Below are 57,671 nucleotides of genomic sequence, written 5' to 3' on the forward strand. Positions count from 1 at the left end.
CGTGACGGTGGCCAGGATCGACCCGAGGGACTTCGGGTTCGATCTCGTCGACATCGACGCGCTCCGCGGAGGCGACGCTGCCTTCAACGCGCAGGTGGCTCGGGAGGTGTTCGCCGGCAAGCATGGTGCGGTGCGCGACGCAGTCCTGCTGAACGCCGCTGCGGCACTGACGGCGCACGACGGGATCACGTCCGGGATCGTCGCCGACGACTTGACCGGTCTGCTGAAGCGTGGTGTCGAACGTGCTGCTGCCGCCGTCGATTCCGGAGGAACCGCAAGCCTGCTCGATCGATGGATCGCACGGTCCAACGAACTCGATTGACGGGGTCGCTGCGCCCGGCCGACTACTCGCCTATGGAGAAGCCCGCTTCTATGTCCGCGCTGGAGTAGGACTGGAACGCGATGTGGGTGGCGGTGTTCACGACACCGGGCACCTTGTTGATGTGCTGCGTGATCACGTCGGCGATCTGTGCGTGGTCCCTGACCTTGACGATCGCGATGAGGTCCACGTCCCCTGCACACGAGTAGACCTCGGTGACGCCGTCGACGTCCGCGACCGCCTGTGCGGTCTCCGGGATGGCGTGCGACTCGGCATCGATCATGACGATTGCGTTGATCATGCTGCCGAGTTTAGAGCGCCGCACGAAGGTGGGCGCCGACGCCGGTGTCCTCCACCGGTGTGACGGCCATCGCGCGTTCGTGCCTGGACACGGTGCGAGCGGTGGTGCACCACTGCCGCCACCCTCCGGCTCCGTGAACGGGCTCTGCGTATCCGTCGGTGGTCCGGACGATCCTGACGCCGTCGGATTCGAGCCAGCGGCCGACGAGGGCTACTTCCTCCGGTGATGCGCCTCGAAAGGGCGTGGAGTCCGGCACGACGGTTTCCGCGGCTGCCACGATCGCTTCCACGACGGGCATCGGGTGCACTCGGCGCGCGGTGACGGCCGATGCAGCGAGGCGGCCGTGGCGGACCACGGCCAGTTCCCACCCACCGTCCGGCGCACGTCGGGCGACGATCAGCTCGGCGATCGCCGCGATGGCTGCGAGCCGGTGCATCCGGCGTAGAACGTCTGCAAGCGAAGCGAGCCTGTCTCGAAGCCTGGCTGCGGACTCGAACAGCTCGGCATCGGACAGCGCGGAGATTCGATCCCGCGCGGCCTGAAGCGCACAGTCGTCGCGTCCGTGTGCGAGCTCGACGAACCGGCCCGGCAAGATTGCGTACTCGTCGGGCGTGAGTGGCGTGGGGCCACCCGCGGCGCACCCGCCGACAGCTTCGCCCGGACACGCGTGCAGGGAGGTGCGGGGGATGCGGCGAGTGCAGGTACGGATACCGAGTACCTCGGAGACGAGCGCAGCGGCGTCGGCGGCATCACCGCGGGCGCCGAAGGGGCCGATCGAGTTCTCCGTCGGTGAGCGGACGACGGAGAGGCGTGGAAACGCCTCCGTGGTCGTCGTGATCCACCAACCCTTCTTGGGGAACTTGGAGCGGCGGTTGTACGGGGGGATGTGGGCGCACAGAAGTCGAAGCTCGCGCACTCCGGCTTCGAGGGCATGGGCGCATTCGACGTGGTCGACGCCGACGGCGAGGCCCACCATTTCCTTCATGCGGCCACGCGTCTCGGACCCGGTGAAGTAATTGCGCACGCGCCGCTGCAGATTGTTCGACGTGCCGACGTACAGCACCTCGTTGCCCGGTCCCTTGAAGAGATAGACGCCCGGGGTACGGGGTAGGTGAGAGGCGAGTGAGCGTTTGGCTCTCTGCCCGGCCGACACAGCAGGCAGGTAGTCGACGAGTTCCGCGTAGCTGTGGACACCCTGATTGCCCACTCGCTCGATCAAAGCGTGCAGTACGTCGACCGTTGCTCGTGCATCGTCGAGGGCGCGGTGGGTGGGTACGGTGCTGACCTGGAAGAGCGAGGACAGTGCCGACAGTTTCACCGAGGGTGCCTCGTCGCGGGTGAGTACTCGTCGGGCGAGTTTGACCGTGCAGAGCACCTGGAACTTGGGCCAGGCGATGTCCAGCCGTGACGCGGCCGCCCTGAGGAAAGCAGTGTCGAAGCGGGCGTTGTGTGCGACGAGGACCGAGCCGCGGGCGAACTCGAGAAAGCTGGGCAGCACTCGGTCGATCCGAGGGGCGCCGATCAGCATGGCAGTGGTGATCCCGGTGAGCTCGACGATGTACGGCGGAATGGATCGGCCCGGGTCCACCAGCGTCGCGAATTCGGCGATGACCTCGCCGCCCCGAATCTTCACCGCCCCGATCTCGGTGATCGCTTCGGTGTCCGGGCTGCCACCTGTGGTCTCCAGGTCGACTACGACGAACGTCGTGTCGTGCAACGGAGTGTCGAGCTCGTCGAAGCTCAGCTGAATCGGGACGCTCACGAGTGCAGACGGTAGCGACAGGCACCGACAGCAATGCCGATCTTGCTCGGGACGCTGAACGTGTCGGAGTGGATCGCTAGGTTTCGCCGTGAAGGGTCGATCAAACGGGAAAGAGATGGAGATCACATGATCATCGATTGCAGTGATTGCAAGGTCCGTGACATCGCGTGCGCAGACTGTGTCGTGACGGTGTTGCTCGGACCGCCCGGTACGGCCGAGGGGCGTCCGGTGGACGTCGGGATTCCGCGCCCTCGGATAGCGCTCGACCAGGAAGAACTGGGGGCCATGGATGTTCTTGCCGAGAGTGGTCTCGTGCCGAAACTACGTCTCGTCGTCGGCCCGGAACAGGACCCTTCCGGGGGTTCGTTACCGGCTCGTGACACAAGCGGGGATCGACGCGCGATCTAGGGTCGAATCGACTTCTTCGGGTCGCTTCGGCGAGTTGGGGTCGACACAGGGGTATGCCGTTTCGTAATCTTCCTGAGACCTTGCGGAGTCTCGCCAATCCAAACCGGAGCGGCGTCGCAAGTCACCGCCTAATCGGGATGCTCGCGAGAGCGCCCGTACCGGGAACCCGATTTCCATTGGGGTGAATCCTGCTTCGGCCGCTACCAGCGTCCGGGTGGGTAGGGCTGATCTTCCCAGCCCGAACCCGTCAGCTAACTCGGTCGGCGGATGAGTGGAAGAAACGGAGCAACCCTTTCTCGTGGCGTCACATACTTCAACCCGCCAATTGCGTCGAATCCTCGTAGCCGGCGCGATCACTGCCGGTGCGGTCGTTCTGCCCGCAGCCCCCGCAATGGCGGCCCCCATCACCATCCCCGGAGTCGGTACCTTCGAGATTCCGGAAATCCCAGGTCTTCCGCCGCTGCCGACCGAGATCCCCGGTCTGCCTGCGGCTCCCGCACCGCTCGCACCACAGGTCACCCCGGCTGCCAAGGCAGTTCAGGCCGCCGAGTCGAAGATCGGATCGCCGTACGTCTACGGCGCTTCGGGCCCCGACTCGTTCGACTGCTCCGGACTCGTTCAGTGGGCGTACAAGCAGGCCGGCATCAGTCTGCCGCGCACCAGCTACGACCAGGCCGCGGCAGGCACCCCCGTGTCGCAGTCCGACCTGCAGCCGGGCGATGTCGTCTCCTTCTACGGCGGATCGCACTCCGGAATCTACGCGGGCAACGGCAACGTCATCCATGCGTCGACGTCGGGTGTCCCCGTCAAGGTCGCGCCCGTCTCGTCGATGCCGTTCGACGGAGCACGTCGCTACTGATTCGATGATCGTGTGTAAGGACAGCACCAGGAGTGAGCCTCACGGGCTCGCCTGGTGCTGTTTTTCGTCAGGCACCGGTGCGTGGAGCCTGGCAGGTCGCCGAATGGACTCGTCGGCTGCCGAACCGTAACCTGTTCGAGACTGTCGACCTCGATGGAGCAGGATCGAGTTCCGGAAAAAGTCCGAAATTTCGGTCTCGTTCCACGCTCGCGGGCACCTACTCCTGGGTAGGGTTTGTTTCTTCGCCGAAAGTTTCATCTCGGCGCACCCCTTTGGACTACGAACTGCAAGAACGGAGAGTCACCTTTCGTGGCGACACCGACTGTCAAGCGCGTCACCCGCTCGAAGAAGGGCATTCTCGCGGCGGCCATTCTCGCGGCCTGCCTCGTCGTCTCCCCAACAGCCGTGGCCGGCGCGCAACCGGGTGTCGACAGTGCGTCCGACGCCCAGACGCGGCTCGCAGATCTGTCCCGGGAGTCCGAGCAGACGACGGAAGCTCTGCACAACGCCCAGATCGACCTGGATGCGAAGACGGCCGTGCAGCAGGACGCCGAAGCCGCTGTAGGTGCGCACCAGGCCGAGCTGGATCGGGCCCAGGAGGCCCTGGCGCAGGTGAAACCGGCCGTGGACAAGGTGGCCAACGCCAACTACCAGGGTGGCCGCACCAACCGCCTGTTCGCCGTGATGGTCAGCGACTCTCCACAGCAGCTCCTCGATCAGATGTCCGCACTCGACGTGATCTCCGCCGAGACGGCGCGTCAGGTGGAGCAGTTCAAGCAGGCCAGTGCCGATGCCGCGGCGGCGGATCAGGCAGCACGTGCCGCGGCCGACGCTGCGCGTGCAGCAGCGGAGCAGGCCAAGGTCGTCAGCGACGATCTTCAGGCCAAGCAGAGCGAGCTCCAAAGTCAGATGGCGGAGGTCATCGCCAGCTTCAACGCACTGTCCGGAGCGGAGCAGGCCGAGCTTGCGGGTTCGCCTCTGCCGCCCGGGTTCGATCTGTCCAAGATTCTGTCCAACCTCATCCCCGGGTCGGGTTCCGGTGCCCTGCAGGCTGGGCTCACCCAGATCGGTAAGCCCTACGTGTGGGGCGCGACCGGACCGGACGGCTTCGACTGCTCGGGCTTGGTCGTGTGGGCCTACAAGCAGGTGGGAAAGACCCTGCCGCGGTCCAGTCAGGCTCAGGCCGCGGGCGGCGCTCCCGTCGATCAGAAGGACCTGCAGCCCGGAGACGTCGTGCTCTTCTACCCCGATGCGTCTCACGTCGGCCTGTACGCGGGCAACGGCAACGTTCTGCACGCCTCGACGTTCGGCGTCCCGGTGAAGGTGCAGTCCATGGCGTCGTTCCCGTACTACGGCGCACGTCGCTACTGATCTTCGTCGTGCGAACGCGGGCGCTTCGTTCGGCGTTCACGTCGTTGTGTGCAGTGGTCGTGCTCGGTTCCTGCGCGTCCGGAGCAACCACGACTCCACCGCCGAACTCACCGCAGTCGACGACTGTCTCGAACCCTTACGAGGACGGTCGGCGGAACGGCGTCGAGGCGCTGCTGCAGAAATGGGCGGACGCACTCCGCACCAACGACGTCGACGCGTTGGAGCAGGTCGTCGATCCCGCGGCGGATCCCGAGTTTCTGCAGGCCCAGGTCCGTCGAGCGAACGACATGTCCGCAGTCCCCTTCTCGGACTGGGGATACGAACTGGTCGACGAGCCGGAGGTTCCGGTTCCCTCGGCGATCGCGTCGCCGCTGAACGCCGCCGACGTCTGGGCGCCGTCCGTGGTGCTGCGCTACGCAGTGTCCGGACCCGACGCCGAATCGACACGGCGACCGGTTTCCCTGGTGGTGGCGCGGCGTGGTGACGAGTGGCGCATCGTGTCGGACACACCGGTGCCGGGAACGGATCGGACGACGTGGCGCGGGCCGTGGGACTTCGGGCCCGTTATTGCCCGATCGGTTGCCACCGCGGGTGGTACCTCCGTCGTGCTCGGCCATCCGGACCAGAGCGCGCTCGTCGACGCGGTCGTTGCCGAGCTGCCCTCGGCCGTCGATGCCGTCACGAGTTTCTACGGCGACGACTGGCCGCAGTCGGCGTTGATCTTCACCTCCGGATCGGCAGCGGAATTCGCGGCATCGGCCGGAGACGCCACCGCGGAGTCCGACGTCGCCGCCGTGACTGTCTCGGATGCGGTGCGCCAGGACCGGCCGGTGACCGGGCAACGAGTCGTGTTCGGGCCCGCAGCGCCTGCTCGGCTCACCGATGTCACAACCCGAACCGTTCTGCGCCACGAGCTCACCCACGTCGCGGCCAGATCCGACACCGTCGACGGCTCACCCATGTGGGTCCTCGAGGGGTTCGCCGACTATTCGGGCTACCGCGAATCGAATATCGAGTTCGACCGTATCGCACCGACTTTGAGTGCTGTAGTGATGCAGGGAGGTCCACCGACGGTGCTTCCGGAGGATTCCGACTTCGCGGCGGGGGGAGTGCGCACCACGCTCGCGTACGAGTCCGCGTGGTCGGTCTTCGCCTTCGTGGCAGCGGAATTCGGCGAGCCGGCACAGCGCCGGTTGTACATGCAACTCGCCGACGGCCCCAAGACTGCAGTCGAGACAGCGGCGGGCGTCGCCTCCGCTCTGGGAACAGGCTTGGACGAGTTCGTGAGCCGATGGGGGTCGTGGGTTCTCCAGCAGTCCCGCTGACCTACGGTGAACACATGCCTCGGACTCTGCTGGTGACGAACGACTTTCCACCACGCCCGGGCGGCATCCAGTCCTACCTGCACAGCTTTGCCACACGGTTTCCTGCGGACGAGCTGGTGGTCTACGCGCCGCGGTGGCGCGGAGACAGCCATGTGAAGTTCGACGAGCGTCAGCCGTTCGAGGTGGTTCGGCACCCGACAACGCTGATGCTTCCCACTCCGTTGGTGGCACGGCGGGCGGCGCAGCTGGTGCGGGCGCACGGATGTGATTCGGTGTGGTTCGGCGCGGCGGCACCGCTCGCGGTGATGGCTCCTGTGGTGCGACGCGCGGGCGCGGAGACAGTCGTCGCTAGTACACACGGTCACGAGGTGGGGTGGTCGATGGTTCCCGGTGGGCGGGGAACCCTGCGCATCATCGGCAACACCGTCGATACGGTGACCTACGTCAGCAAATACACCCGAGGCAGATTCGCCGCGGCATTCGGTCCACGTGCAGCCCTCGAACACGTTCCGTCAGGAGTGGACACCGACCGTTTCGCACCGGACGCCGGTGCGCGAGCCGAGCTGCGGGCTCGATACGGACTCGGAGACCGTCCGACTGTTCTGTGCCTGTCCCGGCTGGTACCGAGGAAGGGGCAGGACTATCTGATCCGATCGATCGAGGGCATTCGGGCGAAGGTGGACGGCGCGGTCCTGGTGATCGTCGGAGGCGGTCCCTACGAAGGAGCCCTGCGCACGTTGGCACGCAAGGCCGGTGTCGAGCAGCACGTGATCTTCACCGGGACCGTCCCTTCCGCCGAGCTGGCGGCTCATCACGCGATCGCCGACGTGTTCGCGATGCCCAGCCGGACGCGAGGCGCCGGTCTCGACGTCGAAGGTCTCGGCATCGTCTACCTCGAAGCGTCCGCGACCGGAGTCCCCGTCGTCGCCGGAATGTCCGGTGGCGCACCGGAAACCGTCCTCGAAGGCAAGACCGGCTTGGTGGTCGACGGCACGTCGGTCGATGCGATCACCGACGCCGTCGTACGGATACTCTCCGATCGAGCGCTCGCGACGTCGATGGGAAACGCAGGTCGCTCCTGGGTCCGAGCCGAGTGGCAGTGGGACGCATTGGCAGCGAAGCTTCGACGCTTGCTGTGATAGAAGCCGGGAAAGTCCAGGCTTCCATCACAGGCGACGTTCACTTGGAGTAGATGGCCTCGATGTCCTTGGCGTACGACGCCGTGATGACGTTGCGCTTGAGCTTCATGGTCGGTGTCATCTCACCGGCGTCCTCGGTGAAATCGCCTGGGAGTACTCGGTACTTCTTGATCGCTTCGGCGTGCGAGACGGTGGTGTTCGCGTCCGCCACAGCCGCATCGAGGTCGGCGATGAGATCGGGGTCGGTCGCGAGATCCGCAGCCTTCGCGTCGGCGGACTTGCCGTGTGCGTCCTTCCATCCCGACAGTGCGTCCTCGTCGAGCGTGATGAGGGCGCCGATGAACGGCTTCTGATCGCCGACGACGATGGCCTGACTGACGAGTGGGTGCGCGCGCAACCGGTCCTCGAGCCCTGCCGGCGACACGTTCTTTCCGCCTGCTGTGACGATGAGTTCCTTCTTGCGGCCGGTGATCGTGATGTATCCGTCGCCGTCCACCGAACCCAGATCTCCTGTGCGGAACCACCCTTCGTCCAAGGACTCGGCCGATGCCTCGTCGTTGCGCCAATAGCCGTCGAACACCACCGGGCCGCGGAGTTGGATCTCACCGTCCTCGGCGATACGGACCGTGTTGCCGGGGAGCGGTCGTCCGACGCTGCCGACGCGTTGGTGGCCGATCGTGTTGACCGCGAATGCTGCGCTGGTCTCGGTGAGTCCGTAGCCTTCGAAGATCGGTATGCCGATACCTCGGTAGAAGTGGCCGAGGCGTGCACCGAGCGGCGCGCCACCGGAGATCGCGAGTTGGCACTGTCCGCCCAGCGCGGCCCGCAACTTCGAGTAGACGAGTTTGTCGAACACAGCGTGCTTGACCCTCAGAACCAGACCGGCGCCTGTGTCCTGTGCTTCGCTCCACGCCACGGCAGTGTCCGCGGCTGCATCGAAGACCTTGCCCTTGCCGTCCGCGTGTGCTTTCTGCTTGGCAGTGTTGTAGACCTTCTCGAACACGCGGGGCACCGAGAGTATGAAGTCCGGGCGGAAGGAACCGAACGTCGCGACGAGATTGGGGATGTCGCTCGTGTGTCCGACGGCTGTGCCGGCGTCGAACGCGGCGATCGTGACCGCGCGAGCGAGAACGTGCGCCAACGGCAGGAACATCAACGTCCGGCTGCCGGGACGCAGCAACTCCTTCAGCGACGTCTCGCGAATTCCACGCGACTCGGCGACGAGGTTCGCGTGCGTCAACTGCACACCTTTGGGTCGCCCGGTGGTGCCGGAGGTGTAGATGAGCGTCGCTGGATCAGAGGAGCGCAGAGCGTCGACACGCGTGCGTACGGCGTTGTCCTCGACGGTTGCTCCGAGCTCGGTCAACCGAGCAACGGCTCCGTCCTCGTCGTTGCCTGCGTCGATCCGGAACGTCGTCCGAACCGAGTCTGCGGCGGCGACCACGTCCGCTGTGTCGGTGACGTGCTTCTCGGTCTCGAGGATCAGCAGAACAGGTCGGGCGTCGGACAGGATCCATTCCACCTGACCCGCCGACGAGGTTTCGTAGATCGGGACCGTGACGCCGCCCGAGGCCCAGATCGCGTAGTCCACGACCGTCCATTCGTACCGAGTCGACGACATGAGCCCGACGCGATCGCCCTGTTCGACTCCCGCGGCGATCAAGCCCTTCGCGACGGCGTTCACTTCCGTGGCGAACTGCTCGGCGGTGACATCGGACCAGGAACCGTCGACGGACCGGCGAAATGCGACCGACTGAGGTTCGGAGGCTGCCCGAGCGAACACGGTGTCCACGACCGACGCAGATTCTTCGACGACAAAAGCGGCGGGAGATGTGAACTCGCGCACGGTGACCTCCAATGAACGTTAGCTCTACTCACGAGTAGTCGGATTCGTCTCACTGTAGACCCGGTTGCGAGGCCGGTTCGACCGCCTCGTGCGCGCGCTGAAGTCCCGATGTGTGAAGCTCATCTCATGAGCAGTGTCCAAGTAGCCGATCAGACGTTTGTCGCTGCGCCGGGTTCCGCCGTGGCGGAGTCGCTGGGGCATCCGAGGCGTTGGCGCCGATGGTGGCCGGACCTCCGCGTCGACGTCACCGACGATCGCGCCGACAAAGGCTTCAGGTGGTCTGTCGAAGGCGCCCTCACGGGAACGATGGAGGTCTGGCTCGAGCCCGTTCCGAAGCTCGACGGCGTCGTACTCCATTACTTTCTGCACGCGGAGCCGGCCGTCCGGACGTCCATCGACCTCGCCGCGGAGAATCGACGACGACGGGTAGCAGGCAAGGCCATGGCGTTCGAAGTGAAACGGGAGCTCGAGGCGGGACGCGCGGCAGGTGAGCGGCCGTTGTGCGACCCGCCTGCCATCGTGTGAGATGAAGGACGGCAGTGCTCCCGGCACGGGTGACGTACGTACCTGCCGATGACATGAACAAGTGCGGCGTGAGAACAGAAGGGACACCGAGTAACCACGATGGCCGAGAGAACTCAGAGGTCGATCACAGTCGATGCTCCGTCCGCGCAGGTGATGGACGTGATCGCGGACTTCGATGCCTACCCGTCCTGGGTGTCGGCGGCGAAGTCCGTCGAGGTCGTCGCGGCCGGATCCGACGGTCGCGCGGAGCGGGTGAAGTTCGTACTGGACGCGGGCATGGTCAAGGACACCTACGAGCTGAGTTACCAGTGGGCGGCGGATGGAAAGTCCGTGTCCTGGGAACTGGTGTCGGGTGAGATGCAGAAATCGCAGAACGGCTCGTACACGTTGAAGGACAACGCAGCCGGCGGTACCGAGGTCACGTACGAACTCGCCGTGGACCTGAACATTCCGATGATCGGTCTGTTCAAGCGGAAGGCAGAGAAGGTCATCACCGACACTGCACTCAAAGAACTGAAGAAGCGAGTCGAAGGCTGACCGAGGCCCGTTCCGATGCCCGCACTGCAGTCCGGCTGTTCGTCGGCAAAGGCGGTGCGGGCAAAACGACGTTTGCGCTGAAGTCGGCTGTCGACGACGTCCGGGCGGGATCGCGAGCTCTCGTCGTCTCGTTCGATCAAGCGCACTCGGTGACCGACGTGCTCGGCGTGAACAACGGCCGAGCGGGCGGCGCCGAGCCCACGGCGGTCGAGCCCGGATTGGACGTTCTCGAACTGGACACTCTGGCCCTGGTAGCGACGAAGTACGCGGCGTTGACCTCCATCCTGTCCATGGCCGGCGCCGGCCACGAACACGGAGTCCGGTTCGGTGCGGTCGATCCCGAGGAGATCATCGGCGCTCCAGGGGTGCAGGAACTCGTCGGTCTCGATCGGTTGGTCGATCTCATAGATCAATCCCGTTGGGACACAGTGTTCGTCGACCTTCCGGCCACCGCGGACGCGCTGCGCATTCTTGAACTGCCGGACCTCGTTGCCGGGTATCTCGAACGGCTCTGGCCGCGCCACGACCGGATCGTCGCCGGAACCGGCACGGACCCGAGACTGACCCTCGTCGTCGCGATGCTGGAGAACATCGTCACCGCGGCGGAACGTATCAGGGAACTGTTCCTCGACCACTCTCGAACATCGATGACGGTGGTGCTCACCCCGGACCGAGTCGGCGTCGCCGAAGCCAGGCGGACGTTGTCCGCGGCTGCGCTGACGGGTCTGGCCGTGGACACGATCGTCGTCAACAAAGTTCTGCCGCTGCTCAATTCGTCGTCGATCGGCTTGGTCGGAGCGCACCCCGCCGTCTTCTGGTTCGAAGGGTGGCGGTCCGCTCAACAGGAGGTGCTCGGAGAGGTGTCCGACCTGGCGGCAGGTACGGCCGTCGTCGTCGTGGAACAGGCGTCCCAGGAGCCGGTAGGGTTGGTCTCTCTTGCTGCACTGAACACGCAACGGACCACCGACACGACGGACGAGCGACCGGGAACGGACACGCCGACCGTCGCGCACGAGTCAGGAACAGGGTTGGAGTCGATCTACGCGATGACGATGGTTCTGCCGCTCGTCGATCCGTCGACCCTCACTCTCGGACGCGTGGACGATGACGTGATCATCGGGGCCGACGGCGTTCGCAGGCGCGTTCGGCTCGCTTCCGTCCTGAGGCGATGCATCGTGCTCGGCGCGGAGTTCGACGCCGGGCGCCTCGTCATCCGTTTCCGTCCCGACCCGGCGGTGTGGCCGGCATGAAGGTCAGTGCGCGGGACGCTCGTCGGGGCGTGAGTTCGACGTGAACGAGCGCCATTCGGATGTCGCGGCTGAATTGTGGTCGCTCGCGGAGACGGTGCTGACGAGGTTGGAGCCTGTTCTCCGTCAAGCTGTCGAGGAGCAGAGCGAACGACCGAAGCAGGGGTGCAGTTGGTGCCCGGTCTGCGCGCTGGCTGCCTTGCTGCGCGGGGAGCAGCACGACCTGTTGACACTGCTCGCCTCCGAGGGTGCGACGGTTCTGGCGTTGCTGAGGCAGATCATGGCCGAGCACGCGGGCCGCCCTGCTCCTGGTGAGGGCTACGCCGGTGCACGCGACACCGCAGCGTCGTCGTCGGTGGAAGACACCTCCGGTGACATGCCTCACGGCGGGGACAGCACTGTCGGGCACGACACGGAAGACCCGATAGTTCGACGAGCGAAGTTCGTTCCGATTACGGTTACCGTGAAAGATGCGGCCACCGAGAAGCCCGGGAACTGACGGACAGCCGTTCCTGGGGTGGCCGAAGCACGAAAGCTCGAGATAGCCGTTGGGGGCGGCCGAGAAAGGTCGGACAATGAAACGGCAGCGTCAATCACTCACGATCGGTATCGATGTCGGAGGCACCAGTTTGCGTGCGTCCGTAGTCGACGCGTCCGGTCAGGTCATCGATTCCACCCAGTCGCCGACGCCGCACACCGCTGCGGCCCTCGAGCGCGGGTTGGAGCGTGTCGTCCGCGAACTCGCGACTCGGCACCCCGTGGAGGCAGTCGGTCTGGCGGTCGCAGGTTTCCTCGATTCCGATCGAACGTCGGTCCGATTCGCCCCGCATCTCCCATGGGTGGGTAGCCCGGTAGCCAAACGGATGAGCGATCGTATCGGGTTGCCCGTCGTGCTGGAGCACGACGCGAACTCGGCGGCGTGGGCCGAGTACCGATTCGGTGCTGCAGCCGACGGGCGCAACGTCGTGATGGTCGCCATCGGAACGGGTATCGGTGCCGCGCTTCTGATCGACGGCAAGATCTACCGCGGAAGTTACGGTGTGGCACCGGAACTCGGGCATATCCAAGTTGTCCCCGACGGTCGTGCCTGCCCCTGTGGCAAGCGAGGTTGCTGGGAACGGTACTGCAGCGGAACGGCATTGGTGGACACTGCGGTCGAATTTCTTGCCGCAGATCAGGGTTCGTCGACAATTCTGGCCCGTGAGGTCTTTCTCGATCCCGGTTCGCTGACGGGACGGAGGATCGCCTCGGCGGCTCAGGACGGCGACGAGATCGGTATCCGCACCATGCACGAGTTCTCTCGGTGGCTCGGTGTCGGGCTGTCCATGGTGAGCGATGTCTACGATCCCGATCTGATCGTGATCGCCGGCGGAGTGGCGACGTCGTCCAGTCAATTTCTCAACGAAGCGACCGAGCACTGTGCACGCCTGGTGACGGGTGCGGGGCACCGCCCACTCGCGACCATCCGCGCCACCCAGCTAGGCGAAGCCGCCGGAATGATCGGTGCGGCCGACCTTGCACGAAGCGCGTTCTCGACGGCGTCGCACTGACGCAGGCGAGGCCTCGCGCCGACGGTCCGGACGCGACCTCACGGTCCGGTTCTGTGATGCTTCTCCCGTGTGCGCACTATCTGTGGCTGGCGTCATAAACGGTAGGTACAGTTTCCTCTGCACCCGATACTCGACATCGTTGGTCTCACCAGGAAGGACGCCATGTGGTACTGGCTGTTCAAGTACGTCCTCATCGGTCCGCTCCTGGTTGCACTGGGTAGGCCGACGATAGAGGGCCTCGAGAACATTCCTGCGCGAGGACCGATGATCCTCGCCAGCAACCATCAGGCGGTTCTCGACTCGTTCTACCTGCCGCTGAAAGTGCAGCGGCGCATCACGTTCCTCGCGAAGAGCGAGTACTTCACCGGCCCCGGGCTCAAGGGCGCATTCCAGAAGTGGTTCTTCACCGCGGTCGGTCAGGTCCCCATCGACCGGACCGGAGCGGATGCGGCGCAGGACGCGTTGAATGCAGGCGCGCGAGTCATCGGCAAGGGCAAGCTCCTCGGTATCTATCCCGAGGGCACCCGTTCGCCCGACGGTCGGTTGTACAAGGGCAAGACGGGCATGGCGCGGCTTGCTCTGCAGACCGGTGTTCAGGTGGTTCCCGTCGCGATGATCGGCACCGACAAGATGAACCCCATCGGTTCCAAGATGTGGCGTCCGGCGAAGATCACCATCAAGATCGGTAAGCCCATCGACTTCTCGCGCTTCGACGGCATGGCGGGCAACCGCTTCGTCGAGCGCGCAGTCACCGACGAAGTCATGTACGACCTGATGTTGCTGTCCGGTCAGGAGTACGTGGACGTGTACGCGGCGTCGATGAAGAAGAAGCCCGAGGACTCCGCCGTCGCAGGTTCCGAGCGAATCCCGGACACCCGCGCGAGCTGAGTGTTCTGCGGGGTCGTCAGGACGAAGACGGGGTTCGACCGACTCCGGGCGAGCGAAGCAGCGCGATGACGACGGCGAGAGCAGCGGCGCCCCAGAGAACGTACGACGACGCCGCTACCTGGTCCCACAGCGGCCACCCGAGTCCCGAGTAGCGGCCGGGTGCCAGCCGCCAGTGCGGCGCGAAGTGCATCAGGACGACGCCGACGCCGACGAACGCCAGCGTCAGGTAGCTACGCCTGCGGTAGGCGAGTGCAGTAAGTGCCACCATGAACGGAACCACCCATACCCAGTGGTGAGACCAGGACACCGGGGACACCAGCAAACCGAAGATCGCGTTCACTCCCAGGGCCAGGGCGCCTTGCCCGGCCGAGAAAGCTCGGCGCATCGCAAGCGCCGCCACCGCGAGGACGCAGCACGACAGGGCGATCCAGAGAACCGAGCGAAGCGAATCGTCGAGTCCGAATCGCGCGAGCACACCGGTGATGCTCTGATTCGCGGGGTACGCGGGCCTACCGATTCGGTCGGAATCGATCAATGTGTCGGTCCAGTAGGTCACCGAGTCCGAGAACGTGATCAGGAATCCGAGTGCGGTGAACGCGGCAAAGCTGATACCGGCCACGACGGCAGCACGAAAGTCCTTGCGAAGCAGGAAGTACAGGACGAAAACGGCAGGTGTCAGCTTCACCGCGGCAACGAAACCGATGAGGAGTCCGCGCGGCCACGGAGTCTTACGAAGCAGGCAGTCGGCGGCGACGAACGCCATCAGCACGATGTTGATCTGCCCGTAGTCGAGAGTCGAGAACACGGGCTCGAGCAGAAGCGAAGCGGCGAAGATCCCGGCCGCGGACCACAACAGAACAGGACCGGGTAGGTGCTGTTCCCTCCATGCGGACACCGAGGCGCCGAGGGAAGACGCCACGCCGAGCGACCTCAACGTCAGCACGATGGTGGCGAACAGCAACACCAGGGACACACTCGTCACGATGATGTTCGCCCAGTACAGGCTCACCGCGGACAACGGACTGAACAGAACAGCGGCAATGGGCGGGTACGTGAAGGGAAGAGTGTTGCCCAGCGCAGTCGGAGGCATCTGCCCGTACAACGGCGAACCGGACGCGAACACGCCACCGCCGATTCGGTAGACGTCCAGGTCGATCCGGTAGTAGTTCCCGAGAGGTGTCAGCCCACGTAAACCGGGCAAGCCGAGAATGTTGTACGCGATGCCCGCCAACGCTGCGGCCGCGATGATCACGCACACGGCGACGAGCGACGGCGACGTGCGACGTCGCGTCGATCCCGCCGACGGATCCGCGGCGATCTCGGGTGTTTCCAGCATCGTGTTCCTTCTGCGTGCTCGATAGCGATTGACGACGGTGTGGCACCACCCACCCCGATTCTTCCGCAGGCTCCACTCACTGCTGAGCCTGATTCGTTCCGCAGGCTCCACTCACTGCTGAGCCTGATTCGTTCCGCAGGCTCCACTCACTGCTGAGCCTGATTCATTCCGCAGGCTCCACTCACGCCGACCCTGTGGCTGCCCGATAGTCTTCGAAGCGTGCGCTACTTCTACGACACCGAGTTCATCGAGGATGGTCGCACAATCGAGCTGGTCTCGATCGCTGTGGTCTCCGAGGACGGACGTGAGTTCTACGCCGTGTCCTCCGAGTTCGATCCCGAGCGGGCGGGCAAGTGGGTCCGCCGGAACGTCCTTCCCAAGCTGCCACCGTACTCGTCGCCGCTGTGGAAGAGCCGCGCGAGAATCCGCGACGAGCTGCTGGAGTTCCTGGTGCCGTACCCGGGTGCCGAAGTGGAGCTGTGGGCCTGGGTCGCCGCATACGACCATGTCGCGCTCTGCCAGCTCTGGGGGTCGATGACCGAGCTGCCTCGATCGCTGCCGCGGTTCACTCGCGAGCTTCGTCAACACTGGGAGGACCGAGGTAGTCCATATCTGCCTCCCGCTCCCGACGATGCACACGACGCATTGGCCGACGCCCGGCACAATCTCGCCAAATACAGGGCCGTCGAGGACGCCTCGAGCTGACACGGCGACAGACAGGGGAGCCCGACGCCGGCACCGGTATCGGTGCGAATATCCTGTAGCGGTGAACTGGACTGTCGACGTACCCATCGACCGCTTGCCCGACCTGCCGCCCTTGCCGTCGACATTGCGCCAGCAACTCGACGACGCGCTCGCACGGCCGGCGGCGCAGCAGCCGTCGTGGGATTCGGCCCAGGCAGCCGACATGCGGAAAGTGCTCGAGAGCGTTCCCCCGATCACCGTCGCAGGCGAGGTCGAGTCCTTGTCGGACCAGCTGGCCGCGGTCGCGCGGGGTGAGGCCTTCCTGCTCCAGGGTGGTGATTGTGCGGAGACGTTCGTCGACAACACGGAGCCGCACATCAAGGGCAACATCCGCACCTTGCTGCAGATGGCGGTCGTTCTGACGTACGGCGCGAGCCTGCCGGTGGTCAAGGTAGGCAGGATCGCCGGCCAGTACGCCAAGCCCAGGTCGGCCGATGTCGACGCGCTGGGCCTCAAGTCCTACCGCGGTGACATGGTCAACTCCCTCGTCGCGGACGAGGCTGTCCGCCAGCACGATCCGTCTCGCCTGGTGCGCGCGTACGCCAACGCGAGCGCTGCGATGAACCTCGTGCGCGCCCTGACCGGCGCAGGTATGGCAGATCTGCACAAGGTGCACGATTGGAACCGTGAGTTCGTCCAGAACTCGCCTGCCGGTGCCCGGTACGAGGCGTTGGCGGGGGAGATCGATCGTGGTCTGCGGTTCATGGACGCCTGTGGTGTCAAGGATCCCAACCTTGAAACCGCGCAGATCTTCGCCAGTCACGAGGCACTGGTACTGGATTACGAGCGCGCGATGCTGCGGCTGGACAACGCTGACGCCGAGCATCCCAAGCTGTACGACCTGTCCGCGCACTTCCTGTGGATCGGCGACCGGACCCGTCAGCTCGACGGGGCGCACATCGCGCTCGCAGAGTTGATCAACAATCCCATCGGGCTGAAGATCGGGCCGTCCACCACGCCGGACATGGCCGTGGAATACGTCGAACGCCTCGACCCGACGAACAAGCCCGGCCGGCTCACCCTCATCTCGCGGATGGGCAACGGCAAGGTCCGTGAGCTACTGCCGCCCATCATCGAGAAGGTGCAGGCCACCGGACACCAGGTCATCTGGCAGTGCGACCCCATGCACGGGAACACGCACGAGGCGTCGACGGGATACAAGACGCGACACTTCGACCGAATCGTCGACGAGGTTCAGGGCTTCTTCGAGATCCACCGCGCGCTCGGAACGCATCCGGGTGGACTGCACGTCGAGTTGACCGGGGACAACGTCACCGAGTGCCTCGGTGGCGCTCAGGAGATCTCGGATCTGGATCTGGCCGGGCGCTACGAGACAGCGTGCGACCCCAGGCTCAACACTCAGCAGTCGCTCGAACTCGCCTTCCTGGTCGCGGAGATGCTGCGCGGCTGAAGTACTGCCGCATCAGGGCAACGACACGACGGTGACCGTCGACCCCGGGGCCACTCTGGATCCAGGTCCCGGGGTCTGCGACACCACGAGTGAGCCGTCGGTGTCGAAGACCTGACGGACCTGTACGTCCAAGCCCAACCGCTGAACCGTCTCTCGTGCCGAGCCGACGGACCGGCCGAGCAGTGACGGCACCGACACCGCGTTCGAGATCTGCAGTTCCACACTGCTTCCCGCGGTGACGGACGTGCCGATCTCCGGTGACGTACCCGCGACGCGGCCGCCGTCGACGTCCTTGTCGAACTGCTCCTGGGTGCCTGACACCGAGATGTCGACGGCGGCGAGCGCTGCCGTCGCCTCCTCGGCCGTCAAGCCGTTCACGTCCGGAACATCCACCGGCGGTGCGCCTTTGGAACGCAGGATCTTGACGGTGTCGCCGACGGCGAGTGTGGTTCCCGGCGCCGGATCCAACGCCGCGACCCCGCCGACGGGTGCGGTGGTGCTGAAAGCCTCACCGCCGTCGACCGGTTCGAAAGTTCGCTCACGCAACAGATCCTGCATGTCACCGATCGAGATGTTCGACGTGATGTCCGGAACGGTCGGCTTGCCCAGCGACACGAGCACGTCGACGGTGTCGCCCTTCGCCACCCGTGAACCGGAGGCCGGGTCGGTGCCGATCAGAGCATCGACCGGCATGGTGTCCGAGTAGGTGCCCTGGACGGTGTTCTCCAGGTCCGCGGCCGCGAGCGTGCTCTGTGCGCTCTGCAGATCCAATCCGCCGATTTCGGGGACGGAGGTGTATCTGCCCGATCCCATCCACCAACCTCCGATTCCCACGGCGACCGCCAGTAGCGCGACGATGGTCAGCCAGATGACGATGGCTCGGCGCGAACGCTGCCGGTCGGCATCGAAGTCGGGGAACTGGTACTCGCGGCGACCCGGTGCGCGCGACGATGCGGCATCGGCCGAGTCGTCGTCGACGGTCGGTCCCGAAGCGTCGCCGCGATACGTCGGTGCAGTCTGAACGCGGGTGTGATGCACCACAGCATCCGGTGGGGGCGTGGACGACACCACCTGGGTGGGTGGTTCGGCGGCGGGGCGCTCGCCGGCGAACGTGGTGGGCGCACCCAACGCTGCAGCACTGCGATGTTCGGCCGAACGCCGCGGCGCAGGCACGCGGTACGGGGGCAGTTCCAACCGTCCACACACCACGCGGAGCGCACGTGCCATCTCGTCGGCGTTCTGGAACCTGGAGGCCGGGTCTCGATCGGTGGCGCGGGCCACCAGCTCGTCGAATTCCGGCGGTACACCAGCGATGTACGCGCTGGGATGGGGAACATCGTTGTCGATCCGCTGGTACGCGATCGAGAGGGACGTGTCACCGTTGAAGGGGGTACGCCCGGTCAGCAACTCGAACAGGACGACACCCACGCCGTACACGTCGCTGCCCGCATTGGCGGACCCGGTCGTCACCTGTTCGGGCGAGAGATAGGCGGCTGTGCCCAGAATGACGGAACTCGACGTGGCATTCGAGGCCGCCACGGCTCGAACGAGGCCGAAATCGGCGATCTTCACGTCCCCGGCGTCGGAGATGAGAATGTTCTCGGGTTTGATGTCGCGGTGAACGAGGCCTGCACGGTGAGCGGTACCCAGGGCGTCGAGAACCGGTCGGACCACTGCGGCAGCCGCGTGCGGCGGCATCGGCCCACGCTCACGGAGAAGTTCGCGCAGGGTTCCGCCCTCCACCAACTCCATGACCAGAAACGCGAACTCTCCGTCTCGGCCGTGGTCGTACACAGCGACGAGGCCCGGATTGTTGAGCCTGGCCACGGCCCTCGCCTCGAACTCGAACCGGGCGACGAACTGCGGATCCTCGGCGAACTTGGGGTCCATGATCTTGACTGCGACCGGTCGGTCCAGCCGGGTGTCGAGTGCGCGGTACACGGTCGACATTCCGCCACGTGCGATGGGCGCGTCGATCCGGTAGCGCCGATCCAGCAACGAACCCGTCGAAACGGATCCATGCAGATCTTTCCACATCACCTCGTCTACCTCCTGTGGAAAAAGTGGGCGCTGCCTACGTGATGGTAGCCAGGGTTGGTATCGACTTCGTCTCGGCCGCACCGAGCACCGACGTCGTCTCGGCCCGCGTTCGTGCGCGGTACGGGCGTTTTTCGTATACGAGACCGAAGCAGTTAACGTTACTGCAGTGAGCACAATCCCTTACTCAGGCGACGTCCTCGATCCGTCCGAATCGCTGCTACAGCTGACGGACGTGAGCAAAATCCTCGAGGTTCCGAAGTCGAGGGTCGAGCAGATGCTTCGCGACCGCCAGCTCCTGGCAGTCAAGCGTGAACGCGTCCCCGGCGTACCCGAGGTCTTTCTCGACGCCGAACGCCGCGAGATCGTCAAAGGACTTCCCGGACTGCTCGCCGTTCTCCACGACGGCGGATTCGAGGACGAGGAGATTCTGAAGTGGCTGTTCGAGGCCGACGACAGCCTCCCCGGTCGGCCCATCGACGCGATGCACGGTCACCTCATGCGCGAGGTGATCAGGCGCGCGCAGGCGATGGCGTTCTGAGGTTGATCCACCCGGTGGCGAGCAGCCTCGGCGCCGCCACCGACAGCCTCCGTCCGCGCGACACCCGCGCGCGCTCGAACAGCACTCGGTAGCCGTTCTCCTCGACCTCGCGCAGAATTCCGCTGTAGAGGAGCGACGCGGTCCGCATACCTGGGCGCACCCGAGGATCGAGAAAATCGATCCCTGGATCCGCGACCCGGTAGATCGCACGGGTGTGCACGATCAAGTGGGCAAGCGCGCGGTCCACCCGCGGATCGGTTCGTTTCTCCCGACGGCAGTACCGAAGAAGATCCTCGTCCACGCCGAACGCCGTTAGCTCGTCGGTGGGCAGGTAGATCCGGTCTCGGTCGAGGTCCTCGCCCATGTCCCGAATGAAGTTGGTCAGCTGGAAGGCTTCGCCGAGGGCAGCGGCAGGCTCCTCCGCACCGTCGACGGCGGTGCCCAGAATGGGCAGCATCTCGAGGCCGATGACGGCCGCGGACCCGTACATGTATTCACGAAGTTCGGGCATGGTCCGGTAGCGGGCCTTGAAGAACTCGGTGCCCGGGATGTCCATGCGCATCGAATGGAAGAACGCACGGAAGTACTCGTGATCGATGTGGTACCGGTTCACGGTGTCCACGAAGGCGCGAAGGACCATGTCCGACGGACCGGTGCCGAGTTGCTCGCCGTTCAGAGCCGCCGTCACTCGCAGTTCGAGCTCGTCGACGGAGGCGGCCGCACGTTCGTCCGCGGGCGCCAGAGACGTTGCAGCCGTGTCCGTTTCGGTCAGAGACCCGTCGACGTCGACGTCGATGATGTCGTCCACCATGCGCGCGAACCCGTAGAGAGCATGCACGGCAGCGCGCTTCTCGACCGGAAGAAGCCTCGTCGCGAGGAAGTACGTCTTACCGTGGCGGGCATTGAGATCCCGGCACAGGCGGTATGCGTCGTGCAGTGCTGGGTCGATCGCGTCGAGTTCACCCATGGTCGGCCGTACTCGTGCGGTCCGTCGTGTCGAGCTCGGACGTCTTCCTCGGACTTCTCTTCTCGGGGTGTCCGCGTAGGCGGAGCGGATCCACCCGAGTCAACGACACCGCAGCGACCACGGCCGCGAACGTTGCGAGCGCGACATGCGCAACCGTGTACAGCCCGATCGATCCGTCGGGCCGGAACACGAGCATCAACCAGGTGGACAGCCCCACGAGAACCATCAACGTCCTGGTCGACAACGCGAAACCGGCCGCGAGCGCCAGCGGCCACGAGTAGTACCACGGCAGAGCGGCGGGGGAGAGAACGACGATAGCGACGAGCGCGATGACGATGCCCTTCACCGCGTCCCGTTCGGTTCTGCGGAACAACCACCAGGTACCGACGATGATGACCGCCAACGCGAGCGCACACAGCATCCGTGTCACTTCGAGTACAGGGCCGAGACGGAGATCCAGGAACCACGACGTGCTGACGGTGACGAGGTGCGCGAGGATCGTGGGCAGGGATAGCCAGTTGATGATCTTGGCCGAGCCGGACAACGCCGTCAGCCACCCGATTCCGACACCGGCCACGACGGACGCGATCGCGAACACCGCGGCGAACACTCCTGCGCCGGTTCCCGCTGTCTTGGCGAACGACACGATGGGGGAGGACGGTGCACGATTCTCCGCGACGGCTTTCTCCCGTTCGTGAATCATCCAGATCCACACCATGAACGGCAACGCCAGCCCGGCCGTTGCCTTGATCGCGACCGCCACCGCGACCAGCGCGACGCCCGCAACGTGCTTGCGTTCGAGAACCAGGACGATTCCAGCGGTCATCAGACCGACCATCAGGAGCTCGTTGTGAACGCCGCCGATCAGATGGATGAGTACGAGTGGGTTGAGGACGGCGAGCCACAGCGCGATAGCGGGCTTGCCGCCGAGGTGCGACGCCAGACGTGGGACGGCCCACATCATCAACACGAGGCCCGGCAGCATCGTGATCCGCAGCAGCATCGTCCCCGCCACGACGTTGTCGCCGGTGATACTCGTGATGGCTTGACCCAGCAGGAGGAACAGCGGCCCGTACGGTGCCGTCGTCGTGGTCCAGACATTGCTCACGTTGTCCAACAGCATTCCGGGATTGGCCACCGGACCGACGGCGTACGGGTCGAAGCCGTCGCGTAGCAACGCCCCCTGCGCCAAGTACGAGTAAGCATCCCGGCTGAACATCGGGACGGCCAGCAACAACGGCGCCGTCCACGCCGGGACCACCCAACGCAACTCTCGCAGCGAGGTGCGGCCACCGAGCGTCGCGCGGCCCAGCCGGACCCAGGCGACGATCATCAGAAGGACACCGACCCACACGAGGATGCTGGAGAGAATCAGACCGTGGCCGAACCGTAGCCACGACAGGTGCATGGCTTCGAGCAACGGATCGCGGCGCCGGACACTGCCTGCGCCGAAGCCACCGAACGTGATGAGCGCCGCGCCCACGACTCCGAGGACGGCAGCGTGGCCTTCCGGACTACGAAGAAACGAAGCGAGGTGTCGAACCCGGGAATCACCCGCCGCACCCGAGGAGGAAGCAGTGCTCGAAACGGTGCTGTCGCCGGGTTTCTCGGATGGGGCCGAACCCTGAACCGGGGACATCGTTGCTGTCATCCTCCTCTCGGTGTCGCGGACTTGAAGTGCGTGTGGTCCGGACGGTGAACACGAAGCACCGCGCCGATGGCCGCAGTCAGTTTAGTTGGTGATTTCGCACGATCCGAACCATCCCGCGACTCGGGCGGATGTCACGGTGCGCCGACGATTCTCTCGGCGGCCAGTTTGCCGGACACCAGTACTGTCGGCACGCCGACACCCGGCGTGGTCGCCGAACCCGCCAACACGACGTTCGAGAGCCCGGCCACGAGATTCCGGCGTCGGAACGGGCCGGTCTGACGGAAGACATGAGCCGAGGAGAACGGCGAACCTTCCACCATCCCGCGATCGGCCCACGTCTGCGGCGTGTCGATGTGATCGATCGTCATCGACCGTATCCCGTGGTACCCGCGGCGCTCCAGCTCGATCCCCAGCTCCTGGACGTAAGGGTCGCGCAGCCGCGCCCAGTCCAGTGGTGCGCTGTCCAGATTGGGGCACGGGGCGAGCACGGACACCGGCTCACACGCCGTTCCACCCCGCTGAACCAGCAACGACCGATCGGACACCGAGGGACGCGTGATCAGTAGCGACGGATCGCTCATGAGGGAGCCACGCCCGGAACGAGCGGTGATACGGCGGAAAGTTGCCGCCCAGTCCGCCCCGAAGTCGATGGTGTGGTGCGACTCGCTCGGCCACGTCGCGGTCACGGACGTGGGCACGGTGCCGTGGAAGACCACCGCCGACGGCGACACCCGGCCGTAGCCACGGCGTCGGCCCGCGGAAGTGACGTCCGCTCGGTCCAACAGCGCGTCGACGACGGGGAGATCCGGCGTCAGGACAAGTGCGTCACACGGAAACTCGGTGCCGTCGGACGTGACCACCGACGTCGCCCGGCCGACGGTGACCACGATGTCCGCGACCTCGGTGCCGGTGACGACGGAACCGCCGTGCTTGCGGACTGCATCGGCCATTCCCGCCGCGATCGTCGCCATTCCGCCCACGGGGAAGTACACCCCGAGCGAAGTGTCCATGTGAGCGATCGCGCCGTAGACCGCGAGTGCCCGCGCAGGCGCCATCCCCGCGTACAGGGCTTGGAAAGTGAACACTCGACGCAAGCGATCGTCCTTCAGGAAGCGATCCACCTTGGGTCCGAGCTTGCCGAACCCGCCCAGACGGGCAAGGGTGAGGGTGTCGCGCAAGGCCGCCGGAGTCGACACGAGATCGAGAGGCGAGTCGAAGTTGGAGTCGATGTACCGATCGAACTCCGAGTCGAAGATCGCAGCGAGCCAGCGGCGCAGCGATCGATACCCCTCGGCCTCGGCAGCGCCGCACTTCTTCTCCACCTCCGCGGCCATCACCTCCGGGTCCGCGAAGACGTCGATGGACGTGCCGTCGGCGTAGCGCGTGTGATAGCTCGGCGCCAACGATTCGAGTTCGATCGCCGGGGTGACGGACTGGAACGTCTCACCCACGGCGGCGAGGGCGGATTCGATCAGGTCGGGCATCGTGAGCACACTGGCCCCGTTGTCGATGTCGTACAGGTGCGATCCGTCCTCGTCCTGTACGGGATAGATGCCGACCCGGCCGCCGACGGACTGCTCGCGTTCGAGCACCGTCACCGACCGTCCCGCACCGAGGAGACGCAGTGCTGCCGAGAGACCGGCCAATCCGGCTCCTACGACGACCACCGAGTTCGTGGGTCCATTGATGGCGCGCACGTGAGCCTTTCGTCAGGTGTTCGGAGCGTGTACGTCAGTACTTGCGCTGTGTTGCTGCTGTGCCCATGCGCCGCAGTTGTTCGGCCGCACCTGGCTCGCACTCGCTGTTGTCGAGCGCCACGAAGGCTCGTTCGGTGAGATCCGAGATCCTGCGTTCGACATCGTCGACGGCACCCAGCTCGGTCAACGCCGTTCGGACGTCGCCGATACGCTCCTCGGACAGTTCGTGATCGCCGAGCGACTCGCGGATCAACGCGGCGGACGGCCCATCCGCATCGGCCAACGCAACGGCCATCAGCACGGTCCTCTTACCCTCGCGGATGTCGTCGCCCGACGGTTTCCCGGTGATCGCCGGATCGCCGAACACGCCGAGCAGATCGTCGCGGAGTTGGAACGCCAGTCCGATGTCGGTGCCGAAGGAACGGAACGCCGCAATCAGCTCGGGTGACGCATCGGCCAGGGCGGCGCCCAGGTGCAGAGGACGTTCGACGGTGTACGCCGCGGTCTTGTAGCGGTTGACGCGCATCGCTGCCTCGACGGACTCGTCCAACCCGGCCTCGGCTTCGATGTCCAGAAGTTGTCCACCGAGCACTTCGAGTCGCATCGACGACCACACCGGCGACACGCGCGCGGAGGCGTCCGCATCGATTCCGGACTCGCGCAGCATGTCGTCCGCCCAGCACAGGGCGAGATCTCCCAGCAGAATCGCGGCCGATTCACCGAATCTGGCCGACGAGCCTGCCCAGCCGGCGGACCGGTGGCGATCGGCGAGAGCAACGTGCACCGTCGGGAAACCGCGACGCGTCGTGGAGGAGTCGATGATGTCGTCGTGGATCAGTGCGCAGGCCTGAACCAGCTCGAGCGACGAGCAGGCTTTGATCACCGCCGCAGCCGCATCGCCCGACGGCTGCCCGCCTGCGCCGAGCCAGGCACTCCACGCGAACGACGGGCGGACGCGCTTGCCGCCCCGGAGAACGAATTCGGTCAGGTCGCGCACGGCGGAGGCGTACCCACCGCCCACGGCGGCGACCTGTTCACGACGGGATTCGAAGAACTCCGCGAGAGCGGTCTCGACCAACTCGCGAGGTGCGGTGGCACCGGCCGAGTCGACCGGTGCGCCGATGGAGGTGTCGACGGTCGTCAGGTCGACGGTGCTGGGCGTGGTCGTTTTCCCGGACAGAAGATCCTCCAGTCGATCCGAACGTGCAGGCTGCGGTTTCAACAGTAGCGGTCCGCGTCCGATTCGCACGCTCCGCGACCTTCCCTCGCACCACCTCAGGCGAGAATCTATGATGTCTCGGTGACATTTGATTCCGTCAGGGGGCGGTCGAGCGACGGATTCGTGACGAGGACGCCGTCGATAGTGGACCGGCTGCGCAGTGACGGCGCGGCACGGATTCCGTTCTCTGTCGAGTTCTCACCTCCTCGCGACGAGGCCGGTGAAGCTCGTTTGTGGCGCGCGGTGCGGGAATTCGAGCAGCTGCAGCCTGCGTTCGTGTCCATGACCTACGGGGCGGGTGGGTCCACCAGGGATCGGACGGTGCGTGTCACCGGCCAGATAGCCGAGGAAACGACGCTGCTGCCCGTGGCGCACCTGACCGCCGTCTCGCACAGTGTGGACGAGCTGCGATCCATGGTCGGTTCCTATGCGGACCGCGGAATCTCCAACATCCTGGTCCTTCGTGGTGACCCTCCCGGTGATCCGCTCGGCGACTGGGAAAAGCATCCGGACGGTGTCGAATACGCGGACGAGCTGGTCACGCTCGTGCGGGAGCTGGGCGACTTCCACGTCGGTGTCGCGTCGTTCCCCGAAGGCCACTACCGTGCGCTGAATCTGGAACAGGACACCCAGGTTCTGGTGAACAAGCTCCGTGCAGGAGCCGAGTACTCCATCACCCAGATGTTCTTCGACGTCGACGACTACCTCCGTCTGCGAGATCGGGTGGCCGCGTTCGACCCCGAGCAGGGGGCAAAGCCCATCGTCCCGGAGATCATGCCGATCACGTCGCTTCGCACGGTGCGACGGGCCCTGGCGCTGTCCGGGTCTGCGCTGCCGAAAGCGTTGGACGACCGCTTCACCGCCGCAGCCGGGACCGGCCGAGAAGAGGACAGGGCAGCGGTGCGCGAAGTGGGTATCGAACTCGCGACGCAGATCGGTGAGCGGCTGATCGCCGAAGGCGCACCGGCGTTGCACTTCATCACCCTGAACTTCGCGAAGGCGACGCGCGAAGTGCTCACCAACCTCGGATTGTGCGCCGCCAGGGTCTAGGACCCAACGGTTGTCGGTAGCACGTGCCCGGAGAACTCGTCAGAGCGGACGACCCTTCCAGGTGATCGAGCCGGTCCTCGATCTGAGAAACGAGTCGACCGTCAGTGCGCCGTACAGCAGCACGGACACCGGGTGAACCGACGCTGCAGCAACAGCTCCTGGACCGACGACCCCCGACTCGGCTCGGGCGGCCACGACACGTGCTGCCACCGCCGCGCCGTACCCCACGAGCCCCCACCGACGAGTACGGCCCGAGCCGAACACTGCAGCGACGGGCGGAAGCACGTAGGCGAGCGCAGCCGCGCCGAGAACCGCGGTCGAACCGACCGGACCGCCGAACGCACTCCACAGCCAGCGGCTGTATCCCGCGCGGAGATCGGACCAACCGTCGTACATCCGGCACCGGGCCAGCTCACCACCCAACACCACGGCCGTACGGTGCCCGGCCCTGCGTAGCGCCCGGGCGATGTCCAGATCCTCCGTGGCGCTGCTCGCGACCGACTCGTGCCCCCCGACATCTCGATACGCGGCGGCGTCGAACATCAGGAACTGACCGCACGCGACGACGGTCGACGGCCTGGTCGAGGTGTTGGCGACCCGTACCGGCAGCGTCGACAACCAGGAGAAACTCAGGAGTGGTTGCACGAGACGCTCGGCGACGCTGTCCGCCCGTTGCCGTGGCCACGGACTGACGAGGGCGCTACGCCCGCGTCGGAGCTCCGTCACGGCCGCAGCTATCGCCCCGGCCGACAGGCGCACGTCGGCGTCGACGAACGCTATCCAGTCGGGCTCGCCCGCCAGAGCTCGCGCCGCCAGCGTGCGGCAGGCAGCCGCTTTGCCCGTCCATCCCGGTGGCGGTTCCGTCGTCGAGCGGCGTACGTCGAACCGTGGATCGGAATCAGCCGCGGCGACGGCAGCGCCGAACGTGCCGTCGGTCGACCCGTCGTCGAGAACGAACACCTCGAGGGTGGGGCAGTGAACCTGCTGCCGTAGATCGGTGACGACCGCCGAGACCAGATCGACCTCGTTCCTTGCCGGTATGCAGACGGCGACCGAGCCGGGAACATCGGATGTGGGCCGCCGCAGCGACCTCATCGACAGCGCATTGACGAGCGTCGTCGCCGCACCGACACCAGCGAGAGCCGCACCGGCCGCCGTCGCCCGCCTGACCGCGTCGCGGAAATCGGTCACACGGACGACGGTGTGCGTCGCACGGGAGGATTGCGTGTCACCCACGCCATGGCGCCGACGATCGCTGCGATGCCGACGGTGACGCCCCCGACGATTCCTGCCCATCCTGCGAAACTGCGTGTGTTCGGGTCGGGGTAGTTGACCTCGGCGCGCATCGACGTGACCTCACCCGCCGGCAACTTCCAGGTGATGATGTTGTCGCCCTCACGGGTTCCGTTGGTGGTACCGATTCGAGCCGGGAACGCGATGGTGAACTGCACGTCCGTGCCCTGAGCGGGAACGTTCTGCAGATCGGCCTTGCCGTCCAGAGTGACGGTGTCCCCAGCGCGCTGGAGCACCAGTTGATAGCTGCCCGTTGCCTGTTCGGACATCTGGCCGAGGGTCTGCACGTCTCCGAAGGACAGATCGTTGAATCGAGCTTCGGTGCCCACGTATCCGTCCTGGCGGTACTCCTGGATGCGGATCTTGCTGGCAAGAGTCGACGGTGCGACCAACTGGGGGCCGGTGTCGGCGTCCGACGTGGGAATCGTCGCGGCCACGATCTGACCGGACACCCGATCGTCCGCGGACACACCGATCGACACCTGGGCGCGGAGGCACCCGGTCAGTAGCGGCGCGAGCAACAGGGTGAGCGCGAGCACCTTCGCGATGCGGTTCCGTCTACGAGTACTACGTTCGCGTGATGTCGACTGCACAGCGACATCGTGCCAGAGAACCAGACCGGTCGACGACGCACGGTGACGATCACCGCGCCGTGTCGATCGTCCTTCGCCTCGATCGGGTGGTCCACGTCCACGCGAGGGGAACGCCGACGGTCCCCATGACGACGAACCCGTAGATCGCGGAGAATCGAAATTCGGGACCGGAGAGGAAGACTGCGTGCGCGAAGGCGGAGCCGAGCCACGTCCACATGAACAGGACGATGGGTGCGGAATCTGTGAGACGAGGCGGATCCGTCCGGATCACCGACTTTCCGGCGAACTCCACGATCACGGCCATCGACAGTGCCACGACGAACCAGCCCAGATAATTCGTCACCGGAATCGACGGGATCCCGGGGAGTCCGGCGATGGGCGAGGTCCATGTCCACTGCCCGTCCGTGACCATCTGGGTGTCGAGGTAGAGGTCCCAACCGACCATTGCGACCGCCGTCATGACGATCCGGTGCAGCGGCGCTCGCTGATCCGGACCGACACGGTGCAGCAGAAGCGAGACCGCGCACCAGATGGGGTAGAAGCCGGCCGTCCAGGCCAACGGCACCACCGCGGGAACACCGAGGATGTCCGGGCCGAGTCGACTCGTGGCGTAGAAGTACGAGCCGAACGGGAACCCGGTTGCGGTGCCGACGATCTCGGCAGCGATACCGAGCCCGGCCGTGGTGACGAACAGTACTGCCGCCCACTTGACGCCCCGGGTGATCGCGGCGTGCGCGAGAGCGGACGCCGCGAGGAGCGCGACGACGGCGACAGTCACGACATCGCGGTTCGAGCCGCTCACGAGCGGATAGACGATCTGCGCCGTCACTGCACTTCCGGCGAGGATCCACACGAATCTGTTCATCGCCGCTTCCGTCCCAGCCACGCTCGGACACGGCCGCCGCCGTGGTCGGACAACGCGATCTTCGCCGCCGTCCGTCCGCTGGCCGCGGACACGCCGCCGCCGGGATGGGTGGATGCGCCCGTCAGGTACAACCCCTGCGCACCGGGCACACGATGGCCCGCGAGTTCGGGGACGGGACGCCAGATCATCATCTGGTCCAAGGACATCTCCACGTGCATGATGTTCCCGCCGATCATTCCCAGTTCGCGCTCGATGTCGGTGGGGGACTGGACGTAACGGTGCAGGATCGTGTCGCGGAAGCCGGGCGCGTACGACTCGAGCGAGTCCACGATGCGGTCGGCTTCGGTCTCCGCAAGATCCGTCGCCACGCGCTCGGTGTCCGACGCACGCCATCGCCGTCCGTCGGACAGGGTGTGCGGGTGCCACTGCGACCAGAGGGACACCTGGTGTTCACCCTCCGGTGCCACGCTCGGTTCGATTGCAGTGAACGACATCCCGAGGACGGCAGGCTCGGGCGGCAGATCTCCTGCCAAGGCGTGACCGTGCGCACGGCGCAGTTGCCGACGATCGTGCACGAGCAACTGCAGACCGGAGGTACCGTCCTGCACCGATGGTGCACTGGAATACTGCGGCACGGCGGAGGTCGCGAGTCGGACCGCCATTCCCAGGCCGGGCCCGACGCGGATTCCTCGGCGCCACGCCTCCGTTCGTCGACGATCGAATCCTCCGGCGTCGAGCAGGTCCAGAGTCGTCAGAACATGGCAGCCGGCGACGACCGTGCGACTGCGAATCGACCGACCCGATTCCGTGTGCGTCGTCCACCCGTCGCCGGACCGCGCCACTGATACGGCGCCGTCACCGACGGTGAGCCGACCCCCCGTGGCGACGAGCTTCGAGATCATTGCCTCGGTCAACGCGCCGCTTCCGCCGACGGCGCGACCGGGTGGAAGTGCGTGCATCAGCGCGGCGAAGCCAACCATGGGGGCGGTGCCCGGTTCCGACATCGGCGGGCCGGACTGCGCACCGAACCATGCGAGGGCAGCTTTCAGCCTCTCCGACGAGAACGTGGCGTCGAGCAGCGCGTCGCCGGTCGTGAGGAACTCGCGGGAGAGAGCACTCCCGCCGTCCGGCGCATCGAGTCCCCAGAAGGAGCGCACCAGATTGGCTCCCGTCGGCGCCGCCGAGAACGCTTTCATGGTGCGTGCGCTGCGCGGCCCCCAGGACGCGACGAACGTCCGATACGCTTTCGCATCCGCAGCACCGCACGACCGCGCGATGGAGTCACAGGTGGAGTCGAGGTCGCGACGAAACACAATGGCCTCGTCGTCGGTACCGGGTGCGCCGGGAGCGATCGCCCACGGATCGCAATCGACGTAGGCGAGACCATGGTCGGCCAGACCGAGTTCCTCGACGATGCCGGTATGCCGAACCATGATGTGAGCAGACGAGCCACGGTCGACTCGGTGTCCGGGAAAGCGCTCGGCGGACGACACACCACCACCTGCGATCGTGTCCTTCTCCACGACTTCGACGGACAGGCCGGCGTCGGCCAGGTAACACGCGGAAGTCAAGGCATTGTGGCCTGAGCCCACTACGAGAACATCGATCACGGCACCAGCGTATAGATCGTCACCGATTGGGCGGTTCGTCCGTTTCGAACGGCAGTGCGTGACCGAGAACTGCGAACGGTCGTCGGTCGCCCGCGAAGGTGAAATCGCGGAGTACGTCTCCGAAGCCGAGGCTTCGGTACAGGCGCCATGCGCGGTTGTTCTCGTTCTCCACTTCCGGAGTGGACAGCAGCACGGTGCGCTCGGGGCGGTCGCGAAGGAGTCTGCGTGTCAGGGCACGGCCCAGTCCGTGACCCTGCGCACGCGGGGACACGTGCAGCTCGGTCAGTTCGAAGTAGTCCGAGAGGACCGAGTCGACGTACTCGTCATCGGCGCCGGATCTGCGCAGACCGTCCCTGACCTGCTGGTGCCACCACTGATGCCGAGCACCCCTGTACCCGTACGCGACGGCGACGAGAGGGGAGTCGGGCGTGGGCAGGACTGCACCGACAGCGCACCATCCGGGTCGGAGGACGTGCTCGGACCACATCGGGGCGCGGTGATACTCCGTGCCTTGCGGGTAACCCATTGCCTCGACGTAGATCGCCAGCGCTTCGGGAAGGCGACGACGGAGTTCTCGGGCGGACAGATCGACCAGGTACGGGGTCGGTTCCGCGTCGGTGGCGACTGTTCTCAACCTTTCCTTGACGACTTGTCGGTGGGCACAGCTATATTGAATATGTCGAACGGATGTTCGATGTCGGTGATCCGGCGATGACCCCGAGGGAAGCGGGGCTCGCTGGATCCCTGACCTTAGATCGTCGTCGACGTCCGGTCGTTTCGGAAATTGCGGTCACGAACGGCGAACGAAATCGGGAGGTGTTCGAGTATGGCTACGAAGGTTCTCCGTGGTGATGTGCGTCCGCCGGTGTCGCCGCGTGCTCGTGTACTACTGGGCCGGGCAGATGCCTTGCTGTCGGGTTCCCTCGGCGCCGAGTCGGTCGCCGACCAATTTCTGGACTGCTACATGGCAGCCCTCCGTGGAGCGGCTGCCATCCTGGAAGTCGCGCCCGCGACGCGAGCAAGATCACGCAGCGCATGGGTGCTGCTGGCAAAAGCCGAGCCGGAGCTCGAAGCCTGGGCGGAGTACTTCGCGAGCTACTCATCGTTGCGGGCCGCTCTCCAGGCCGGTGTGTCTCGCTCCATCGACCAGGACGCTGCGGACACGTTCTATCGCGAAGTCGGCCGTTTCCTGCATGTGGTGGAGGATTTCATCGGTGCGGATTCACGTCTCGATCGTGCACTCCTCCCGCCTCGATCGATGTCGGCGTGAAGGCTGACTCTGTTGCGGTCGTGGTGTCGTTCGCCGGAGTTCGGTGCGCCGGAGGAGTCGAGTTGCCGAGTCCGCATGCGACTTGTCAGGGGTCTGCGCAGGGAAACTTCGGACATTCTCAGGAACACATGGACCGAGTAGGTGGTAAGCAGTCGATTCACCTCGTATTATCAATAGCAGGTAGCCGCCAGAGTCAGCTTCCCGTCGTTTCGCACCCGAAATGACTTCTAATATCTGTGCAGGGGGAGGTACCGTGCCACTCTCCGAGCACGAGCAGCGCATGCTCGATCAGATCGAGAGCGCTCTCTACGCCGAGGATCCCAAGTTCGCTTCTCACGTGAGAAGCGGCCGTATGCGTACGGCTTCGAGCAAACGTCGCTTCCAAGCGGCCGCTTTGTTCGTCTTGGGGCTTGTTTTGCTCATCGCCGGGCTGGCGCTGCCGTTCAAGCCCGGTGGTTTCCCGGTGATCAGTCTCGTCGGCTTCGTCTTCATGTTCGGCGCCGGTGTGCTGTTCCTACTCGGTGGGTCTCGTAAGGGCGCTGCTGCGTCACAGGAGGAGTCCGAAGCGACTGGCTCGGGCGGACCCAAGAGTTCGGGGCCGAAACCCAAGTCCGGCCGCAAGAGCGGCGGCGGTTTCACTTCCCGTATGGAAGATCGTTTCCGGAAGCGATTCGAACAGGACTAGTTCTCTCCGTCTCCATGTCGCAGGCGCTGCGCCACTGAGCCGGATGCAGTGAAGCCGGACGCAGTGGAGTCGGATGCAGTGAAGCCGGAAAAGCCATAGATTCAGAGGCAACGGAACACCACAGAAGCGGTGCTCACCCGAATGGGTGGGCACCGCTTTCGTATGTCCCGGTTGTGTATGGCCCGCACCCCGCATGGGGGTGCGATCCGGCCCTGTCGAGGACGAACCAGAACCTCGTCACCCACTTCCCCCCACCGCGTGGGGGAGCGAACTGCGCAATCCCCACTTTCAACCACCACCATCGTCGATGACCGATCCATTGTCGGGTGCGACCTTCTGACCTGGACTTTTGTTCGATTGTCTCGTTCGGGGCTCTGTGTAGGTCGACAATCGTCGATCGGTGCCGATACGCTTCCCCACAATCAACCACCAAGTTGACCTGCGGTAATTGGGGTGCATCCCAAAAATATTCCTCCCGATGGATTGAAAGTGGAGGAAAGTGGGGTAATGTGGTGGCAGCAGCGAGAGCGGGAGGTGTCGAGTGTTCCTCGGTACCTACACGCCCAAGCTCGACGAGAAGGGCCGGCTCACGTTGCCGGCGAAGTTCCGGGATGCGCTGAAGGAGGGTGTGATGGTGAGCAAAGGTCAAGACCACAGCCTTGCGATCTACACCCAGGAGGCGTTCGCGGAAAAGGTAAGAAAGCTCACCGAAGCATCTCGTTCCAATCCGGTTGCCCGCTCGTACATCAGGCAGCTCGGTGCGGGCACGGACGAGCAGAAGCTCGATGGTCAGGGCCGCATCATGCTCAGCTCGGACCACAGGCGTTACGCGAGTCTGGAACGCAATGTCGTCGTGAACGGATCCATCGAGTTCATCGAGATCTGGAACGAAGAAGCCTGGGCTCGCTACTCGTCCGAGGGTGAGCAGAGTTTCTCGGATGCAGTGGATGCGTCCCTGGAAGGAATCTTGTAACCGCAGGAATCTTGTAACCGCAGGAATCTTGTAACCGCAGGAATCTTGTAACCGCCCGGATCAACCGCCGAGTGCCGCGAGGCCTCTGCCCGATCAGAACCCTGACGTTCTTCCCCAACGCCAGGTTTCGAAGATCAGGACCCTGACGTACTTCCCCGACGTCAGGTTCCTATCGGACAGGGACCTCGAGGCATTCGTCCACACCATCGATCGATGCGCGATCTCGACGCACCACCGCGCAGACGCACGAACCGGGAGGAATCATCGTGGAAGGCGAATCGTCAGCCGCCTCTGACAGCGCTCCCGAGGGCGACGAATCCGTCGACCGACCTCAGCCGAAACACATCCCCGTTCGCCTCGAACGCGCGGACGAACTTCTGGGACCCGCCCTCACCGCAGCTCACGCGTCAGGTCTCACACCTGTGATGATCGATGCGACGCTCGGCCTCGGCGGACATTCCGAACACTTCCTGCGTACTTATTCGACGCTGCATCTGATCGGCCTCGACCGAGACCCGGACGCGCTCGCGCGTGCCGGCCGGCGGCTGGAGGAGTTCTCGGATCGAACATCGTTCGTGCACACCACATACGACGGAATTGCCGACGCCCTCGAGCAGTCCGGCTTCGCGCCGCAGGACTCGGTCCACGCCATTCTGTTCGACCTCGGAGTGTCGTCGATGCAGCTCGACGAAGCAGACCGCGGATTCGCCTACTCGGTGGACGCCCCACTCGACATGCGGATGGATCCGACGGTCGGGCTGACTGCGGCGGACGTTTTGAACACCTACTCGCACGGTGACATCGCCCGCGTGCTCAGCACGTACGGTGAAGAACGATTTGCCGGACGCATCGCGTCGGCTGTCGTCAAACGTCGCGAAACCACCCCGTTCACCACGAGCGCGGCCCTCGTCGAACTGCTCTACTCGGCAATTCCGGCCGCGACGCGGCGAACGGGAGGTCATCCCGCCAAGCGCACCTTCCAGGCGCTACGGGTCGAGGTGAACGGCGAGTTGGATTCGCTCGAGACTGCCGTACCCGCCGGACTCGATGCATTGGCCGTCGGAGGACGTGTCGTGTTCATGTCCTACCAGTCGCTCGAGGATCGCGTGGTGAAGAAAGAGCTCACGCCCCGCGTGAAATCACGAAGCCCCGAGGGGCTTCCCGTCGAGCTACCCGGGATGGGACCCGAGTTTCGTCTTCTGACCAAGGGAGCGGAACGCGCGTCGGAAGAAGAAATCGAGGAGAACCCGCGCTCGGCCCCGGTGCGCCTGCGCGCGGCTGAGCGAATTGCGAGGAGATCGTAGATGACCATTACCTCGACTTCGTCACCGACCACACGGCGCCAGCGCCGCGGCGCCGGCTCGGGTCGCTCCGGCGCGGCATCGCGGGCGTACGAGCGTCGTCAACAACGCGCGTCCTCGCGCGGGGTGGAGCTTGCATCGAGCGGACATGCGGCAGCGAGGACGATGTCCGCGTCCATCGGTGCGCGAGTTCCGTTCGTCGCGTTGGTGATCGGACTCCTGTCCCTCGGTCTCGGTTTGACGCTGCTGTTGACGACGAGATCTGCCGGTGACTCCTATGTACTGAGCGATGCGAAGGCTCACAACGAGCGTCTCGTTCAGGAACGTGCGTCGCTGCAGCGTGATGTCGAATTGGCGGATTCCGCACCGGAACTCGCGCGCAAAGCCGCGGAGTTGGGGATGGTCCCTGCCGCGGGCGCTGCGCGCATCGTGGTGGCGGAAGACGGTTCGGTTCAAGTCGTCGGCACTCCAGCTCCCGCACAGGGCAACCCGGTTGCACCACTCGATCCACCCACCTCGCAAGGCACGTCGCAATCGGCCGATTCCGAGGCCCGCAACCCGTTGCAGGTGCGCAATCAGCCGCAGACGACCGCGCCGCGATCGGCATCGGACTCGACTGCTCCACGCTCGGCCTCCGACCCGTCGGGCACGCGGGCGGCATCCGACGGCGCGGGTACACCGTCCGGCGTCGCACCATCAGCCACATCCGCCACGCCGAACAGTTCGAATGGCGCGGGAACCGAAGCCATGGGTGAACAATTGGTTCCTATGAGCATCCCGTCGGCGAGTCCTTCGGGTAGTCGGCAGTGACCAGGCCGACATCCGGGAACACTCGTCGTACACCAGCGCCGCACGAGCGGAGCCGGCGGAATGATTCCAGGCGGAACGCATCCGGCGGCGCTGCGTCCGACCGAAGGCCCGCCCCGGCGCGAGGCGGGGTGCCTCCACGTCGCCCGCATCCCAGAGCGGGCAGTCGCTTCGACGCCTCGTCGTTCACCTTCCGCAACGGCTTCGGCCGCATCGTCATGTTCGGCATTCTCGGTGTCGTCGTACTGCAGTTGGTCTGGATCATGGGGGTCAACGGAACTCGCCTGTCCGTCGAAGCCGCGTCGCAGCGCACCACCACCCTGGTGGACGCAGCAGCACGAGGCTCCATCACGGACAGGAACGGCAAGCCCATCGCATTCACGATGGAGGCCAAGGCCTTGACGTTCCAACCCGTGCGCGTCCGGCAGGAGTTGGACGAGGCACGCGCCAAGGATCCCTCTGCGCCCCAAACCGACGACAGGCTGGCCGAGATCGCCGCAGGCATCCACGACGAACTGGGTGACATCGCGAACGAGAAGGACATTCTCGCCAAGCTGAAGAGCAACGACACGTTCGCCTACCTAGTCCGGGGAGTCGACTCGACCGTGGCGACACGGATCAGCGAAGAATTCGAAGAAGTCGGCCTCGAGCGGCAGGACATTCGCGAGTATCCGGGTGGATCACTCGCCGCCAACATGGTGGGCGCGACAGGATGGGACGGCCACGGCCTTCTGGGACTGGAGGATTCGCTCGACGCGACGCTGGCCGGAACCGACGGATCGCAGACCTACGACCGCGGGTCGGACGGCGCCGTCATACCCGGCAGCTGGCGCGACAAGCAGACCGCGGTGAACGGCTCGGGAGTGGAGCTGACCATCGACGCGGATCTGCAGTACTACGTCCAACAACAGGTGCAGCTCGCAAAAGACCTGTCCGGTGCGAAGAATGCGTCCGCAGTCGTGCAGGACGCACACACCGGCGAGGTTCTGGCGATGTCCAACGACAACACGTTCAACCCGGGTATCGGCGTCGGCAACAACGACCGCAACAAGGAGATGGGCAACCTCGCCGTCTCCACTCCGTTCGAGCCCGGTTCGGTCAACAAGATCATCACTGCCGCCGCCGCAATCGAATACGGCCTCACGACGCCCGACGAGGTGTTGCAAGTTCCCGGCAACATCTTCATGTCCGGTGTGTCGGTGAAGGACGCGTGGGATCACGGCGTGGTTCCCTACACGTCGACCGGTGTGTTCGGAAAGTCCTCGAATGTCGGCACACTCATGCTCGCTCAGCGCGTCGGCGAAGATCGCTTCGCAGACATGCTCTCCAGGTTCGGGCTCGGTCAACGCACCGATGTCGGGCTTCCAGGCGAGAGTGCAGGCAGCGTGCCGAGTCGAGATCAGTGGTCCGGCGGCACGTTCGCCAACCTCCCCATCGGTCAGGGTCTGTCCATGTCGTTGCTGCAGATGACGGCTATGTACCAGGCGATCGCCAACGACGGGATGCGGATTCCACCCCGGATCGTCAAGTCGACGGTCGACCCGGACGGAAATCGTACGGACACCGACAGGCCCGAAGGCGTCTATGTGGTGAGCCCACAGACCGCGACGACCGTTCGCGACATGTTCCGTTCCGTCACGCAGGACGACACCGGGAACCAACGAGGAACCGGTGTCGCAGCGGGGATCCCCGGGTACCAGATCAGCGGGAAGACCGGCACTGCGCAGCAGGTCGATCCGGAATGCGGCTGCTACTCCAACTCGAACTACTGGATCACGTTCGCCGGCATCGCCCCGGCCGACGACCCCCGGTACGTCATCGGCATCATGCTGGACGCCCCGACCAGGAGTGCAGACGGATCAGGCGGACAGTCTGCAGCGCCGCTGTTCCACAACATCGCCAGTTGGATGCTCCAGCGCGACAGCGTTCCACTGTCTGCTTCCGGACCGAAATTGGTGCTGCAAGCCGACTGACAGTGACGCGCACCTCGCGTGTGGTTCGGCTGAAAGGGTCGGGGGTCAGCGTGGCCGAGCCGCGCCGGTAACCTGACTCGTCGGCCCGAAACCGAAAGTCCGTCCTGCAGCGCTCGGCGCAGCACCACGGCCTGCGGGTGGGCCTGTAGTAGTACGTCGAGCAGAAAGGAGCGCAGTGTCCGTGCCAGCAGAGTCGACCGATGCTCCGTCGTCGCTCAGACCGTCGAACCCACCGCGTACCGCGGTCGAGGACATCGCAGCCGCGGCGGAAGCCAGGCTGGTTCACGCGGCCACAGCGGACGGCTCCGAGCTGCCGTCGCCGTTCGTCACGGGAGTCGATCTTCGAGCGCAGGGAGTCGTCGCAGGCGATCTCTTCGCGGCACTGCCCGGATCGGCCGCGCACGGCGCCTCCTTCGTCGCGACAGCGATCGACAGGGGAGCAGCCGCGATCCTCACCGACTCCGAAGGTCTGGCGCTCGTCTCGGCGCAGTATCCGCAGCTACCGGTGCCCGTCCTCGTGCGTGACCGGCCGAGGGAGGTGCTGGGACACGTGTCGGCGCTCGTCTACGGCAATCCGTCGGAGAAGATGACCGTCATCGGCATCACCGGGACGTCCGGTAAGACGACCACGTCGTATCTGTTGGAAGCGGCACTGTCGGCCGCAGGCCGGCGAACCGGCCTGATCGGCACCATCGAGACCAAGATCGCCGGCACCCGAGTGCCGAGTGCCCTCACCACACCGGAGGCGCCGCATCTGCACGCGCTGTTCGCGGCGATGGTCGAGCAAGGTCTCGACACCGTCGTAATGGAAGTGTCCAGCCACGCACTGTCTCTCGGGCGGGTCGACGGCACGGTCTTCTCGGTCGGGGCGTTCACCAACCTCTCGCAGGATCACCTCGACTTCCACGACACGCTGGAGGAGTACTTCCTCGCCAAGAGCAGACTGTTCGCCGCTGAGTCGCGCGTCCACACGCGGTCGGCTGCCGTGTGCGTCGACGACGCTTGGGGCCAGCGCATGGCCGACATCGCGCGATCGGCGGGCTCGACCCTGCTCACCGTGTCCGTCCTCGGCGACGCCGACTGGAGTGTCGACGGGTGGTCGAAGGAACCGACGGGAACTCAACGATTCACCCTCGTCGACACTGCCGGCGACCGACACGCTGCATCGATCCGACTGCCGGGCAGATACAACGTCGCCAACGCCGCACTGGCGGCCGCGGTCTGTGCGGCTGCCGGCGTCGACGTGCGTCGGGCTGTCGCCGGAATGGCCGACGTCGACGTCCCGGGCAGAGTGCAGCGCATCTCCCGCGGCCAGAAGTTCCTCGCCGTCGTCGACTACGCACACAAGCCTGCTGCCGTCGAAGCCGTGATCGAGACACTGCGCGAACAGACTCAGGGCAGAATCGCGGTTGTCCTCGGTGCAGGCGGCGACCGTGACACCGCCAAACGTCCGTTGATGGGTGCCGCGGGTGCCCGAGGCGCCGATCTTCTCGTCATCACCGACGACAATCCGCGATCCGAAGATCCTGCACTCATTCGTGATGCGGTGATGGCGGGTGCCCTCTCGGTCGACGAGTCGGCCCGGGGTGAGGTCAGGAACATTGCCGGCCGCGGCGCTGCGATCGCCGACGCGGTGAACTGGGCGCGTGAAGGCGACGTCGTGCTGATCGCGGGTAAGGGCCACGAAACAGGTCAGGAGATCGATGGGGTGAAGTATCCGTTCGACGACCGCGTCGTGCTCGCCGATGCCCTCGATCGCGCGACCGATGAACACGCAGGAGCCAGTTCGTGAAAGACCTGACCATCGCACAGATCGCCGACATCGTCGGGGGTGACATGCACGACGTGGAAGACCCGTCCGTGCTGGTCACCGGTTCGGTCGAGTTCGATTCACGCAAGATCGGCCCAGGCGGGCTGTTCCTGGCGCTCCCCGGTGCGCGTGTCGACGGCCACGACCACGCGGCTGCAGCAGTCGCGGCAGGCGCTGCCGTGGTGCTGGCGGCGCGGCCGGTCGGCGTCCCGGCCGTCGTCGTCGCACCGAAGCCGCACGATGGCAAGGCGATGGCACTGGAACACGACTCCGACGGGTCCGGTGCCGCGGTTCTGGCGGCGCTCAGCGCGCTCGCCCGCGCCTCGGCGGTGGAACTGACCGCTGATTCCGGGCTGACGATCGTCGGAGTGACGGGTTCGTCCGGAAAGACCTCGACGAAGGACTTGCTGGCCGCGGTGCTGCGACCACTCGGATCCGTCGTCGCGCCGCCGGGCTCGTTCAACAACGAACTGGGCCATCCCTGGACAGTCCTGCGCGCCGACGAGTCCTCGGACTTCCTCGTGCTCGAACTGTCCGCGCGGGGTGTCGGACATATTGCCGCCCTTGCCCACGCTGCCCCTCCTCGCATCGGCGTCGTACTCAACGTAGGCACAGCCCACCTCGGTGAATTCGGTTCCCGAGACATCATCGCCGTCGCCAAAGGTGAACTGGTCGAAGCGCTTCCGAGTGCCGCGGACGGCGGCGTGGCCATCCTCAACGCCGACGACCGACTCGTGTCGGCCATGCGCACGCGCACGTCGGCTCGGGTGGTGACCGTCGGGATGTCTCCGGACGCGGACATCAGGGCCGAGAACGTCACACTCGACGCCGAAGCGCGAGCCCGTTTCACCATGGTCACCCCGGCTGGAACCGTCGACGTGGTATTGGCCGTCCACGGTGAGCACCAGGTCGGCAACGCCCTCGCAGCCGCCGCCGTCGCTCTCGAATGCGGCGGCACCCTCACCGGGATCGCCGATGCACTCGCCGGTTCCACCGCGGCTTCCGTCCGGCGCATGGACGTTCGGACGAGACCGGACGGCGTCACCGTCGTCAACGACTCCTACAACGCCAACCCCGACTCCATGCGCGCAGCGCTCAAGGCTCTCGTCACGATGTCGAGGTCGGGAACCGGGCCACCGCGTCGAACATGGGCGGTTCTGGGGGAGATGGGCGAGCTGGGGCCGGATTCCGTCGTCGAACACGACGCGATCGGACGCCTTGCGGTACGGCTCGACGTGTCCAGGTTGATCATCGTCGAGTCGGGCCGCCCGACCAGAGCCATGCACCAGGGCGCAGTCATGGAAGGCTCCTGGGGCGACGAATCGATGTTGGTTCCCGATCGGGAATCTGCCGTCGCGGTGTTGAGGGAAGAACTTCGACCGGATGACATCGTGCTGGTGAAGGCATCGCAGTCCGTCGCACTGTGGACCGTCGCCGACACACTGCTGCAGGACGGCGAGGACGCCGGGGAGAACACGACAACCAACGGGGAGGCACCGCAGTGAGACAGATCCTCTTCGCCGGAGGCATCGCGCTCGCTGTGGCGATTCTGCTGACACCGGTGCTGATCAAGGCGTTCTCCAAACAAGGCTTCGGCCAGGAGATCCGCGTCGAAGGCCCGGCAAGTCATCAATCCAAACGTGGCACGCCGACGATGGGCGGAGTCGCGATCCTCGCCGGTCTCTGGGCTGGTTACTGGGGCTCGCACCTGATCGGAATCGGCTACGACGCCGACGGGCCGTCGGCGTCCGCGTTGCTGGTTCTCGGGTTGACCACGGTCCTGGGTCTCGTCGGTTTCCTCGACGACTTCATCAAGATTCGCAAGCAGCGCAATCTGGGTCTGAACAAGACAGCGAAACTGGTCGGCCAGCTGTTCGCCGCAGTTCTGTTCGGCATCCTCGCACTGCAGTTCAAGGGTGAGAACGGGCTCACTCCAGCTAGCATGCAGCTCTCCTACGTGCGCGATATCGCGACGGTCAGCCTGGGCCCACTCGTGTTCATCGTGTGGTGCTACTTCCTCGTCACGGCATGGTCCAATGCCGTGAACCTCACGGACGGACTCGACGGTCTTGCGGCCGGTTCGATGACGCTCGTCCTCGGCGCCTACACCGTCATCACCTTCTGGCAGTACCGCCAGTCCTGCTCCACCAATCCGGGCCCCGGATGCTACGACGTGCGTGACCCTCTGGACCTGGCGCTCATCTGCGCGGCCGCTGCCGGTGCCTGCATCGGTTTCCTGTGGTGGAACGCAGCTCCAGCAAAGATCTTCATGGGCGACACCGGGTCGTTGGCCCTCGGTGGACTCATCGCCGGCTTGTCCATCGTGACGCGTACCGAACTGATCATGGTCGTCATCGCGGCACTGTTCGTCGCCGAGGCGGCCTCCGTCGTGATCCAGGTCGCGGTGTTCCGATCGAGTCGACGGCGTGTGTTCCGTATGGCGCCGTTCCATCACCACTTCGAGCTCGCAGGCTGGGCAGAAACCACGGTGATCATCAGGTTCTGGCTACTGGCGGCCATCGCGTCGGCCGTCGGCCTTGCCTTGTTCTACAGCGAGTACCTCGCCGCTGTCGGTGGATAGAGCTCGAATCCGGTGAAGGGGAGTGCGATGTCCGACGACGTGGCGTGGCTGAGGGACAAGACCGTGCTGGTCGCCGGGGGACGGGTATCCGGGTTGGCGACCGTCGGGCCGCTCCGCGCCCTCGGTGCGCGAGTACTCGTCACCGATACCGACCCGGCCGCGGTGGACAAGGCGCATGCAGCCGGTGCCGACGGCATCCTGCAGGACGACCTTCTCGCGGACGGTTCCGCATTCGATTCGATCGCGCTCGTCGTCACCAGTCCGGGCTTTCGCCCGGACGCGCCGGTGCTCGCGCGTGCCGCCGCACTCGGTATTCCGATCTGGGGAGACATCGAGCTGTCCTGGCACGTCGACCGCGCGGGTGTGTACGGCCCGCCGACGACATGGCTGGTGGTCACGGGAACGAACGGGAAGACCACGACCACCTCGATGTTGGCGTCCATCCTCGAATCGGCCGGTATGGCGAGTGCGGCGTGCGGAAACATCGGTCTGCCGGTGCTCGACGCTCTGCAGTCGGACCCGCATCCGGAGGTCCTCGCCGTCGAGTTGTCGTCGTTCCAGTTGTTCTGGGCTCCGTCCGTCCGGCCCGCGGCGGGTGTCGTCCTCAACATCGCCGAGGATCATCTGGACTGGCACGGTGGTATGGACGGCTACGTCGACGCCAAAGCACGAGCGCTCGTCGGCGATGTCGGGGTGGTGGGTCTCGACGATGCGCGGGCAGCGGCCCTGGCAGGCTCGGCTCGCGCCGATCGAGTGGTCGGATTCCGCCTCGGAGACCCCGCGCCCGGGGAACTCGGCGTGATCGACGGGCAGTTGGTGGACAACGCTTTCGGCGAGCGTCTGCACTTGATGTCGGTGGACGATGTCAGCCCGTCCGGTCCGGCCGGGACGATGGACGCGTTGGCGGCGTCGGCGCTCGCCCGCGCGATCGGCGCCCCGGCAGAGGCCGTGGCGGAGGGGATTCGCACCTACGACGTGGGGCCACACCGTGCGTCGGTCGTCCGCACCGTGGGGGGTGTGACGTTCGTCGACGATTCCAAGGCGACCAACCCGCACGCAGCAAGGTCGTCGTTGCTCGCGCACAAGCACGTCGTCTGGATCGCAGGTGGTCTCCTCAAGGGAGCATCGGTCGAGGAGCTCGTGGCCGAAGTGGCGCCCCGACTCGTCGCTGCGGTGCTGATCGGGCGTGATGGGACGCAGATCGCAGAGGCTTTGGCGCGACACGCACCGGATGTTCCCGTTGTCGAGTTCCCGCTGAGAGACGATGCTGGTGTGACTCATGTGGCGGAAGATGCTGAAGTCGTGATGCGCGCCGCGGTCGACGAGGCCGCCCGGCGAGCCGGACCGGGAGACACGGTGCTTCTCGCCCCCGCCGCCGCGTCGCTCGATATGTTCGTCGACTACGGCCACCGTGGCCGCAGCTTCGCGGACGCCGTGCACGCGCTCGGCACTACACGGTCGGGCGGGCAATCCTGATGGCCCGTCCTGAGAATGCCCCGGCGAACTCGCCGCGCACCAGGATCGGATTGTGGCTCGGCCGTCCTCTGGCGTCGTTCCACCTGATCGTCACCGTTGCCGCTCTGCTCACGATTCTCGGCCTGGTGATGGTGCTGTCGTCGTCGGCAGCCGAGGCGTACGCCACCGACGGATCGGCGTACACCCTGTTCACACAGCAGCTGATCGGTGTCGGTCTCGGCGTCGTGGCGTTCTACGTCGCGCTGCGTACGTCCGTGCGCGTGCTGCGGAAGGTCTCGTTCCCGCTGTTCTGCCTTTCCGTCGTCATGCTCATGATGGTGCTCATTCCCGGTATCGGATCGGAGGGCGCCGACGGCGCGCGCCGATGGTTCAATGTCGCCGGCGTCTCGTTCCAGCCGTCGGAGCTGGCGAAAGTCACGCTCGTTCTGTGGGGTGCTCATCTGCTGGCATCGCGCCGTAGCGAGCACGCCAGCCTCAAATCACTTCTCATTCCGCTCGTGCCCGCAGCGCTGCTGATGGCGGGACTAGTCGTTCTGCAGCCGAATCTCAGTACCGCCATCGCGATCGGCATCATTCTCGTGTCGCTGCTGTGGTTCGCCGGTCTCGACGCCAGGCTCTTCGCGATCATCGTCGGCGGCGGTATCGCCGCGGCGACGGTGCTCGCGTTCACCGCGGGATATCGCTCGAACCGAATCAAGGCCTGGCTGAACCCCGGCGACGATCCGCAGGGTCTTGGTTACCAGTCGAATCAGGCCAAGTTCTCGCTCGCCGACGGTGGGCCGTTCGGTGTCGGTCTCGGGCAGAGTCGCGCCAAGTGGAGCTACCTGCCCAACGCGCACAACGACTTCATCTTCGCGATCATCGGCGAGGAACTGGGTTTCATCGGTTGCCTCGCGGTACTGGGCCTGTTCGCGTTGTTCGTCTACACCGGTCTGCGCATCGCGATGCGTTCGGTGGATCCGTTCCTGCGTCTGCTCGCGGCGGGTTCGACGACCTGGATCTTCGCGCAGGCGATGATCAACATCGGGTACGTGGTCGGGCTGCTTCCGGTCACCGGGCTTCAGCTTCCGCTCGTGTCCTACGGCGGCTCGTCGACGGCGATCACGCTGATGATGTTCGGCATCATCGCCAACGCCGCCCGGCACGAACCGGAAGCCATCGCGGCTCTGCACTCCGGGCAGGACTCGCGGTTGGACCGTGTGCTGCGACTCCCGATGCCCGCATCGTTCTCTCCGTTGCGTGCCGCCGCGGCCAGATCCAAGTCGACCCGGCCTGCGCTCGATCGCGAGGATCGCCGTCGGATCGAGAGCGGTTCGTCGCAGCGTCGTGCACCAGACGCCGGTGGCAGGGCGGGTCGAGTTCGAGCGGGCGAGCCCCCTCGTCGTTCCGAACCACGCAGAACCGGCGCGGCACTTCCCCGTGGCGGTGCAGTTGGAGGCCGCAGCGCAGCACCGCGCGCAGGCGCTCAACCCCGCGGTGCGTACGGACACTCGGATACGCGAGGATATCGACGGTGAATGCATCTCCCACACACTTGTCCGTCGTCGTCGCGGGCGGTGGGACCGCGGGACACATCGAGCCGGCGTTGGCTGTCGCGGACGCACTGCGCGCGCTCGACGACTCGGTACGGATCACCGCTCTGGGAACCGAGCGTGGACTCGAGACCACGCTCGTACCGGCGCGGGGCTACCAGCTCGAGTTGATTCCTCCGGTCCCGCTTCCGCGTAAGCCCACCCTGGATCTGGTCCGGCTGCCGGGGCGTGTGATTCGGTCGGTACGGGCCACCCGGGCGGTCTTCGCGGCTGTCGACGCCGACGTACTGATCGGGTTCGGTGGCTACGTGGCCCTGCCTGCCTACCTTGCTGCACGGCGAACCTTCGGACGCAGCCGGTCGATTCCGGTCATCGTCCACGAGGCCAATGCCAGTGCCGGGATCGCGAACAAGGTCGGTGCGAAGGTCGCGACGTGTGTCCTCGCCGCGGTGGCCGGATCCGGCGTGTCCGCTCGTGGCCGCTCGGACGCGGACATCGTCGGAATTCCAGTGCGACCGACCATCACCGGGCTGGACCGAGCGGCGATGCGCGCCGAGGCTCGCGAGTACTTCGGGTTGCCGGGGAGCGGCCCCGTACTGCTGGTGTTCGGCGGATCGCAGGGTGCCAGGTCGCTCAACGACGCCGTGTCGGGCGCCGCGGACCGATTGGCCGAAGCCGGAGTGTCGGTACTGCATGCCGTCGGACCCAAGAATTCGATCGAGGTACCGACGGCCGATGCGCCAGCACCGTACGTCGCCGTTCCGTACATCGACCGCATGGACCTGGCGTACGCCGCTGCGGATCTGGCCATCTGTCGATCGGGCGCCATGACGGTTGCCGAAGTGTCGGCGACGGGTCTGCCCGCGGTGTACGTTCCGTTGCCGCACGGGAACGGTGAACAGGAACTCAACGCACGCCCCGTCGTCGACGCCGGGGGAGGCATACTCGTGGCCGACGGATCGGTGACTCCGGAATACATCGCCGCTGAGGTGATCGACCTGATCACAGACTCTGCACGAGTGGAAGCGATGTCGAAGAGCGCCGCGAGCGCGGGCCACCGCGACGCCGCGGCGACCGTGGCGAAAATCGTGCTCGACGTCGCCTCGCAGCGTAGACGAGGCGTGTGACGGTCGTGGCACGACAAGGTGGTACCGAAAGGACGGACATGCCCGAGTTACCCGCCGAACTGCCGGAGGATCTCCGACGGGTTCACATGGTCGGAATCGGGGGTGCCGGCATGTCCGGCATCGCCAGGATTCTGCTCGCTCGTGGCGGCGAAGTCTCCGGCTCCGATGCGAAGGAAAGCCGAGGGGTTCTGGCACTGCGCGCTCGTGGTGCACAGGTTCGTGTCGGTCATGATGCCTCGGCTCTCGACTTGATCTCCGGTGGTCCGACGGTGGTGGTCACCACGCACGCCGCGATACCCAAGACCAACCCCGAACTGGTCGAAGCCGGGCGCCGAGGAATTCCCGTCGTGCTCCGGCCGACGGTGTTGGCATCGCTGATGGAGGGTTATCGGGCACTGCTGGTGTCCGGCACGCACGGCAAGACCTCGACCACGTCGATGTTGATCGTCGCGCTGCAGCACTGTGGCTTCGATCCGTCGTTCGCGGTGGGTGGAGAACTGAACGAGGCCGGCACCAACGCGCACCACGGCAGTGGTGACGTGTTCGTCGCCGAGGCAGACGAGAGCGACGGTTCGCTCCTGCAGTACAGCCCGAACGTCGTCATCGTCACCAACATCGAGGCCGATCACCTCGACTACTTCGGTACCCCCGAGGCGTACACGCAGGTCTTCGACGATTTCGCGGCGTTGCTCGGACCGGGTGGAGTGCTCGTTGCCTGCATGGACGATTCAGGATCGGCCGCTCTGGCTCGGCGCGTCCACGAACGAGCGCTCCCGGGCGTACGCGTGCTGGGATACGGATCCGAGGACACCGACGCGGGCGACGTGGACATGGCGGTTCGGTTGCTGAAGTGGGAACCCGAGGACGTCGGAGGCGTCGCCCAACTGTTGATCGCGGGGGAGGAGAGCCCGCGGACGTTGAGACTCGGCGTTCCCGGACGACACACGGCACTGAACGCACTGGCCGCGTTCACAGCCGGAACCCAGGCAGGCGCCGCAGCGACGGATCTGCTGGAAGGTCTTGCGGGCTTCGGCGGTGTGCACCGACGTTTTCAGATTCGCGGGCGCGAACACGGCATCCGCGTGTTCGACGACTATGCGCACCATCCCACCGAGGTGCGTGCCGTGCTGGGCGCAGCTCAGCAACTCGTCACGAGCGCCGCAGGGGCGGGCGAACGCGGCCGGGTCGTCGTCGTGTTCCAACCGCACCTGTACTCCCGTACGGAGACGTTCGCAGCGGAGTTCGGTGAGGCTCTGTCCATCGCCGACGAGGTGCTCGTCCTCGACGTCTACGGTGCCCGTGAGGAACCGCTTCCCGGCGTGACGGGAGCTCTCGTCGCGTCTGCGGTGACCAAGCCCGTCATCTATCAACCGGACCTGTCGCTGGTGGCGAAGCAGGTGGCGTCTCTTGCCGAGCCCGGCGACGTCGTCATCACCATGGGTGCCGGGGACGTCACCATGCTGGCCGGGCCGATCCTCGACGCGCTGCGTTCGAGGACGAGTTTCCGGATCGGGCACGGCCGGGCGTCGCAGTGACGTCTCGTCCGAAGCGTCCGACCGAGGACACGTCCTCCGGCGAGGACGCCGCTCGGACCGACACCGGAACGCCGAGCGGCCCGGGCAAGGTCGACACAGGCAAGGTCGACACAGGCAAGGTCGACACAGGCAAGGTCGACACAGGCAAGGTCGGCACGGGCAAGGTCGGCACGGGCAGTGCATCGAAGGGCGAAGCTCGGGACCGGGGCGCGTACGCACGCCGGGACAACCGCGACACCACCCGTCCGAGCGCCGAATCCCAGGAACGAGCGGATCGTCGTCGGGCTCGCGAGGACGAACGCGCGAAGGTGTCGCGATCGCGTCGACGCGCTGGAACGATCGCGGCCGCCGTGGTCGCCGTCGTACTTGCGGGGTTTGCCGTCGTGTACTTCTCACCTGTGCTGACGGTGCGGACCATCGACGTACGCGGTGCGGTGTCGGTCTCCGAGGACGAGGTGATCGCCGATCTGGCGGTGCCGATGGGGGAGAAGCTCGTTCGAGTCGACACCGGCGCGGCCGCTCGGCGCGTCGCGTCGATTCCGTCGTTGGCTTCGGTTCGGGTGCAACGGATGTACCCGTCGACCATCCGGGTCACCGTCACCGAGCGGGTACCGGTCGTGTTCGTCGACCGACCGGACGGAACCCACCTGCTCGACGCCGATGCCGTGGATTTCGCCGTCGCCCCGCCGCCTCCCGGAGTGATTCGTCTGGTCACCGACAACCCGGTGACAGGCGATCCGCCGACGGAAAGTGCTCTCGCAGTGCTCGATTCGTTGCCCGAACCGCTGCGGGTGCAGGTCGGGGAGATTCGGGCGGGTTCGGCGTCGGACGTGTCCGTGATCCTGTTCGACGGTAGGACGGTGGTGTGGGGAGACCGCGACAGATCCGAGCGGAAATCCGCTGTGGCTCTTGCGCTATTGTCTCAACCGGGGCAAATCCTGGATGTGTCGAGTCCGGACCTGCCCACCACCAAGTGACTTTCACGAAACCCAAATTCTTTTCTCGACTTCTCGGCGCGCCTAATGGCGTATCTCCGTTGCGGTGAATAGCGTTCCGAGCGTCGAGTACTTGACATAACCTTAAGCCTATGGTTTAGGTTGAGGGTTTTGTCGAAGCGCATCAGCCGAGTACGAAGACGGACCAGTACACAACCACGGAAGGCGAGAGCCAATGACGCCCCCGCACAACTACCTCGCCGTAATCAAGGTCGTCGGCATCGGCGGCGGCGGCGTTAACGCGGTCAACCGCATGATCGAACAGGGACTCAAGGGAGTCGAGTTCATCGCGGTCAACACCGATGCTCAAGCGCTGCTGATGAGCGACGCCGACGTCAAGCTCGATGTCGGCCGTGAGCTCACCCGTGGTCTCGGCGCAGGCGCCGATCCCGAAGTCGGCCGCAAGGCAGCCGACGATCACAAGGACGAGATCGAAGAGGTGCTCAAGGGCGCCGACATGGTCTTCGTCACCGCAGGCGAGGGAGGTGGCACCGGTACCGGTGGCGCACCCGTCGTCGCCAACATCGCTCGCAAGCTCGGCGCTCTCACCGTCGGCGTCGTCACGCGCCCGTTCTCCTTCGAGGGCAAGCGGCGCGGAGGGCAGGCCGATACCGGGATCCAGCAACTGCGCGAGTCCTGCGACACCCTCATCGTCATCCCCAACGACCGACTGCTCCAGCTCGGTGACGCAGCCGTCAGCCTGATGGACGCGTTCCGCAGCGCCGACGAGGTGCTCCTGAACGGCGTTCAGGGCATCACCGACCTCATCACCACGCCTGGCCTGATCAACGTCGACTTCGCCGACGTCAAGGGCGTCATGTCGGGGGCAGGTAGCGCGCTGATGGGAATCGGTTCGTCGCGCGGCGAGGGTCGCGCCATCAAGGCGGCCGAGTCCGCCATCAACTCGCCGTTGCTCGAAGCGTCGATGGAAGGTGCGCGCGGCGTGCTGCTGTCGATCGCGGGAGGCTCGGACCTGGGACTCTTCGAGATCAACGAAGCTGCGTCGCTCGTCCAGGAAGCGGCACACATCGACGCCAACATCATCTTCGGAACCGTCATCGACGATTCCCTCGGCGACGAGGTGCGCGTCACCGTCATCGCAGCCGGTTTCGATGGAGGGACGCCGACGAGACGTCCCGTCGAAGCAGCTCCGGGCGCCTCACGCAGTACCATCGGATCCGCACGATCCGGCGAGGTGTCGTCTCGGTCCGACTCCACCGAATCCGGTGCCGTGTTCCGTGACCCGGTCGGTGCAGGCAGTGCAGGTAACGGCAGCAGCCTGCCTCCGCTTCAGTCCTCGAACTCGGGATCGTCAGGGTCGAACAACTCGGGTCGGCGTGTGCCCGTCACCGAGGACGACGGGGAAGACGATGTGGACGTGCCGTCGTTCATGCGTCGTTGATCGCCGATGGCGGAGAACGACTTCAAGGTTCGTAGGGTCACCACCTCGCGGGCAGGCGGGGTGTCGGCGCCGCCGTACGACAGCTTCAACCTCGGCGACCACGTCGGCGACGAACCGTCGGCCGTGGCCGCCAACCGCGAGCGGCTCGGTAGTGAGCTTGGCATGGGCGCTGGTCGACTGGTGTGGATGGAACAGGTCCACGGTCGGACCGTCACTGTTGTCGACGGTCCGACCCCCGAGCCCGTTCCGGTCACCGACGCGTTGGTCACGACCAGCCGTGATCTAGCACTCGTCGTCCTCACCGCGGACTGCGTGCCGGTCCTGCTCTCCGACGACGCGGCCGGTGTGATCGCGGCTGTACACGCCGGAAGGGTCGGAGCGCGCATCGGCATCGTTCCCCGTGTGGTCGAGGCGATGGTGGCGCTCGGAGCCGACACACGTCGAATCGGTGCATTCCTCGGTCCGGCCGCGAGCGGGCGTCAGTACGAGGTGCCCGCGCACATGCAGGCCGATGTGGAGAAGCACCTTCCCGGTAGCGCCACGACCACCGTCAGAAAGACGCCCGGCCTCGACATCCGCGACGGAATCAGACGGCAACTTCACGGACTCGGCGTGACGTCGATCGCCGTCGATCCTCGGTGCACCATCGAAGACCGAACCCTGTTCAGCCATCGGCGCGGGTCGCCGACGGGACGATCGGCAAGCGTGATCTGGATGGACACCTCGGCCGGCCGCACCGACGGTCCTGCTTGACTGTCGATATGACGACGACCAGAGAATCCGAGATCTCGGAGGCACTTCGCTCGGTGAAGGCTCGGCTTGCCGCCGCGTGCGCCGCCGCCGGCCGTTCGGTGGACGACGTGATGTTGCTTCCGGTCACCAAATTCTTCCCGGCGTCGGACATCGAGATTCTGCACGGTCTCGGATGCCGCGACTTCGGCGAGTCACGCGAGCAGGACGCGTCGGCGAAGGTCGACGAATTGGCCGGAGCGTTCGGTACCGAACCGGCCCGGTGGCACATGATCGGGCATCTGCAACGTAACAAGGCCAAATCCGTCGCGAGATGGGCCACGTCGATCCACTCGGTCGACAGTGATCGCTTGGTGTCCGCTCTCGGCAAGGCGGTGGACGCAGCGCAGTCCGACGGGGCCAGGTCCACTCCGCTCGAGGTCCTGATTCAGGTGAGTCTGGACGGAGACGTCCATCGCGGTGGAGTCGAGCGAGAGCATCTACTCGAGCTGGCCGATCAGGTGGCCGACACCGACGGGCTCACCCTGTCCGGAGTGATGGCCGTTCCGCCGCTGGACTCGGATCCGGATCACGCATTCGCCGATCTGTCGGCCGTACACCAGCAGTTGCTCGAGCAGCACCCGGATGCAGTCGAGCTGTCCGCGGGGATGACGGGCGATCTGGAGGCTGCTGTTCTACACGGATCGACGTGCGTGCGTGTCGGTACCGCAATACTCGGCCCTCGGCCGATAACCTCGCCAGTACAGTCCACGGATCACATCAGTCACACCTGACACTTGCGAACCTGGAGACCGGCAACGAAGTACCCGGCACGGAAGGCTGCATCAATGAGTACCCTGCACAAGTTCAAGGCGTACTTCGGCATGGTTCCTCTTGCGGACTACGAAGACGACTACCTCGACGAGCCGGAATCGCGCCACTCCGTCCGCGGCCGCGATCCCTACGCGGACGACGACCGGGAGTTCGCGAAGCCGTCGTTCTCCTCGCGGCGCTCGTCCCGTGCCGAGATCGAGGACCTCGACGACGACTACGACGAGTACGAGGCACCTCGCTCCGCGCCGACACTTGCCCCCATCGGCGGTCGCTCGTCGCGGTCGGCCGGGGCCGGACGAGGCGTGTCCACTCGCGGCAACCTCGCGGTGGACACCCGTATGGACGCGCAGGAGCGCAGCCTGCGCAGTGAGCCGATGACGCGCGCGGAGACCCGCCGTAGCCCGGTGGCGGACGACGGCAGCGCGTTGTCGAAGATCACCACCCTGCGTCCCCGCGATTACAGCGAAGCCAGGACGATCGGCGAGCGTTTCCGTGACGGAACTCCGGTCATCATGGATCTCGTCGAGATGAGCAATGCCGACGCCAAGCGTCTGGTCGATTTCGCCGCAGGGCTCGCCTTCGCCCTTCGCGGCTCGTTCGACAAGGTCGCAACGAAAGTATTTCTTCTCTCGCCGGCAGATATCGACGTGTCCCCCCAGGAACGGCGTCGCATCGCCGAGACGGGCTTCTACAGTCAGCAATGACAATCGACAGCACTGGTGCGTTCCTTCGGCTCGATCGATTCGAACAGGTCTCTGACCTGCTCGCTTTGATCGAGCCGACCTTTTCGGGCAGAGTATGACCTGTGGCCTTGTTCGCGGTGATCTACTTCATACTGTTCATTTTCTGGCTTCTTCTCATCGGCCGCATCATCGTCGAATTCATCAGGACGTTCGCCAGGGATTGGCGGCCGTCGGGAATCGTCGTTGTCTTGCTCGAGGCGATATTCACCGTGACCGATCCACCGGTCAAGCTGCTGAGAAGAGTGATTCCCCCCGTGAATCTCGGGGGAGTTCGACTGGACTTGTCGATCATGGTGTTGTTGTTCGGCGTTTTCATCCTGATGTCCGTCGTGCGGAGTCTGGGATCGTGAACTGATCGAACTTTGATGAAAGACATCGGGGACAGGCGCGACCTGCGCAACCGATGTGACAGAATGGACGCCAGTTACAGTTTGATTGTTCCGGCAAGTGCGGAATGGGATATAACTGAATGCTTGCTCTACCGCCTCAAGACGCGTGAAGGGATCCTTCCATGCCGCTGACTCCAGCTGATGTGCACAATGTCGCTTTCAGCAAGCCGCCTATCGGTAAGCGCGGTTACAACGAAGACGAGGTGGATGCTTTCCTCGATCTCGTCGAGCAAGAGCTGTCGCGACTGATCGAGGAGAATGCAGACCTGCGCCAGCGCGTGGGCGAGCTCGATCAGGAACTGTCGGATGCCAAGTCGGCTCGACAGTCCGGTCCGGCTCAGCCCGCTCCGGTTCAGCAGAAGGCTCCGGAGCCTCAGCGCCCCGTCGAGCCACCCAAGCCCGCCCCGGTGGTGGCGCCTGCTCCCGTGGCTGCGGCTGCGCCGGCGCAGGGTGGCGACTCCAACATGCAAGCCGCGAAGATTCTCGGACTCGCGCAGGAGATGGCCGACAGGCTCACCAGCGACGCCAAGACCGAGTCCGAGCAGCTCCTGGGGAACGCTCGCACCAATGCAGAGCGTCTCGTCACCGACGCACGGACCCGCTCCGAGGCGATGGTCACCGACGCTCGTCAGAAGTCGGAATCGCTGTTGTCCGACGCTCAGACGAGGTCCGAGACACAGCTTCGTCAGGCCAAGGAGAAGGCCGATGCTCTTCAGGCGGACGCCGAGCGCAAGCACACCGAGATCATGGCGACGATCAACGAGCAGCGTTCGGTGCTCGAGGGTCGTATCGAGCAGCTCAAGACGTTCGAGCGCGAGTACCGTGTCCGTCTCAAGTCCTACCTGGAATCCCAGCTCGAAGAGCTCGAGAACCGTTCCTCGGCTCTGCCGGTGGACAACGGGTCGGACAGCTTCAACCAGAACGAGCAGTCGTCGGGCTACAGCCAGTCGTATGCCAAGGGCAACAACTGACGCATTCTCGCCCAGCCTGTTCGGCATGGCTGCGGACGTGAAACCCGCCCGGCGTGAGCCGGCTCGTGCGGAACGAGGCGCACAGTGCTCGTCTTGACGCTGTGCGCAGCGGGTGTCGGGTTCGCGCTGCTGGTCATCGCCCTGACGACCGGATCGGTCGTCTGGGCGTACGGGTGCATCGGTGTCTGCATCGTCGGCGCGATTCTGTTGCTGGCAGGCGCGCTGACCGGACGCAGGTCGCCACCCGAGAATTGATTGTGTGGACGTTTCGGTTACCCTCGAGGTGTCCGATGTCGTCATCACGAACATCGAGAACAGAACAACGACTGTCGAGAACAACGACTGTCGAGAAGAACGCGATGATCCGGTCATCCCCGGGGAGCATTCGGAAGAACGGCCGAATCGACCGTCGAGGTCGGGTCGGCTCAGTAGAACCGAACGGGTAAGCCCGTCACAGCAGTGCGAGAGGCTTCGTCGACGAGGGATCGTTTTCCGGCGTCGATGAAGCAAGCGGGGTGGTACCGCGGTAGTCGACGTCCCACACGTCGATCGTCGTCCCCGTGCCGAGGAAACTATCGCCGTCGCAGAAGCGACGGCGTCGGCACGGCAGGAGCGTCCGTCATGAGTACCGAAGATTCGAAGAGCGGCGATGTCGCGAGGACCGACGGTGACAAGTACCCGTTGGTCGACATGGTTGGTCCGAAAGCCGCGGGTGTGTCGTTTCCAGACCTCGAGCGCAGAGTGCTCGATTTCTGGGCCGAGGACGGAACGTTCCGTGCCAGCGTCGACCGTCGCGAGGGTGCGGACGAGTTCGTCTTCTACGACGGCCCGCCGTTCGCCAACGGTCTTCCCCATTACGGTCACCTGCTGACCGGGTACGTCAAAGACCTCGTTCCGCGCTTTCAGACGATGCGCGGTAAGAAGGTGGAGCGTCGGTTCGGGTGGGACTGCCACGGGTTGCCCGCGGAGCTCGAAGCCGAGAAGCAGTTGGGGATCAAGGACAAATCCGAGATCGACGAGATGGGTCTCGCCAAGTTCAACGATTACTGCAGGCAGTCGGTTCTGCGGTACACGGACGAGTGGCGCGACTACGTCACCCGTCAAGCCCGCTGGGTGGATTTCGACAACGACTACAAGACGCTCGACGTCGACTTCATGGAATCGGTCATGTGGGCGTTCAAGGAGTTGTACGACAAGGGCCTGATCTATCAGGGTTATCGAGTCCTTCCGTATTCCTGGTACGAACAGACCCCGTTGTCCAACCAGGAAACTCGGCTCGACGACGCCTACAAGATGCGTCAGGACCCGGCGGTCACCGTCACGATGCCGCTGACGGCACCCGCGTCGCCTCTCGACGGTGCAGGTGCACTGATCTGGACGACGACGCCCTGGACTCTGCCGTCGAACCTGGCGATCGCAGTGCATCCCGATGTTCGCTATGTGCAGGTCCGCGGAACCGACGGCGAACGCTACGTGTTGGCCGCGGAACGTCTCGCGCACTACGCCCGCGAACTCGGCGACGAGCCCGAGGTGTTGTCCGAGCACACCGGCGCGGAACTCGTCGGCCTCACTTACACTCCGCCGTTCGATTTCTTTCTGGGGCACGCCAATTCGCATCGTGTTCTGCAGGCGGACTACGTCACCACCGACTCGGGTACCGGAATCGTGCACCTCGCACCGGCATTCGGTGAAGAGGACATGGACGTCGCGACGGCGAACGGCATCGAGGTCGTTCAGCCGCTCGACCCCGGTGGCAAGTTCACGGCACTTGTGCCGCCGTACCAGGGCCTGATGGTGTTCGACGCCAACCCCGTCATCATCAAGGATCTGAAGGCGTCCGGTCGGTTGCTGCGTCACGAGACCATCGAGCACTCCTACCCGCACAGTTGGCGCAGCGGGCAGCCGCTGATTTACATGGCGGTCCCGTCGTGGTTCGTGGCGGTGACGAAGTTCCGCGATCGCATGGTGGAGCTCAACCAAGAGATCACCTGGGTGCCCGAGCACATCAAGGACGGGCAGTTCGGCAAGTGGCTCGAAGGCGCACGCGACTGGAACATCAGTCGAAACCGGTACTGGGGCAGCCCGATCCCGGTGTGGACGTCCGACGATCCCGAGTACCCACGTATCGACGTGTACGGCAGCCTCGACGAGCTCGAGCGTGACTTCGGCGTGCGTCCGAACGATCTCCACCGTCCGTACATCGACGATCTGACGCGTCCCAACCCGGACGATCCGACGGGCAAGTCCACGATGCGACGGGTTCCCGAGGTCCTGGACTGCTGGTTCGAGTCCGGGTCGATGCCGTACGCGCAGGTGCATTTCCCGTTCGAGAATGCAGAGTGGTTTTCCGGGGCGAGCGGAACGACGGGGGATGCCACAGCACACAACCCGGGCGATTTCATCGTCGAGTACAACGGCCAGACTCGTGGCTGGTTCTACACGTTGCACGTGCTCGCGACCGCGTTGTTCGATCGTCCTGCGTTCAAGACCGTTGCGGCGCACGGCATCGTGCTGGGCGACGACGGTCTCAAGATGAGCAAGTCCAAGGGCAACTACCCGGACGTCAAGGAGGTGTTCGACCGAGACGGCAGCGATGCGATGCGCTGGTTCCTGATGTCGTCGCCGATCCTGCGCGGTGGCAACCTGATCGTCACCGAGCAAGGCATCCGTGAGGGCGTCCGCCAGGCGTTGCTGCCGATCTGGAATGCGTGGAGTTTCCTGCAGTTGTACGCAGGCAAGCCGGGTACGTGGCGAACGGATTCGCCGAACGTGCTGGACAGGTACGTTCTGGCCAAGCTGGCGGCGACGCGGGACGCGATCACCGAAGCGCTCGAGGTCCACGACATCGCAGGGGCGTGCGACGAGCTGCGTACGTTCTGCGACGCGCTCACCAACTGGTATGTGCGACGGTCACGTTCGCGGTTCTGGAGCGAGGACTCCGACGCGATCGACACGTTGCACACGGTGCTCGAGGTCGTGACGCGACTTGCTGCGCCGCTGTTGCCGTTGGTCAGCGAAGTGGTGTGGCGCGGTGTGACCGGTGGACGGTCGGTCCACCTCGCGGACTGGCCGGCGACAGCAGACTTGCCTGCCGATCCGGAGTTGGTCGAGTCGATGGACGAGGTGCGTTCGGTGTGCGGCGCGGTACTCGGACTTCGGAAGGCCCAGAACCTTCGGGTGCGGTTGCCGCTCCCCGAGGTGACCGTCGCCGCCGAGGACGCGGAACGACTGCGTCCGTACGCCGACATCATCGCCGACGAGGTCAACGTCAAGAAGGTCGACCTCACCGACGATGTTGCCGTGCACGGCAAATTCGAACTGGTCGTCAACGCGCGTGCGGCAGGTCCTCGGATCGGCAAGGACGTCCAGAAGGTCATCAAGGCGGTCAAAGCAGGGGAGTGGAGCGAGGATGCATCGGGCACGGTCAGTGCCGCAGGCATCGAACTG

At 65.4% G+C, this 57,671-nt stretch carries 52 protein-coding genes and 1 riboswitch (2 of these 53 running past the window's edge); of the genes, 38 read left to right on the plus strand and 14 right to left on the minus strand.

What is annotated here, in order from left to right; genetic code table 11:
• Window positions 1–322 carry the end of an anthranilate phosphoribosyltransferase gene (gene trpD / locus CH289_RS20760; protein WP_026347921.1) on the plus strand. The gene continues 752 nt to the left of window position 1, outside the view, so 322 of the gene's 1,074 nt are visible here — the last part of the coding sequence; the start codon falls outside the window, past its left edge; it ends in the stop codon at window positions 320–322.
• A gap of 22 nt (window positions 323–344) precedes the next feature.
• Here the strand turns inward: trpD and CH289_RS20765 are convergent, their stop codons facing one another.
• Window positions 345–620, minus strand: coding sequence for an Lrp/AsnC family transcriptional regulator (locus CH289_RS20765; protein WP_019665964.1), 276 nt, complete (start codon window positions 618–620; stop codon window positions 345–347).
• Window positions 621–630: 10 nt separating this feature from the next.
• Window positions 631–2,382, minus strand: coding sequence for a DEDD exonuclease domain-containing protein (locus CH289_RS20770; RefSeq protein ID WP_019665963.1), 1,752 nt, complete (start codon window positions 2,380–2,382; stop codon window positions 631–633).
• Between the two features lie 126 nt (window positions 2,383–2,508).
• On the opposite strand from CH289_RS20770, the gene CH289_RS20775 reads away from it, so the two are divergent.
• The 5 genes from CH289_RS20775 (at window position 2,509) to CH289_RS20795 (ending at window position 7,484) form a co-directional block, all read left to right on the plus strand.
• Window positions 2,509–2,790, plus strand: a complete 282-nt coding sequence (locus tag CH289_RS20775; RefSeq protein ID WP_019665962.1) for a hypothetical protein — start codon at window positions 2,509–2,511, stop codon at window positions 2,788–2,790.
• Window positions 2,791–2,905: 115 nt separating this feature from the next.
• A riboswitch (cyclic di-AMP (ydaO/yuaA leader) is annotated at window positions 2,906–3,071 on the plus strand.
• 17 nt (window positions 3,072–3,088) lie between these two features.
• A complete protein-coding gene (locus CH289_RS20780; RefSeq protein ID WP_027498846.1) occupies window positions 3,089–3,649 on the plus strand; it encodes a C40 family peptidase in 561 nt (186 codons plus the stop codon).
• Window positions 3,650–3,958: 309 nt separating this feature from the next.
• Window positions 3,959–5,020 (plus strand): C40 family peptidase, encoded by a 1,062-nt coding sequence (locus CH289_RS20785; protein ID WP_019665960.1) that lies wholly within the window; start codon window positions 3,959–3,961, stop codon window positions 5,018–5,020.
• Window positions 5,021–5,028: 8 nt separating this feature from the next.
• On the plus strand, window positions 5,029–6,345 hold the full coding sequence (locus tag CH289_RS20790) for a membrane protein (RefSeq protein WP_033188552.1): 1,317 nt from the start codon (window positions 5,029–5,031) through the stop codon (window positions 6,343–6,345).
• Between the two features lie 14 nt (window positions 6,346–6,359).
• On the plus strand, window positions 6,360–7,484 hold the full coding sequence (locus tag CH289_RS20795; RefSeq protein ID WP_179276846.1) for a glycosyltransferase family 4 protein: 1,125 nt from the start codon (window positions 6,360–6,362) through the stop codon (window positions 7,482–7,484).
• Window positions 7,485–7,524: 40 nt separating this feature from the next.
• On the opposite strand, the gene CH289_RS20800 is transcribed toward CH289_RS20795, so the two are convergent.
• Window positions 7,525–9,330 carry an AMP-dependent synthetase/ligase gene (locus CH289_RS20800; RefSeq protein WP_179276847.1) on the minus strand — a complete coding sequence of 602 codons (1,806 nt, stop codon included), beginning with the start codon at window positions 9,328–9,330 and terminating at the stop codon, window positions 7,525–7,527.
• A gap of 126 nt (window positions 9,331–9,456) precedes the next feature.
• Here CH289_RS20800 and CH289_RS20805 point away from each other — a divergent pair, with 126 nt between their 5' ends.
• The 6 genes from CH289_RS20805 to CH289_RS20830 all read left to right on the plus strand — a co-directional run bounded on the left by CH289_RS20805 (window position 9,457) and on the right by CH289_RS20830 (window position 14,077).
• Window positions 9,457–9,855, plus strand: a complete 399-nt coding sequence (locus CH289_RS20805) for a hypothetical protein (RefSeq protein WP_026347917.1) — start codon at window positions 9,457–9,459, stop codon at window positions 9,853–9,855.
• A gap of 99 nt (window positions 9,856–9,954) precedes the next feature.
• A complete protein-coding gene (locus CH289_RS20810) occupies window positions 9,955–10,392 on the plus strand; it encodes an SRPBCC family protein (RefSeq protein ID WP_019665955.1) in 438 nt (145 codons plus the stop codon).
• Window positions 10,389–11,642 (plus strand): ArsA family ATPase, encoded by a 1,254-nt coding sequence (locus CH289_RS20815; protein WP_179276851.1) that lies wholly within the window; start codon window positions 10,389–10,391, stop codon window positions 11,640–11,642. The genes CH289_RS20810 and CH289_RS20815 overlap by 4 nt, the downstream gene beginning before the upstream one ends.
• A 40-nt stretch (window positions 11,643–11,682) precedes the next feature.
• The gene (locus CH289_RS20820) at window positions 11,683–12,138 is read left to right on the plus strand and encodes a hypothetical protein (RefSeq protein ID WP_019665953.1); all 456 of its coding nucleotides are present in this window, start codon (window positions 11,683–11,685) and stop codon (window positions 12,136–12,138) included.
• A gap of 76 nt (window positions 12,139–12,214) precedes the next feature.
• The gene (locus CH289_RS20825) at window positions 12,215–13,189 is read left to right on the plus strand and encodes an ROK family protein (RefSeq protein WP_019665952.1); all 975 of its coding nucleotides are present in this window, start codon (window positions 12,215–12,217) and stop codon (window positions 13,187–13,189) included.
• 162 nt (window positions 13,190–13,351) lie between these two features.
• Window positions 13,352–14,077 carry a lysophospholipid acyltransferase family protein gene (locus tag CH289_RS20830; RefSeq protein ID WP_019665951.1) on the plus strand — a complete coding sequence of 242 codons (726 nt, stop codon included), beginning with the start codon at window positions 13,352–13,354 and terminating at the stop codon, window positions 14,075–14,077.
• 16 nt (window positions 14,078–14,093) lie between these two features.
• Here the strand turns inward: CH289_RS20830 and CH289_RS20835 are convergent, their stop codons facing one another.
• Complete coding sequence (locus CH289_RS20835) at window positions 14,094–15,413, minus strand: glycosyltransferase 87 family protein (protein ID WP_094728468.1); 1,320 nt, start codon at window positions 15,411–15,413, stop codon at window positions 14,094–14,096.
• A gap of 219 nt (window positions 15,414–15,632) precedes the next feature.
• Here CH289_RS20835 and CH289_RS20840 point away from each other — a divergent pair, with 219 nt between their 5' ends.
• Together CH289_RS20840 and CH289_RS20845 are read left to right on the plus strand one after the other, a co-directional pair.
• On the plus strand, window positions 15,633–16,118 hold the full coding sequence (locus CH289_RS20840) for a polyadenylate-specific 3'-exoribonuclease AS (RefSeq protein WP_019665949.1): 486 nt from the start codon (window positions 15,633–15,635) through the stop codon (window positions 16,116–16,118).
• 61 nt (window positions 16,119–16,179) lie between these two features.
• Window positions 16,180–17,568 carry a class II 3-deoxy-7-phosphoheptulonate synthase gene (locus CH289_RS20845; protein ID WP_019665948.1) on the plus strand — a complete coding sequence of 463 codons (1,389 nt, stop codon included), beginning with the start codon at window positions 16,180–16,182 and terminating at the stop codon, window positions 17,566–17,568.
• A 12-nt stretch (window positions 17,569–17,580) separates the two neighbouring features.
• Here the strand turns inward: CH289_RS20845 and pknB are convergent, their stop codons facing one another.
• Window positions 17,581–19,605: a Stk1 family PASTA domain-containing Ser/Thr kinase gene (gene pknB / locus CH289_RS20850; protein ID WP_033188557.1), complete on the minus strand. Its 2,025-nt coding sequence runs from the start codon at window positions 19,603–19,605 to the stop codon at window positions 17,581–17,583.
• A gap of 169 nt (window positions 19,606–19,774) precedes the next feature.
• Here pknB and CH289_RS20855 point away from each other — a divergent pair, with 169 nt between their 5' ends.
• Window positions 19,775–20,146, plus strand: a complete 372-nt coding sequence (locus CH289_RS20855) for an Rv2175c family DNA-binding protein (RefSeq protein WP_019665946.1) — start codon at window positions 19,775–19,777, stop codon at window positions 20,144–20,146.
• Here CH289_RS20855 and CH289_RS20860 read toward each other — a convergent pair.
• The 4 genes from CH289_RS20860 to CH289_RS20875 all read right to left on the minus strand — a co-directional run bounded on the left by CH289_RS20860 (window position 20,118) and on the right by CH289_RS20875 (window position 25,683).
• A complete protein-coding gene (locus CH289_RS20860; protein ID WP_094728470.1) occupies window positions 20,118–21,113 on the minus strand; it encodes a phytoene/squalene synthase family protein in 996 nt (331 codons plus the stop codon). The genes CH289_RS20855 and CH289_RS20860 overlap by 29 nt on opposite strands.
• Window positions 21,106–22,752 (minus strand): alpha-(1->6)-mannopyranosyltransferase A, encoded by a 1,647-nt coding sequence (locus CH289_RS20865; protein WP_033188558.1) that lies wholly within the window; start codon window positions 22,750–22,752, stop codon window positions 21,106–21,108. The genes CH289_RS20860 and CH289_RS20865 overlap by 8 nt, the downstream gene beginning before the upstream one ends.
• A gap of 143 nt (window positions 22,753–22,895) precedes the next feature.
• Window positions 22,896–24,461 (minus strand): phytoene desaturase family protein, encoded by a 1,566-nt coding sequence (crtI, locus tag CH289_RS20870; RefSeq protein ID WP_033188559.1) that lies wholly within the window; start codon window positions 24,459–24,461, stop codon window positions 22,896–22,898.
• A gap of 34 nt (window positions 24,462–24,495) precedes the next feature.
• The gene (locus CH289_RS20875; protein ID WP_033188603.1) at window positions 24,496–25,683 is read right to left on the minus strand and encodes a polyprenyl synthetase family protein; all 1,188 of its coding nucleotides are present in this window, start codon (window positions 25,681–25,683) and stop codon (window positions 24,496–24,498) included.
• A 120-nt stretch (window positions 25,684–25,803) separates the two neighbouring features.
• Between CH289_RS20875 and metF the strand changes: the two genes are divergently transcribed.
• A complete protein-coding gene (metF, locus tag CH289_RS20880; RefSeq protein WP_170947570.1) occupies window positions 25,804–26,730 on the plus strand; it encodes a methylenetetrahydrofolate reductase [NAD(P)H] in 927 nt (308 codons plus the stop codon).
• 39 nt (window positions 26,731–26,769) lie between these two features.
• Here the strand turns inward: metF and CH289_RS20885 are convergent, their stop codons facing one another.
• From CH289_RS20885 to CH289_RS20905, 5 genes are read right to left on the minus strand one after another with little or no spacing between them, the layout of a single operon-like run.
• Window positions 26,770–27,921 carry a glycosyltransferase family 2 protein gene (locus CH289_RS20885; protein WP_019665940.1) on the minus strand — a complete coding sequence of 384 codons (1,152 nt, stop codon included), beginning with the start codon at window positions 27,919–27,921 and terminating at the stop codon, window positions 26,770–26,772.
• Window positions 27,918–28,616: an LppM family (lipo)protein gene (locus CH289_RS20890; protein ID WP_019665939.1), complete on the minus strand. Its 699-nt coding sequence runs from the start codon at window positions 28,614–28,616 to the stop codon at window positions 27,918–27,920. The genes CH289_RS20885 and CH289_RS20890 overlap by 4 nt, the downstream gene beginning before the upstream one ends.
• Window positions 28,617–28,665: 49 nt before the next feature.
• The gene (locus tag CH289_RS20895; RefSeq protein ID WP_170947565.1) at window positions 28,666–29,481 is read right to left on the minus strand and encodes a carotenoid biosynthesis protein; all 816 of its coding nucleotides are present in this window, start codon (window positions 29,479–29,481) and stop codon (window positions 28,666–28,668) included.
• Entirely contained in the window at window positions 29,478–31,091 is a 1,614-nt protein-coding gene (locus CH289_RS20900) for a phytoene desaturase family protein (protein ID WP_094728472.1), read from the minus strand. Before CH289_RS20900 ends, CH289_RS20895 begins: the two co-directional genes overlap by 4 nt.
• A 19-nt stretch (window positions 31,092–31,110) precedes the next feature.
• Window positions 31,111–31,725 carry a GNAT family N-acetyltransferase gene (locus tag CH289_RS20905; protein ID WP_019665936.1) on the minus strand — a complete coding sequence of 205 codons (615 nt, stop codon included), beginning with the start codon at window positions 31,723–31,725 and terminating at the stop codon, window positions 31,111–31,113.
• A 192-nt stretch (window positions 31,726–31,917) separates the two neighbouring features.
• Between CH289_RS20905 and CH289_RS20910 the strand changes: the two genes are divergently transcribed.
• The 22 genes from CH289_RS20910 to ileS form a co-directional block, all read left to right on the plus strand.
• A complete protein-coding gene (locus CH289_RS20910) occupies window positions 31,918–32,361 on the plus strand; it encodes an SAV_6107 family HEPN domain-containing protein (protein WP_027498848.1) in 444 nt (147 codons plus the stop codon).
• A 253-nt stretch (window positions 32,362–32,614) separates the two neighbouring features.
• Window positions 32,615–33,046: a DUF3040 domain-containing protein gene (locus CH289_RS20915; protein WP_019665933.1), complete on the plus strand. Its 432-nt coding sequence runs from the start codon at window positions 32,615–32,617 to the stop codon at window positions 33,044–33,046.
• Window positions 33,047–33,587: 541 nt separating this feature from the next.
• The gene (mraZ, locus tag CH289_RS20920) at window positions 33,588–34,019 is read left to right on the plus strand and encodes a division/cell wall cluster transcriptional repressor MraZ (RefSeq protein ID WP_019665932.1); all 432 of its coding nucleotides are present in this window, start codon (window positions 33,588–33,590) and stop codon (window positions 34,017–34,019) included.
• 344 nt (window positions 34,020–34,363) lie between these two features.
• The gene (rsmH, locus tag CH289_RS20925) at window positions 34,364–35,323 is read left to right on the plus strand and encodes a 16S rRNA (cytosine(1402)-N(4))-methyltransferase RsmH (RefSeq protein ID WP_179276852.1); all 960 of its coding nucleotides are present in this window, start codon (window positions 34,364–34,366) and stop codon (window positions 35,321–35,323) included.
• Complete coding sequence (locus tag CH289_RS20930) at window positions 35,324–36,130, plus strand: hypothetical protein (protein WP_462052410.1); 807 nt, start codon at window positions 35,324–35,326, stop codon at window positions 36,128–36,130.
• Between the two features lie 128 nt (window positions 36,131–36,258).
• Window positions 36,259–38,100 (plus strand): peptidoglycan D,D-transpeptidase FtsI family protein, encoded by a 1,842-nt coding sequence (locus CH289_RS20935; RefSeq protein ID WP_037160298.1) that lies wholly within the window; start codon window positions 36,259–36,261, stop codon window positions 38,098–38,100.
• A gap of 175 nt (window positions 38,101–38,275) precedes the next feature.
• Window positions 38,276–39,892, plus strand: coding sequence for a UDP-N-acetylmuramoyl-L-alanyl-D-glutamate--2,6-diaminopimelate ligase (locus CH289_RS20940; protein WP_020111973.1), 1,617 nt, complete (start codon window positions 38,276–38,278; stop codon window positions 39,890–39,892).
• A complete protein-coding gene (locus CH289_RS20945; protein ID WP_019665927.1) occupies window positions 39,889–41,415 on the plus strand; it encodes a UDP-N-acetylmuramoyl-tripeptide--D-alanyl-D-alanine ligase in 1,527 nt (508 codons plus the stop codon). Before CH289_RS20940 ends, CH289_RS20945 begins: the two co-directional genes overlap by 4 nt.
• Complete coding sequence (gene mraY / locus CH289_RS20950; protein WP_019665926.1) at window positions 41,412–42,491, plus strand: phospho-N-acetylmuramoyl-pentapeptide-transferase; 1,080 nt, start codon at window positions 41,412–41,414, stop codon at window positions 42,489–42,491. Before CH289_RS20945 ends, mraY begins: the two co-directional genes overlap by 4 nt.
• 27 nt (window positions 42,492–42,518) lie before the next feature.
• Entirely contained in the window at window positions 42,519–43,967 is a 1,449-nt protein-coding gene (gene murD / locus CH289_RS20955; RefSeq protein WP_094728476.1) for a UDP-N-acetylmuramoyl-L-alanine--D-glutamate ligase, read from the plus strand.
• Complete coding sequence (gene ftsW, locus CH289_RS20960; RefSeq protein ID WP_094713688.1) at window positions 43,967–45,484, plus strand: putative lipid II flippase FtsW; 1,518 nt, start codon at window positions 43,967–43,969, stop codon at window positions 45,482–45,484. Before murD ends, ftsW begins: the two co-directional genes overlap by 1 nt.
• A complete protein-coding gene (gene murG, locus CH289_RS20965; RefSeq protein ID WP_026347912.1) occupies window positions 45,481–46,626 on the plus strand; it encodes an undecaprenyldiphospho-muramoylpentapeptide beta-N-acetylglucosaminyltransferase in 1,146 nt (381 codons plus the stop codon). The genes ftsW and murG overlap by 4 nt, the downstream gene beginning before the upstream one ends.
• A 38-nt stretch (window positions 46,627–46,664) precedes the next feature.
• The gene (gene murC, locus CH289_RS20970; RefSeq protein WP_179276848.1) at window positions 46,665–48,161 is read left to right on the plus strand and encodes a UDP-N-acetylmuramate--L-alanine ligase; all 1,497 of its coding nucleotides are present in this window, start codon (window positions 46,665–46,667) and stop codon (window positions 48,159–48,161) included.
• Window positions 48,158–49,138 carry a cell division protein FtsQ/DivIB gene (locus tag CH289_RS20975; protein ID WP_094728480.1) on the plus strand — a complete coding sequence of 327 codons (981 nt, stop codon included), beginning with the start codon at window positions 48,158–48,160 and terminating at the stop codon, window positions 49,136–49,138. The genes murC and CH289_RS20975 overlap by 4 nt, the downstream gene beginning before the upstream one ends.
• 193 nt (window positions 49,139–49,331) lie before the next feature.
• The gene (gene ftsZ, locus CH289_RS20980) at window positions 49,332–50,558 is read left to right on the plus strand and encodes a cell division protein FtsZ (RefSeq protein ID WP_019665920.1); all 1,227 of its coding nucleotides are present in this window, start codon (window positions 49,332–49,334) and stop codon (window positions 50,556–50,558) included.
• Between the two features lie 6 nt (window positions 50,559–50,564).
• Window positions 50,565–51,311 carry a peptidoglycan editing factor PgeF gene (gene pgeF, locus CH289_RS20985; RefSeq protein ID WP_094713691.1) on the plus strand — a complete coding sequence of 249 codons (747 nt, stop codon included), beginning with the start codon at window positions 50,565–50,567 and terminating at the stop codon, window positions 51,309–51,311.
• Between the two features lie 8 nt (window positions 51,312–51,319).
• Window positions 51,320–52,081: a YggS family pyridoxal phosphate-dependent enzyme gene (locus CH289_RS20990; RefSeq protein WP_037160308.1), complete on the plus strand. Its 762-nt coding sequence runs from the start codon at window positions 51,320–51,322 to the stop codon at window positions 52,079–52,081.
• 54 nt (window positions 52,082–52,135) lie between these two features.
• Window positions 52,136–52,825: a cell division protein SepF gene (locus tag CH289_RS20995; RefSeq protein WP_019665917.1), complete on the plus strand. Its 690-nt coding sequence runs from the start codon at window positions 52,136–52,138 to the stop codon at window positions 52,823–52,825.
• Window positions 52,826–52,926: 101 nt separating this feature from the next.
• Window positions 52,927–53,214, plus strand: a complete 288-nt coding sequence (locus CH289_RS21000; protein ID WP_019665915.1) for a YggT family protein — start codon at window positions 52,927–52,929, stop codon at window positions 53,212–53,214.
• A gap of 161 nt (window positions 53,215–53,375) precedes the next feature.
• Window positions 53,376–54,224: a DivIVA-like cell division protein Wag31 gene (wag31, locus tag CH289_RS21005; RefSeq protein ID WP_026347909.1), complete on the plus strand. Its 849-nt coding sequence runs from the start codon at window positions 53,376–53,378 to the stop codon at window positions 54,222–54,224.
• A gap of 84 nt (window positions 54,225–54,308) precedes the next feature.
• Window positions 54,309–54,479: a hypothetical protein gene (locus CH289_RS28370; RefSeq protein WP_170949095.1), complete on the plus strand. Its 171-nt coding sequence runs from the start codon at window positions 54,309–54,311 to the stop codon at window positions 54,477–54,479.
• A 366-nt stretch (window positions 54,480–54,845) separates the two neighbouring features.
• Window positions 54,846–57,671 carry the 5' portion of an isoleucine--tRNA ligase gene (gene ileS / locus CH289_RS21010; RefSeq protein WP_037180752.1) on the plus strand. Its footprint extends 360 nt past the window's final position, so 2,826 of the gene's 3,186 nt are visible here — the first part of the coding sequence; its start codon is at window positions 54,846–54,848; its stop codon lies beyond the right edge, outside the window.

Source organism: Rhodococcus sp. RS1C4 (assembly GCF_002258225.1).
GTDB lineage: Bacteria > Actinomycetota > Actinomycetes > Mycobacteriales > Mycobacteriaceae > Rhodococcoides > Rhodococcoides fascians_E.

Excerpts from the sequence above, each read along its gene's own strand:
- CH289_RS20810 (WP_019665955.1), top strand. The coding sequence starts at position 9,955 with ATGGCCGAGAGAACTCAGAGGTCGATCACAGTCGATGCTCCGTCCGCG.
- wag31 (WP_026347909.1), top strand. The coding sequence starts at position 53,376 with ATGCCGCTGACTCCAGCTGATGTGCACAATGTCGCTTTCAGCAAGCCG.
- CH289_RS20895 (WP_170947565.1), bottom strand. The coding sequence starts at position 29,481 with ATGAACAGATTCGTGTGGATCCTCGCCGGAAGTGCAGTGACGGCGCAG.
- CH289_RS20930 (WP_462052410.1), top strand. The coding sequence starts at position 35,324 with ATGACCATTACCTCGACTTCGTCACCGACCACACGGCGCCAGCGCCGC.
- CH289_RS20795 (WP_179276846.1), top strand. The coding sequence starts at position 6,360 with ATGCCTCGGACTCTGCTGGTGACGAACGACTTTCCACCACGCCCGGGC.
- CH289_RS20995 (WP_019665917.1), top strand. The coding sequence starts at position 52,136 with ATGAGTACCCTGCACAAGTTCAAGGCGTACTTCGGCATGGTTCCTCTT.
- ftsW (WP_094713688.1), top strand. The coding sequence starts at position 43,967 with ATGGCCCGTCCTGAGAATGCCCCGGCGAACTCGCCGCGCACCAGGATC.
- pgeF (WP_094713691.1), top strand. The coding sequence starts at position 50,565 with ATGGCGGAGAACGACTTCAAGGTTCGTAGGGTCACCACCTCGCGGGCA.
- CH289_RS20865 (WP_033188558.1), bottom strand. The coding sequence starts at position 22,752 with ATGTCCCCGGTTCAGGGTTCGGCCCCATCCGAGAAACCCGGCGACAGC.
- CH289_RS20835 (WP_094728468.1), bottom strand. The coding sequence starts at position 15,413 with ATGCTGGAAACACCCGAGATCGCCGCGGATCCGTCGGCGGGATCGACG.
- CH289_RS20830 (WP_019665951.1), top strand. The coding sequence starts at position 13,352 with ATGTGGTACTGGCTGTTCAAGTACGTCCTCATCGGTCCGCTCCTGGTT.
- CH289_RS20910 (WP_027498848.1), top strand. The coding sequence starts at position 31,918 with ATGGCTACGAAGGTTCTCCGTGGTGATGTGCGTCCGCCGGTGTCGCCG.
- CH289_RS20805 (WP_026347917.1), top strand. The coding sequence starts at position 9,457 with ATGAGCAGTGTCCAAGTAGCCGATCAGACGTTTGTCGCTGCGCCGGGT.
- CH289_RS20860 (WP_094728470.1), bottom strand. The coding sequence starts at position 21,113 with ATGGGTGAACTCGACGCGATCGACCCAGCACTGCACGACGCATACCGC.
- CH289_RS20775 (WP_019665962.1), top strand. The coding sequence starts at position 2,509 with ATGATCATCGATTGCAGTGATTGCAAGGTCCGTGACATCGCGTGCGCA.
- pknB (WP_033188557.1), bottom strand. The coding sequence starts at position 19,605 with ATGTGGAAAGATCTGCATGGATCCGTTTCGACGGGTTCGTTGCTGGAT.
- murC (WP_179276848.1), top strand. The coding sequence starts at position 46,665 with ATGCCCGAGTTACCCGCCGAACTGCCGGAGGATCTCCGACGGGTTCAC.
- ftsZ (WP_019665920.1), top strand. The coding sequence starts at position 49,332 with ATGACGCCCCCGCACAACTACCTCGCCGTAATCAAGGTCGTCGGCATC.
- murD (WP_094728476.1), top strand. The coding sequence starts at position 42,519 with ATGTCCGACGACGTGGCGTGGCTGAGGGACAAGACCGTGCTGGTCGCC.
- CH289_RS20990 (WP_037160308.1), top strand. The coding sequence starts at position 51,320 with ATGACGACGACCAGAGAATCCGAGATCTCGGAGGCACTTCGCTCGGTG.
- CH289_RS20825 (WP_019665952.1), top strand. The coding sequence starts at position 12,215 with ATGAAACGGCAGCGTCAATCACTCACGATCGGTATCGATGTCGGAGGC.
- CH289_RS20765 (WP_019665964.1), bottom strand. The coding sequence starts at position 620 with ATGATCAACGCAATCGTCATGATCGATGCCGAGTCGCACGCCATCCCG.